44 protein-coding genes are annotated in these 45,750 nt (G+C 61.1%); 19 read left to right on the top strand and 25 right to left on the bottom strand.

What is annotated here, in order from left to right; genetic code table 11:
• The first annotated feature begins 459 nt into the window (after positions 1-459).
• The 3 genes from ABL914_RS07930 to ABL914_RS07920 all read left to right on the top strand — a co-directional run bounded on the left by ABL914_RS07930 (position 460) and on the right by ABL914_RS07920 (position 1,916).
• The gene (locus ABL914_RS07930; protein WP_391562638.1) at positions 460-948 is read left to right on the top strand and encodes a hypothetical protein; all 489 of its coding nucleotides are present in this window, start codon (positions 460-462) and stop codon (positions 946-948) included.
• 96 nt (positions 949-1,044) lie between these two features.
• Positions 1,045-1,305 (top strand): GlsB/YeaQ/YmgE family stress response membrane protein, encoded by a 261-nt coding sequence (locus ABL914_RS07925; protein WP_391562637.1) that lies wholly within the window; start codon positions 1,045-1,047, stop codon positions 1,303-1,305.
• Positions 1,302-1,916 (top strand): GNAT family N-acetyltransferase, encoded by a 615-nt coding sequence (locus ABL914_RS07920; RefSeq protein ID WP_391562636.1) that lies wholly within the window; start codon positions 1,302-1,304, stop codon positions 1,914-1,916. Before ABL914_RS07925 ends, ABL914_RS07920 begins: the two co-directional genes overlap by 4 nt.
• A gap of 58 nt (positions 1,917-1,974) precedes the next feature.
• Here the strand turns inward: ABL914_RS07920 and ABL914_RS07915 are convergent, their stop codons facing one another.
• The 5 genes from ABL914_RS07915 to ABL914_RS07895 form a co-directional block, all read right to left on the bottom strand.
• The gene (locus ABL914_RS07915) at positions 1,975-2,856 is read right to left on the bottom strand and encodes an alpha/beta fold hydrolase (RefSeq protein ID WP_391562635.1); all 882 of its coding nucleotides are present in this window, start codon (positions 2,854-2,856) and stop codon (positions 1,975-1,977) included.
• Between the two features lie 70 nt (positions 2,857-2,926).
• Positions 2,927-4,000, bottom strand: coding sequence for a polyphosphate kinase 2 (gene ppk2, locus ABL914_RS07910; RefSeq protein ID WP_391562634.1), 1,074 nt, complete (start codon positions 3,998-4,000; stop codon positions 2,927-2,929).
• Positions 4,001-4,173: 173 nt separating this feature from the next.
• Positions 4,174-5,208 (bottom strand): polyphosphate kinase 2, encoded by a 1,035-nt coding sequence (gene ppk2, locus ABL914_RS07905; protein ID WP_391562633.1) that lies wholly within the window; start codon positions 5,206-5,208, stop codon positions 4,174-4,176.
• A gap of 53 nt (positions 5,209-5,261) precedes the next feature.
• On the bottom strand, positions 5,262-6,836 hold the full coding sequence (nadB, locus tag ABL914_RS07900; protein ID WP_391562632.1) for an L-aspartate oxidase: 1,575 nt from the start codon (positions 6,834-6,836) through the stop codon (positions 5,262-5,264).
• A complete protein-coding gene (locus ABL914_RS07895; RefSeq protein ID WP_391562631.1) occupies positions 6,833-7,774 on the bottom strand; it encodes an ABC transporter ATP-binding protein in 942 nt (313 codons plus the stop codon). The genes nadB and ABL914_RS07895 overlap by 4 nt, the downstream gene beginning before the upstream one ends.
• 238 nt (positions 7,775-8,012) lie before the next feature.
• On the opposite strand from ABL914_RS07895, the gene ABL914_RS07890 reads away from it, so the two are divergent.
• The 6 genes from ABL914_RS07890 (at position 8,013) to ABL914_RS07865 (ending at position 12,704) form a co-directional block, all read left to right on the top strand.
• Positions 8,013-8,504 carry a DUF4402 domain-containing protein gene (locus ABL914_RS07890; protein WP_391562630.1) on the top strand — a complete coding sequence of 164 codons (492 nt, stop codon included), beginning with the start codon at positions 8,013-8,015 and terminating at the stop codon, positions 8,502-8,504.
• Positions 8,505-8,543: 39 nt separating this feature from the next.
• Entirely contained in the window at positions 8,544-8,741 is a 198-nt protein-coding gene (locus ABL914_RS07885) for a zinc-finger domain-containing protein (RefSeq protein WP_391562629.1), read from the top strand.
• Positions 8,742-8,772: 31 nt separating this feature from the next.
• Positions 8,773-10,209 carry a metalloprotease TldD gene (tldD, locus tag ABL914_RS07880; RefSeq protein ID WP_391562628.1) on the top strand — a complete coding sequence of 479 codons (1,437 nt, stop codon included), beginning with the start codon at positions 8,773-8,775 and terminating at the stop codon, positions 10,207-10,209.
• A 62-nt stretch (positions 10,210-10,271) separates the two neighbouring features.
• The gene (locus ABL914_RS07875) at positions 10,272-10,673 is read left to right on the top strand and encodes a hypothetical protein (protein WP_391562627.1); all 402 of its coding nucleotides are present in this window, start codon (positions 10,272-10,274) and stop codon (positions 10,671-10,673) included.
• Positions 10,674-10,815: 142 nt separating this feature from the next.
• A complete protein-coding gene (locus tag ABL914_RS07870; protein ID WP_391562626.1) occupies positions 10,816-12,066 on the top strand; it encodes a cytochrome P450 in 1,251 nt (416 codons plus the stop codon).
• Complete coding sequence (locus tag ABL914_RS07865; RefSeq protein ID WP_391562625.1) at positions 12,066-12,704, top strand: TetR/AcrR family transcriptional regulator; 639 nt, start codon at positions 12,066-12,068, stop codon at positions 12,702-12,704. Before ABL914_RS07870 ends, ABL914_RS07865 begins: the two co-directional genes overlap by 1 nt.
• Here ABL914_RS07865 and ABL914_RS07860 read toward each other — a convergent pair.
• Positions 12,701-13,219, bottom strand: a complete 519-nt coding sequence (locus ABL914_RS07860) for a metal-dependent hydrolase (RefSeq protein WP_391562624.1) — start codon at positions 13,217-13,219, stop codon at positions 12,701-12,703. The genes ABL914_RS07865 and ABL914_RS07860 overlap by 4 nt on opposite strands.
• A 25-nt stretch (positions 13,220-13,244) precedes the next feature.
• Positions 13,245-14,483: an MFS transporter gene (locus tag ABL914_RS07855; protein WP_391562623.1), complete on the bottom strand. Its 1,239-nt coding sequence runs from the start codon at positions 14,481-14,483 to the stop codon at positions 13,245-13,247.
• A gap of 100 nt (positions 14,484-14,583) precedes the next feature.
• On the opposite strand from ABL914_RS07855, the gene ABL914_RS07850 reads away from it, so the two are divergent.
• Positions 14,584-15,084: an asparaginase domain-containing protein gene (locus ABL914_RS07850; RefSeq protein ID WP_391562622.1), complete on the top strand. Its 501-nt coding sequence runs from the start codon at positions 14,584-14,586 to the stop codon at positions 15,082-15,084.
• Between the two features lie 86 nt (positions 15,085-15,170).
• On the opposite strand, the gene ABL914_RS07845 is transcribed toward ABL914_RS07850, so the two are convergent.
• The 4 genes from ABL914_RS07845 to guaA all read right to left on the bottom strand — a co-directional run bounded on the left by ABL914_RS07845 (position 15,171) and on the right by guaA (position 19,108).
• On the bottom strand, positions 15,171-15,566 hold the full coding sequence (locus tag ABL914_RS07845) for a hypothetical protein (protein WP_391562621.1): 396 nt from the start codon (positions 15,564-15,566) through the stop codon (positions 15,171-15,173).
• 295 nt (positions 15,567-15,861) lie between these two features.
• Positions 15,862-17,109: an esterase-like activity of phytase family protein gene (locus ABL914_RS07840; RefSeq protein ID WP_391562620.1), complete on the bottom strand. Its 1,248-nt coding sequence runs from the start codon at positions 17,107-17,109 to the stop codon at positions 15,862-15,864.
• A gap of 20 nt (positions 17,110-17,129) precedes the next feature.
• Positions 17,130-17,546 (bottom strand): GNAT family acetyltransferase, encoded by a 417-nt coding sequence (locus ABL914_RS07835; RefSeq protein ID WP_391562619.1) that lies wholly within the window; start codon positions 17,544-17,546, stop codon positions 17,130-17,132.
• Entirely contained in the window at positions 17,537-19,108 is a 1,572-nt protein-coding gene (gene guaA, locus ABL914_RS07830) for a glutamine-hydrolyzing GMP synthase (RefSeq protein WP_391562618.1), read from the bottom strand. Before guaA ends, ABL914_RS07835 begins: the two co-directional genes overlap by 10 nt.
• 68 nt (positions 19,109-19,176) lie before the next feature.
• Between guaA and ABL914_RS07825 the strand changes: the two genes are divergently transcribed.
• Positions 19,177-20,412: a TCR/Tet family MFS transporter gene (locus ABL914_RS07825; RefSeq protein ID WP_391562617.1), complete on the top strand. Its 1,236-nt coding sequence runs from the start codon at positions 19,177-19,179 to the stop codon at positions 20,410-20,412.
• Here the strand turns inward: ABL914_RS07825 and ABL914_RS07820 are convergent.
• A complete protein-coding gene (locus ABL914_RS07820) occupies positions 20,375-21,913 on the bottom strand; it encodes a class I adenylate-forming enzyme family protein (protein WP_391562616.1) in 1,539 nt (512 codons plus the stop codon). The genes ABL914_RS07825 and ABL914_RS07820 overlap by 38 nt on opposite strands.
• 172 nt (positions 21,914-22,085) lie before the next feature.
• Here ABL914_RS07820 and ABL914_RS07815 point away from each other — a divergent pair, with 172 nt between their 5' ends.
• Entirely contained in the window at positions 22,086-22,208 is a 123-nt protein-coding gene (locus tag ABL914_RS07815) for a hypothetical protein (protein ID WP_391562615.1), read from the top strand.
• An 82-nt stretch (positions 22,209-22,290) separates the two neighbouring features.
• Here ABL914_RS07815 and ABL914_RS07810 read toward each other — a convergent pair whose 3' ends face one another.
• A complete protein-coding gene (locus ABL914_RS07810; RefSeq protein WP_391562614.1) occupies positions 22,291-23,697 on the bottom strand; it encodes a M20/M25/M40 family metallo-hydrolase in 1,407 nt (468 codons plus the stop codon).
• A gap of 106 nt (positions 23,698-23,803) precedes the next feature.
• Here ABL914_RS07810 and gyrB point away from each other — a divergent pair, with 106 nt between their 5' ends.
• On the top strand, positions 23,804-26,329 hold the full coding sequence (gene gyrB / locus ABL914_RS07805; protein WP_391562613.1) for a DNA topoisomerase (ATP-hydrolyzing) subunit B: 2,526 nt from the start codon (positions 23,804-23,806) through the stop codon (positions 26,327-26,329).
• Positions 26,330-26,407: 78 nt separating this feature from the next.
• Here the strand turns inward: gyrB and ABL914_RS07800 are convergent, their stop codons facing one another.
• Together ABL914_RS07800 and ABL914_RS07795 are read right to left on the bottom strand one after the other, a co-directional pair.
• Positions 26,408-26,818, bottom strand: coding sequence for an acyl-CoA thioesterase (locus tag ABL914_RS07800; protein WP_391562612.1), 411 nt, complete (start codon positions 26,816-26,818; stop codon positions 26,408-26,410).
• 64 nt (positions 26,819-26,882) lie between these two features.
• A complete protein-coding gene (locus ABL914_RS07795; protein WP_391562611.1) occupies positions 26,883-27,518 on the bottom strand; it encodes a TetR/AcrR family transcriptional regulator in 636 nt (211 codons plus the stop codon).
• 115 nt (positions 27,519-27,633) lie between these two features.
• Here ABL914_RS07795 and ABL914_RS07790 point away from each other — a divergent pair, with 115 nt between their 5' ends.
• A complete protein-coding gene (locus ABL914_RS07790) occupies positions 27,634-29,421 on the top strand; it encodes a bifunctional metallophosphatase/5'-nucleotidase (protein WP_391562610.1) in 1,788 nt (595 codons plus the stop codon).
• A gap of 59 nt (positions 29,422-29,480) precedes the next feature.
• Here ABL914_RS07790 and ABL914_RS07785 read toward each other — a convergent pair whose 3' ends face one another.
• The 5 genes from ABL914_RS07785 to lgt form a co-directional block, all read right to left on the bottom strand.
• Positions 29,481-29,885, bottom strand: coding sequence for a hypothetical protein (locus tag ABL914_RS07785; RefSeq protein WP_391562609.1), 405 nt, complete (start codon positions 29,883-29,885; stop codon positions 29,481-29,483).
• A 107-nt stretch (positions 29,886-29,992) separates the two neighbouring features.
• Positions 29,993-30,784 (bottom strand): DUF1295 domain-containing protein, encoded by a 792-nt coding sequence (locus tag ABL914_RS07780; RefSeq protein WP_391562608.1) that lies wholly within the window; start codon positions 30,782-30,784, stop codon positions 29,993-29,995.
• A complete protein-coding gene (locus ABL914_RS07775; RefSeq protein WP_391562607.1) occupies positions 30,777-31,394 on the bottom strand; it encodes a 1-acyl-sn-glycerol-3-phosphate acyltransferase in 618 nt (205 codons plus the stop codon). The genes ABL914_RS07780 and ABL914_RS07775 overlap by 8 nt, the downstream gene beginning before the upstream one ends.
• A 103-nt stretch (positions 31,395-31,497) precedes the next feature.
• Positions 31,498-32,568, bottom strand: a complete 1,071-nt coding sequence (locus ABL914_RS07770; protein WP_391562606.1) for a class I SAM-dependent methyltransferase — start codon at positions 32,566-32,568, stop codon at positions 31,498-31,500.
• 7 nt (positions 32,569-32,575) lie between these two features.
• The gene (gene lgt / locus ABL914_RS07765; protein ID WP_391562640.1) at positions 32,576-33,481 is read right to left on the bottom strand and encodes a prolipoprotein diacylglyceryl transferase; all 906 of its coding nucleotides are present in this window, start codon (positions 33,479-33,481) and stop codon (positions 32,576-32,578) included.
• Between the two features lie 150 nt (positions 33,482-33,631).
• On the opposite strand from lgt, the gene ABL914_RS07760 reads away from it, so the two are divergent.
• Together ABL914_RS07760 and ABL914_RS07755 are read left to right on the top strand one after the other, a co-directional pair.
• A complete protein-coding gene (locus tag ABL914_RS07760; RefSeq protein WP_391562605.1) occupies positions 33,632-35,344 on the top strand; it encodes a class I adenylate-forming enzyme family protein in 1,713 nt (570 codons plus the stop codon).
• A gap of 41 nt (positions 35,345-35,385) precedes the next feature.
• Positions 35,386-38,079 carry a [protein-PII] uridylyltransferase gene (locus ABL914_RS07755; RefSeq protein WP_391562639.1) on the top strand — a complete coding sequence of 898 codons (2,694 nt, stop codon included), beginning with the start codon at positions 35,386-35,388 and terminating at the stop codon, positions 38,077-38,079.
• 33 nt (positions 38,080-38,112) lie between these two features.
• On the opposite strand, the gene ABL914_RS07750 is transcribed toward ABL914_RS07755, so the two are convergent.
• Both ABL914_RS07750 and ABL914_RS07745 read right to left on the bottom strand, forming a co-directional pair.
• The gene (locus ABL914_RS07750) at positions 38,113-39,141 is read right to left on the bottom strand and encodes an aspartate-semialdehyde dehydrogenase (RefSeq protein ID WP_391562604.1); all 1,029 of its coding nucleotides are present in this window, start codon (positions 39,139-39,141) and stop codon (positions 38,113-38,115) included.
• A 248-nt stretch (positions 39,142-39,389) separates the two neighbouring features.
• A complete protein-coding gene (locus ABL914_RS07745; RefSeq protein ID WP_391562603.1) occupies positions 39,390-41,063 on the bottom strand; it encodes an NAD+ synthase in 1,674 nt (557 codons plus the stop codon).
• A gap of 63 nt (positions 41,064-41,126) precedes the next feature.
• On the opposite strand from ABL914_RS07745, the gene ABL914_RS07740 reads away from it, so the two are divergent.
• Positions 41,127-42,245 carry a serine hydrolase domain-containing protein gene (locus ABL914_RS07740; protein WP_391562602.1) on the top strand — a complete coding sequence of 373 codons (1,119 nt, stop codon included), beginning with the start codon at positions 41,127-41,129 and terminating at the stop codon, positions 42,243-42,245.
• Positions 42,245-43,066: a hypothetical protein gene (locus ABL914_RS07735; protein ID WP_391562601.1), complete on the top strand. Its 822-nt coding sequence runs from the start codon at positions 42,245-42,247 to the stop codon at positions 43,064-43,066. Before ABL914_RS07740 ends, ABL914_RS07735 begins: the two co-directional genes overlap by 1 nt.
• Positions 43,067-43,083: 17 nt before the next feature.
• On the opposite strand, the gene ABL914_RS07730 is transcribed toward ABL914_RS07735, so the two are convergent.
• The 3 genes from ABL914_RS07730 to ABL914_RS07720 form a co-directional block, all read right to left on the bottom strand.
• Positions 43,084-43,215: a hypothetical protein gene (locus ABL914_RS07730; RefSeq protein ID WP_391562600.1), complete on the bottom strand. Its 132-nt coding sequence runs from the start codon at positions 43,213-43,215 to the stop codon at positions 43,084-43,086.
• Between the two features lie 150 nt (positions 43,216-43,365).
• Entirely contained in the window at positions 43,366-43,791 is a 426-nt protein-coding gene (locus tag ABL914_RS07725) for a GFA family protein (RefSeq protein WP_391562599.1), read from the bottom strand.
• A complete protein-coding gene (locus tag ABL914_RS07720) occupies positions 43,788-44,693 on the bottom strand; it encodes a TauD/TfdA dioxygenase family protein (protein ID WP_391562598.1) in 906 nt (301 codons plus the stop codon). The genes ABL914_RS07725 and ABL914_RS07720 overlap by 4 nt, the downstream gene beginning before the upstream one ends.
• A gap of 100 nt (positions 44,694-44,793) precedes the next feature.
• On the opposite strand from ABL914_RS07720, the gene ABL914_RS07715 reads away from it, so the two are divergent.
• Positions 44,794-45,750, top strand: a 957-nt coding sequence (locus tag ABL914_RS07715) for an AraC family transcriptional regulator (protein ID WP_391562597.1), incomplete at its 3' end; no start/stop codon positions are given.

Genomic DNA, 45,750 nt, shown 5'->3' with positions numbered 1-45,750 from the left:
GCCCCTGCCAATCCCGAATCCGCCCCCGGTGCGCGAAATGCGCAGCCATGCCTGAATCTAGGTTTAGTAGGTCCCCCCCGAAGCAGAACCACTACCTATAGTGCCAAATGATGAGTCGCATGCAAGAGGGTAAATTCGCGGTTTACCCATTCGGAGCGGTTCAGCCTGTGGATGGAGTCATGCCGCGATGCAGCGACGCGTGGGAAATCCGCCACTGCTGAATCGCGCAAGAGTCAAAATGAATCCGCAAAAAAATTTTTCACCGGGAATCGCCGGGCAGGGGCGTTGACACGGAAAGAATCGAGGCCCGCAATCTTGTTGCGCAAACGGCCCTTTTGACGCTTGCCGCGAACATGTTTGCTTCGTGTTAAGCATCGCTTGAAACGGGTGATTCATCGGGCTGTGGCACCTCTCCCTACGGCCAGCTCTCAACCGAGTCGGTCTTGTGGGAGCAATTGAATGCGTCTTGTCGACAAACGAATCTTCAGCCTGGCTGCGATCTCTCTGGCGGTAATCGCCGGATCGGCCCGGGCCAGTGACAGCGCCGAAGGCAAAGGCACGGCCGCCACAGCCGCGCCGGTTGCTGCGGCCGCGATCCAGACAGCAGTCCCGATCGGTCAGGCCCTGCCGCTGATCGATCCGCGTTCAGCCGCAGCGCTCAACCGCTCGCTGGCCGCAGACCGGATCACCTTGCCCGCTGGCGGGGTTGAAGAAGCCTGCGCTGGCTTTCCCACATTGTTCCGCTGCGTTGCGGCCCTGCATCTCGCCCAGAACGTGAAAGTAGGCGGCGGGTTTGCCCCGGTCCGCGAAATGCTGCTCTATGATAACCAGGCCAGCATTGCCGATGCGGCCCGCGCCTTTGCCCCGGACGTTGATCCGCTCGCGGCTGAAAAGACCGCGCAAGGCCAGGCCATGCGCGATCTGCGCAAGATTGGCGTTGTCCGCTAAATCGTCTTTGGCCCGCTGGCCCGATCCGGGCTTGGCGGGCCCACGCAGCGCACTATAGTCGCCCCGGAATGTAACCCATTTGCGGAGTGCGCCTGCATGCTCAATCTGATCGGCACTATCATAACTGGCTTCTTTGTCGGCCTCATCGCCCGGGCGTTCTACTGGGGCGATAACGACATGGGCTTTTGGATGACCAGCCTGTTGGGGGTGGGCGGCGCGCTGGTTGTGGGCCTGCTGGCCGGCCTATCAAACGGGCAGGGGATCCGCGAAGGGTTTAACCGCTCAGGCTGTATCGGATCGGTGCTGGGGGCGATGGTGCTGATCTTTATCGGCAATCGGCTCGGTTGGCACCTGTGAACAGTGCCCCCCGCACCCTGCCAACCATTGCCGAAGCGCACCCGGCCGCCAGCCCGGCGATGATCGCCAGTCTGGCCCGCGCCTTTGCCGATGATCCGGCAATGACCTGGATCATGCCTGACCCTGCCGATCGCCATGCCCGCTTGCCGCGCCTGTTTGCGGCCCTGGTGAAAGAGGAATTTTCCGCCGGTTGGGCGCTGTCCTCACCAGGCAGCGAAGCGGTCACGCTGTGGCGCAGCAGCGCTGCGGTTCATGGTTCGCTGTGGCAACTGGTGCAAAGCCTGCCGCGTTACATGGGCGCGCTGGGCGGAAACTTGCTGCGCGGCCTGGCGGTTAGCGAATCGATCGAGAAGCACCACCCCCAGGGCCTGGCTTACGATTATCTGCACTATGCCGGGGTTGATCCGGCCTTTCAGGGGCGCGGCTGGGGCGGGGCAGCGATCCGCGCCGGGCAAGCCCGTGCCGCCGCGAACGGCCGCCCGATTTACCTGGAGACTGCTACGCCTGAAAACGTCGGGCTGTATCAGCGGATGGGCTTCAGCCTGCGCGAAGAATGGGACGCGCCGCGCGGCGGCCCGCATTTCTGGTCGATGTGGTGGGAAGGGCCTTAGGCGCTGGTTGAGATGAACTGAACCAGACTCGTGTTGGCTCCGCGTAAACGATCAGGTTCTACCGCGCATGCTCCGCGATCTTGCCGGCAATCTCATCCACCAGTTCCAGCGGCAGGTCATGGCCCATGCCCGGAATTTCATGCAGCTTCGCTCCGGAAATTGCCCTGGCCGTATCGCGCCCGCCTTCAACCGAAACCAGTGGATCGGCCTGCCCGTGGATCACCAGCGTTGGTGCGGTCACTTTTTTCAGCCGCGCGCGCCGATCGCCGTCATCAATGATCGCGCACAGTTGCCGCGCCGCGCCTTCCGGGAAAAAGCTGCGGTGGTAATCGCGGGTGATGTTGGCGCGCAGCCGCTCTTCAGGCGCGGGATAGGCCGGGCTGCCGATTGCGCGTGAAACCTTGATCCCGATCGGGATCACCGCATCAAGCGAGGCATTGGCCGGCGGCTTGCCCAGCAGCGCATCCATTGCGGCCTTTTGCGGCGGCGGCAGGCGGCGATTGCCGGTGGTTGAGAAGATCGAGGTCAGGCTGCGGACCTTGTGCGCGTGACCCACCGCCATCAACTGGGCAATCATCCCGCCCATCGATCCGCCAACCACATGGGCGCTTTCGATCCCCAATTCGTCCAGCAGCGCAGCAGCATCATCGGCCATGTCACCCAGCCGGTACGGCAGCTTGGGGCGCAAGCCCAGCATCCGCATCACGGCAACGCGTTTGAAATTGGGAATACCGGCGTGGCTGAATTTTTCGCTCAACCCGATATCGCGGTTATCATGGCGGATCACGTAATAGCCTTTGGCCACCAGCGCCTCGACCAGTTCGATCGGCCATAGGGTCAACTGCGCGCCAAGGCCCATGATCAGCAGCAGCGGCGGGTGGGCTGGATCGCCATAGGCTTCGTATTCGATTGTAATGCCGTTGGCCTGGACTTGCGGCATTTGTATTCCTCCCCGGTTCGCTTTGCCAGGGACGATTAGCGCCACAGATCAGAAGCGCAAGAGGACCGCCTCAATCGTCCTTGCCGCCGCTCCAGCCATGCTCGCCGCGTTCGTGGATCACGTTGGCCCGGCCAACGATCAGATCATCGACCATGCCGATCCGGCCCGCGTCCTTGTCCTTGTAGGGCAGCGAGTGCAGCAGATACCGCATGGCGTTGAGCCGGGCGCGCTTTTTGTCATCGCTTTTTACCACAGTCCACGGGCTGTCGGCGGTGTCGGTGGCGAAGAACATCGCTTCCTTGGCGCGGGTGTAATCCTCCCACATATCAAGACTGGCAAGATCGATCGGCGATAGCTTCCACTGCTTGAGCGGATGAACCTTGCGTTCCTTGAACCGGCGGCGCTGCTCTTCGCGGCTGACCGAAAACCAGAATTTTATCAGATGGATGCCGCTGCGTACCAGGTTGCGTTCAAATTCGGGTGCCTGGCGCAGAAACTCCTTGTATTCGTCCTCGTTGCAGAACCCCATCACCCGTTCCACGCCTGCGCGGTTGTACCAGCTGCGATCAAACAGCACGATTTCGCCCTTGGTCGGCAGGTGTTCTACATAGCGCTGGAAATACCACTGGCCGCGTTCAACCTCGCTGGGCTTTTCCAGCGCAACCACGCGCGCGCCGCGCGGGTTAAGGTGTTCCATCATCCGTTTGATCGTGCCGCCCTTGCCGGCTGCATCGCGTCCTTCGAACAGGATCACCACCCGCTGGCCGTTCTCGCGGGTCCATTGCTGAAGTTTCAACAGTTCGGTCTGGAGGATGAATTTGTCGCGCTCATAATCCTTGCGCAGCATCTTGAATTTGTAGGGATAGCCGCCCTTGCGCCAATCGTCGGCCAGATCGTCGCTGGTTTTGCGGGGGCGCCCCGCCGGCTTGGGCAGGCCCAGATAATCGCGCATCCGGGCGGCATCATCGGGCGATGCTCCAGATAGGATCGCCTCGACCCCATCGGCCCCGCTGGTCCCGGCGATTTCGGCCAGTGCTGCCGTTTCTGCTTCAACCGCAGCTTCGGCGCGTTCGGCGGCAAGGCCTTCCTCGACCACTTTGGGCAGCGCGGGTTTGCGGCGGCGGGCCGGGCGGGTGGCGGTCATTGTGTTCAGGCTCCTCAACACGCGGATTTCGCCCGGCATAGCAGGCGAATATTCCCATTTGGTTGACCTGATTGTCCTGCCGGGCCGTGGTGGAGTCAAACGGATAGGCCGCAAGCTGTGTTGCGTTTCATGCAAGGCAGGCCGGGCCGGATCCGATCCCTGGCGCGTTTGGCTTATTCGCGGATCACGCTAGCCCGCCCGACCAGCAGCGGGTCAGCCGGCCCGATCACGCCGGAATCGCGCCCACCATAGTCAAAAGCGTTCAGGACAAAGCGCATCGCGTTCAATCGGGCGCGCTTCTTGTCGTCGCTCTTGATCACCGTCCAGGGGCAGGCCTCCGTATCGGTGGCGGTAAACATCCCCTCTTTGGCGCGGGTGTAATCGTGCCACTTGTCGAGACTGGCGAGATCAATCGGGGAAAGCTTCCACTGCTTGAGCGGATGAACCTTGCGCTCGGTAAAGCGGCGCAGCTGTTCTTCGCGGCTGACAGAGAACCAGAATTTGATCAGGTGAATTCCGCCGCGCACCAGATTGGCTTCAAATTCAGGGGCTTCGCGCAGGAAGGAACCATATTCTTCGGGACTGCAAAAGCCCATGACCTGTTCCACCCCGGCGCGGTTATACCAGCTGCGATCGAACATCACGATCTCGCCCTTGGTGGGAAGGTGCGCGGCATAGCGCTGAAAATACCATTGCCCGCGCTCAACTTCGCTGGGCTTTTCCAGCGCCACCACGCGCGCGCCGCGCGGATTGAGGTGTTCGGTAAAGCGCTTGATCGAGCCGCCCTTGCCCGCCGCATCGCGCCCTTCGAACAGGATCACCACCCGCGCGCCGGTTTCCTTGATCCAGCTCTGGAATTTGAGCAGCTCGGCCTGGAGCAGGAACTTGTCATGCTCATAGTCCTTGCGCAGCATCTTGTATTTGTAGGGATATCCGCCGCGTTTCCAGTCCGCGGCCAGTTCATTGCTGGTCTGCCGCAACGGCACGCTGGTTTCGGGCAGGCCCAGCAGCGCGCGCAGGCGCTCTGCATCGTCTGGTGCAGCGCCTGCCAGCAAGGCCTCGACATCACCGATCGTGCCGCGCCTGGCGAGAATTTCGGCAGCCGCAACCCCGGCCTGCTGTGCCGCCAGGACGCGTTCCTGCGCTACGCTTTGGCCCAGTGCCCTGATCGGCCCGGTGCCGGTATCGTCCTGTTGATTGTCACTCATGATATGCCCGGCAGGCTTGCCCGCAATTTGTTGCAATTATGTTGCAGTGGAGCCTACGGGACCAACACAGTGTCCTTTGCCGCGTCCAGCATCCCGGGATAGTCCAGGATATAGTGCAGCCCGCGGCTTTCGTGCCGGGCCAGCGCGGACCGGACGATCAGTTCGGCGCATTGGAGCAAGTTGCGAAGCTCGATCAGATCGGTTGAGACGCGGAAGTGAGCGTAGTATTCCTCAACCTCGCCGGTCAGCATCTGGATCCGGTGCTTGGCCCGTTCAAGCCGCTTGGTGGTCCGCACGATCCCGACATAATTCCACATGAAACGCCGGATTTCCCCCCAGTTTTGCTGGATCACCACCTCTTCGTCGCTATCGGTCACCCGGCTTTCATCCCAGCCGCGAACCGGCGGGGGGGCATCGAAGCTGTCCCACCGGGCCAGAATGTCGCTGGCCGCCGCTTCTCCAAAAACGAAGCATTCAAGCAGGGAATTGCTGGCGAGCCGATTGGCCCCGTGCAGCCCGCTTTCGGTGCATTCACCGGCTGCATAAAGCCCCGGAAGGTCGGTTCGGCCAGCCAGATCGATCACGATCCCGCCGCAGGTATAATGCTGTGCTGGCACCACTGGAATTGGCTGGGTGGTCATGTCGATCCCCAGCCCCAACAGTTTTTCGTGGATATTGGGAAAGTGTTCCCGCACGAATTCTGCTGGTTGATGGCTGATATCCAGGTGGACGAAATCAAGCCCATCGCGCTTGATTTCGCTGTCATTGGCGCGGGCAACGATATCGCGCGGGGCCAATTCGGCGCGCTCGTCATAATCGGGCATATAGCGGTGCCCGGTCTTGGGGTTCAGCAGATGCCCGCCTTCGCCGCGCACCGCCTCGGTTATCAGGAAATTCTTGATATCGAGGCTGTAGAGGCAGGTCGGGTGAAACTGCATCATTTCCATATTGCCAACCCGCGCACCCGCGCGCCAGGCCATCGCGATCCCATCGCCGGTCGCGCCGCGCGGGGCCGTGCTGAACTGATAGACCCGGCCTGCGCCCCCGGTGGCCAAAACGGTCGCTCGCGCAGTGTGCGCCTCAACCTTTCCGGTCTTCTGATTAAGCGCATAGACTCCCCAGACCCGGCCTGATCCGGAATAACGGGCTTCGTGCTTGCCGGTGATCAGATCGATGCAGGCCTGGCCGGCCAACAGGGTGATATTGGGGTGTGCTTCTGCCGCCTTGACCAGCGCTTCCTGCACCGCCCAGCCAGTCGCATCGGCAACGTGAACGATCCGGCGATGCGAATGTCCGCCTTCACGGGTCAGGTGGAAATGCTCACCCTCACTGTTGAACGGCACACCCAGTTCAGCCAGCCGCGCGATTGCGTGCGGCGCGCGTTCGATCACGAATTCAACCGTTTCAAGCCGATTAAGCCCCGCGCCTGCGACCATCGTATCGCGAATGTGATTCTCAAACGTGTCACCGGCATCCAGCACCGCGGCGATCCCGCCTTGCGCCCAGGCGGTCGATCCGCCGGTCAATTCACCCTTGGCCAGCACCAGCACCTTGAGCCTTTCGGCCAAGGCCAACGCCGCCGTAAGCCCGGCCGCGCCCGAGCCAACAATGATGACGTCGTGGGTCACGCCGCCGCGCTGCTGGTCAAATGCATGAACACATCCTCCAGATCGGCTTCGCGGGTGGTTACGTCGATAATACCCAACCCCTGCGCCTGGACAGCCGCCAGCACTTCGCCGGCATTGGTGCGGTCCTTGTCGTAAGTAATCTCAAGCATACGATCGCTGGCCATTTCGCACTTCAGGAATGCGGCATGCTGGGGCGGGGCGGGAACATCCTTGTCCACCGTCACCACTACGATCTTTTCCCTTGCCATTTCAACCAGTTCGCGGGTCGGCTTGTTGGCGATCAGCTGGCCGTGGTTGATGATCGCGATCCGGTCACACAACTGCTCGGCCTCTTCAAGGTAGTGGGTGGTCAAGACCACGGTGACCCCGCCCGCGTTAAGTTCGCTGACCAGTTCCCACAATTGCCGGCGCAATTCCACATCAACGCCCGCGGTCGGTTCATCCAGCACGATCACCGGCGGGGTGTGGACCAGCGCCTTGGCGATCAGCAGCCGGCGCTTCATCCCGCCTGACAGCGTACGGGCATAGGCATTGGCTTTGTCGGAAAGGTGGACCTGGCCCAGCAGCTCCAGACTTTTGCGCACCGCCTTGGGCACACCGTAAAGCCCGGCCTGGTTTTCCAGCACTTCGAACGGCGTAAAGAACGGATCGAAAACCACTTCCTGCGGGACGATCCCGATTGAACGTTTGGCGTTGCGCAGGTCCTTGTCGATATCGAAACCCCAGATTTCCGCCGATCCGCCGGTTTTCATCACCAGCCCGGCCAGAATGTTGATCAGGGTTGATTTGCCCGCACCGTTGGGCCCCAACAGGCCGAAGATCTGGCCCTGCGGGACATCAAAGCTGACATCATCCAGCGCCAGTTTGGCAGGGGCGTTTCCGGCCGGCGCATAGCGCTTGGTCAGGTTCTTGATGCTGATAGCAGAGGTCGATTCCATCTGCCCCGCTTAGCGCCAAGCCGTTCACATGGCAAAGTCCTGGGCAAAGCCCCGGATTGCGGCGGTTCACGGCCAATTCCTACGCGCCCGTTAACCATATCTGTGGAGGGTGCCTTCAGGTCGCCGCGCTAGTCAGAATTCGATGTACCGGGGGGTTTCCATCTTTGGCAGTCGATTCAAGACCGCCGTTCGCGCATTCTGCGCAGCGCTGGTCTGTGCATTGTCAATTTGTGGATCAATGCCTGCCCAGGCCCAAGAGGTCGCCACCGTTTCTGCAAGTGCGGAAGCGGTTATCGTCGCCAATCTAACCTTTATTAAGGTAGATGACCTGGCCTTTGGCAAGGTTGTGCCAGGCACCACTGCGGGAACGGTTGTATTGGCACCGGCTGGAACCCGTGCCGCGACAGGCGGCGTTCGACTGGCAACCGGAGGCTTGGTTCAGCCTGCAGCTTTTGCCGGCAAGGGTTCGTTCGGCCAACAAGTTACTATCAGAATGACCAGCAATTCCATTACTCTCAATAGAGTAGGTGGTGGGGGCACGATGACAGTCGATACATTCATTATTGGCAGTACCCCAACAGCACCTATCACGACTGCTCCGCGCACATTCCGAATTGGTAGCAGCACTGGTATCTTTCGCTTTCCATTGGGTGCAACTTTGCGGGTGAAGGCAAATCAAGCGCCTGGTACATATGTCGGGTCATTCACGATTACATTAAACTACCAGTAGGTGTGGAAATCGCCGGGCGTCACTGCTAAGGCCCGCGCTATGAGCACGCAGACTGAAACCATGATCGTTACCGCCAGCCGCGTATCCTGCGATGGATCAACCGGCTTGCCGGGCGGCGCAGCGCTGGGCCATCCCAAGGTCTGGCTTGAAATTGATGAGCGCGGCTTTGCCGATTGCGGATATTGCGACAAGCGCTTCATCCTGAAGGGCGGGGCGGCCGATCAGGCTGCGGCCTAGCCATCTGCGTCCCAGTCCCTATATCAGGGGCATGACAACAGCAGACCCAGCCGCCGTCCATCTGTTTGGCAAGATCGATCCTGCCCGCGCCCAGGCCGTTACCGCTGAGGCGTTGCGGGCCTGCGATGATGGTGAGCTTTACCTGCAATTCATCGCCAGTGAGAGCTTTCTGTTCGATGACGGGCGGCTGAAAACTGCCGATTATTCGCGCGATGCGGGCTTTGGCCTGCGCGGTGTATCGGGTGAGATGACCGGGTTTGCCCACGCCAACGAGATCAGCGAAGCCGCAATCCGCCGCGCGGGCGAAACGCTGCAATTGCTTGATCCGGCCAAGGCCGCACCGGCCGCGCCGCCGCGCGCCAACAACCGGCACCTTTATACCGAAGCCTCGCCGCTTGATGCGCTGGGCTTTGCCGAAAAGGTCAAGCTGCTCGAAACAATCGATGCCGCCGCGCGCGCCCGCGATCCCAGGGTGGCGCAGGTTTCGGTCAGCCTTGCAGGTAGCTGGAGCGTGATTGAAATCCTGCGCGGCGATGGCTTTCGTGGGGGCGATGTCCGGCCGATGGTTCGGCTCAATGTGGGGATTGTTGTCGAATCGAACGGGCGCCGTGAAACCGGTAGCTTCGGGATCGGCGGGCGGCGGCTCTATGATGATCTGCTTGCGCCCGAAACCTGGAACCGCGCGATTGATGAGGCCCTTGCCCAGGCCCTTACCAATCTGGAAAGCGTGGCCGCACCCGCCGGTGAGATGACCGTGCTGGTTGGCCCTGGCTGGCCCGGCGTTCTGCTCCACGAAGCCGTTGGCCACGGGCTTGAAGGCGATTTCAACCGCAAGGGTGCCAGCGCCTTTTCCGGCAGGATCGGTGAACGCGTGGGTGCGCCAGGGGTTACCGTGGTGGATGATGGCACGATGCTGGGTGTCAACGGGCAGGGCCGGCGCGGCTCGCTTTCGATCGATGATGAAGGCACGCCTACCCAGGAAACCGTGCTGATCGAGGACGGCATCCTCAAGGGCTATATGCAAGACCGGCTAAATGCCCGGCTGATGGGGGTGCCTGCCACCGGCAACGGGCGGCGCGAAAACTATGCTCATGCGCCGATGCCGCGGATGACCAACACCTTCATGAAGGGCGGAAACGATGATCCGGCTGAATTGCTGAGCCGGGTTAAAAGCGGGATCTTTGCCAAAAGTTTTGGCGGCGGGCAGGTCGATATCGTTTCGGGCAAATTCGTGTTTACCTGCACCGAGGCCTACAAGGTAGAAAATGGCAAATTGGGTGCGCCGATCAAGGGCGCCACGCTGATCGGCGATGGACCGACCGTGCTGACCAAGGTGCTGGGCATCGGCAACGATTTTGCGCTGGATGAAGGGATCGGGATCTGCGGCAAGGGCGGACAAAGCGTTCCGGCCGGGGTGGGGCAGCCCACTTTGCTGGTTGCCGGGCTGACTGTGGGCGGAACCGGGTGATCCTTCAGTTCCGGTTCAGGATCGCGGCGTAGGCTGCTACACGAAAACCAAGGAGTCGAAACATGCGCAAGATCGCCATTGCACTGGTAACAGCATCGGCTTTGCTGGCCGGCCCGGCGCTTGATGCCAAGACCCGGCTGACCCCCGAACAAGAGCTTGCCAAACTGCTTGATGGGCGCGTCGCAGGCACCCCACGCAGTTGTATTCCGCAGCATGAATCGCGCGATGTGCGGGTGATCGATGGTACGGCACTGGTGTTCGGCTGGGGCAATACGATCTGGGTCAACGTGCCGCGCAATGCCAAAGATGTCGATTCCGATGATGTGCTGGTGACCCGCAATTATGGCGGGCAGTTCTGCAATCTCGATATCGTCCAGACGCTCGATCGCTCTAGCCATATGTTCAACGGATTGATCAGTCTTGGCGAATTCGTGCCTTATCGCCGCATAAAGGCCGCGAAATAGGCCTTTCACAGTTCACCGATTACAGTCTCAGCGAGCCGCCGTCCGGAGCAATCCGGGCGGCGATTTTCTTACGGGCCGGGCGATGTTGACTCTTGCCGAGGATGAATTAGGGTAAAAACCCTAAAATCTGTCGGAGAGCACCATGGCCAGCAATGCAACCCTAGAACGGACCCAATCGCCGATCGAGCCGATCGACGTATCGCTGGCCGAACTCTATGCCGAAGACCGCTGGCAGGGGCTGTTCGCCAAGTTGCGCGCCGAAGCCCCGATCCAGTATGTGCCTGAAAGCGATTTCGGTCCTTATTGGTCGGTCAGCACCTACAAGCCGATCATCCATATCGAAGCCCTGCCCAAGATTTTCTCGTCCGATTGGGAAAAGGGCGGGATCGCCATTTCCGGCGATCCTGAATTGCTTAAGCAATACAACATGCGCGAGCCGATGTTCATCGCGATGGATCCGCCCAAGCACACTGGCCAGCGCCGCACTGTTGCGCCCAGCTTTGGCCCATCCGAAGTTGCGGCGATGAAGGCAGAATGCGTTGCCCGGACCGGCGAAGTGCTTGATGGACTCCCGATTGGCGAGCCGTTTGATTGGGTTCAGCGGGTCTCGATCGAACTGACCACCGGCATGCTGGCCAAGATATTTGATTTCCCCTGGGAACAGCGCGACAAGTTGACCGAATGGTCGGACTTTGGCGGCGATGTCGAGCTGACCAAGTGTCAGGAATCGGTCGAACTGCGGCTGGCCAAGATGCAGGAAATGGGCATGGCTTTTGCGGCGCTGTGGCAGGACCGCATGGCCAATCCCGGCAAGGATCTGATCAGCGTGATGCTGAAATCGGACGCAATGCGCGAGATGGAGCCTGAAGAGTTCATCGGCAACCTGATCCTGCTGATTGTCGGCGGCAATGATACCACCCGCAATTCGATGTCATCCTATGCCTATGGGCTGAACAAGTACCCGGCAGAGCGGGCCAAGCTTGAAGCCGATCCATCGCTGATCCCCAATGCGGTGCAGGAACTTATCCGTTGGCAAACCCCACTTTCGCACATGCGCCGCACCGTGACCGAGGACACCGAGATCGAAGGCGTGCAAATGAAGGCCGGTGACAAGGTGGTTATGTGGTACATTTCCGCCAACCGCGATGAAAGCGTGTTCGAAGATGGCGAAGCGATCCGGGTTGACCGTGAAAATGCCCGTCGCCATCTGTCCTTCGGTTATGGCATCCACCGCTGCGTTGGTGCCCGCGTGGCCGAGCTGCAGCTGGTGACATTGCTTGAGGAAATGGCCAAGCGACGCCTGCGCGCCAATGTGATCGGTGAACCCAAGCGCGTGGCGGCCTGCTTCGTCCATGGCTATAAGGCGATGCAGGTCGAACTTTCGCGCTACTGATGAAAACCCGTGATCGGATCGTGGCCCAGGCCCTCTTGCTATTCAACGCAGAGGGCTATGGGGCCGTATCGACCGCAGCGCTGGCACAGGCCTGCGGGATTGCTGAAGGCAACCTGTGGTATCACTTCAAGACCCGTGCCGCGCTGCTTGATGCGATTGCCGAAGATTTCGCCGCCGCTATCGAAAAGCGGCTGGCGCTGCGCCCAGGGGATGATCCGCTGGCTGGTTATGGCGCGCTGCTGGAAACGATGATGGCAGAATTTCGCGCCTTCCGGTTCCTCTACCGCGATCAGCAAGGCTATGGCGAAGATGCCGCAATAATCCACACCAATGCGCCGCGCTGGCTGGTCCTGACATTTGACCAGATCGAGGCCTTTCTGGCGGCATTGGTTACCGCAGGGCTGCTGGATTGGCCGCGCGAACGGCTGCGCGATCTGGCGATCAATGCCACGATTATCTTGCGTTATGGGCTGGAACACCACCGCGAACTGGGCGAGCCAATCGGCGAAGGCGCGGGCGCGGTGCGGCGCACCTTGCTGCGGCACCTGACCTTGTTCGAACACCGGCTTGATGGCGCCGCAGCCCAGCGCCTGCACCGCGCGATCGAAGCGATTGAGGGTGAGGCACTGGCGGCCTAGTCTGTTCGGCGGCCCCGCAAAACCAACCTCGATCCGATAAGCACCGCGCAAGGTAGCCAGATCCAAAGCAATTCTGACGCTATCGTTTCTGCACCGCGCGCGGTGAAGAATCCTGCGCCAATCGGCGAAACCCGGATCGGGGTAAAGGGCAGAAAATGCCTGGTCTGCTCAAACGGCCAAAACAGGGCTATGCCCAGCCCGCCGTCGGTCGCCATGTCAAGCAGACCATGCGATGCTGCCGCCGCGAACAGGAAAAGCGCGCTCTTGGCTGTGCGCAGTCCAGGCAGCAAGGCCAGCGCAGCAGCCAAAGCGCCAGCGAAGGCCAGCGAATGGCTGGCGCCGCGGTGGCCCCATTCGTCGGAATAGGCCGCACCCAGCTTAAAGCTGATGACATCGATGTCGGGTGCCATGGCCAGGATCGCCCCCATCAACGCCAGCCGAACCGGAATGCGCCGGGTCCCCAATATGGCGGCGGCGGCCAAGGGGACAAGCGCATGGCTGATGATGGTTGGCATCGCTCTCAATTCCGGCGATGCGGCATCAAACTTCGATCTGCTTGATCGGCGGGATCATTTTCCACCACCACAGGGCACCCGCAGCGCAAACCCCGGCAGCCAGGGCAAAACCCCAACCATATCCGCCCAACTGGTCGATCAGGATCCCGGTTACGATTGGGCTGATGATCCCGGAAACATTGCCGATTGCGTTCTGGATTCCGATCCAGCCGCCCGCAGCCTGCGGCCCGGAAAAGATCTGACCGATCGCGAAGATATTGGTCGATACCTGGCTGATGCCCACGCCCGCCAGCACCAGCAGCGCGGCCAGTTGCCAGGCATTTTGCGCCAGAAAGATTCCCCCAATTGCCACGGCCACAGCCACTTGCCCGGCTACGATCAGCTTGCGGCGCAAGGGGCCTTCATCGGCCCCCGCTGCAACCTGCGCATCAGACCAATGGCCAATGCCAAGCGCCGCCACCCCCTGAACCACAAAGCCCAGTGTGGTCAGCGCGGTCATTTCGGGGATCGAATAGCCCTTGGTCTGGACTAGCCACAAGGGCAGCCATGTCAGCAGGAAATAGAACCCGTAGTTAGACAGGAAATGCGCGATCCCCATCAGCCAGAGCGAGCGGATCCGCAGCAATTTGCCAAGATCAAGCCGGCCGGCGGTGGGGTGACTGAAAGTGGGGCTTCGCACCGGGCCGGTAACCAGCCGCCACGGCACCAGCCAGACCAACGTCACCAGGCCGAACACCCAGAACACGGCGCGCCAATCGCCAAGTGCCAGAATTGTACCCCCAGCCAGTGCGCCAACCGCTGGACCAAAGGCCAATGCAGCCGCAACCGATGCATTCGCGATACCGCGTTTGTGCGGCGGAACCTGTGCCGCAAAAATCTTTGAACTGCCGGGAAACGCCACCGCCTCGCCAATCCCTAGCCCGATCCGCAGCATCACCAGCCCGGCCAGGCCGCCGACAAAACCGGTCAGAAAGGTACAGACGGCCCAGATCGCCACCCCCAGCGCAAAGACCCGGTAAACGCAGAACCGGTCGCACAGCCAGCCGATCACAAGGCACAGCGGGGCATAGGTCCAGAAGAAGGCCGATGCCGCAAAGCCGAACTCACTTGCCGAAAGGTTCAGCGCATCCTTCATCTTGGGCGCAACGATACCCAATGCGCCGCGATCAACGTAATTCAGCAGGATAGACAGGGCCAGCAGCAACACCAGCCAGGTAAGCCGTGTTCCGGTTGCGTGATGCGAATTGTGCGGTGTGTCTGCCATGGCCCGTTCCCCCCCACAGGCCCACTGCCTAGCATGAGCCGCGCGGCAATATCAAATCGCCGCTTTGGCAATGCTGACAGGCTCCGCTATGGCCGCTGCCATGACCCATCAAGCTATCCTTGTTCTCACCACCGGCGGCACGATCGACAAAAGCTATTTCGATGCGCTTAGCGAATATCAGATCGTGGAAAGCGGGATTCCCGCCTTGCTGGCCGAAGCGCGCGTAGCGCTGGCGCACCGCGTGGTTGAGGTCATGCGAAAGGATAGCCTTGAGCTGACCGATCAAGACCGGGCGGAGATCGCCAGGGCTGTGCGCGAAGCCCCCGAAAACCGGATCGTTATAACCCACGGAACCGATACCATGACCGAAACTGCCCAAGTGCTGGCGCAAGCAGCGCCCGGCAAAACCATCTGCCTGACCGGCGCGCTCAGCCCGGCGCGCTTTGCTGAAACCGATGCGCACTTCAACCTGGGCATGGCCTTTGCCGCCGCACAGGTTGCCCGGCCCGGGGTCTACATCGCGATGAGCGGGGAAGTGTTCGATGGCCTGAAGGTGCGCAAGGACCGCGCAGCCGGGAAATTTGTGGCGATCACCCAATAGCGCAGGCGTGCCAGCTGATCCTGAAAAGCAAAAGGCCCGCCACCCGAAAGTAGCAGGCCCTTGATTGCCGATCCAAGCTGTTTGGCTTAGCCGTTCGAATGGCTGCCGGCAGCGGCTACCAGAGCGCCAAGGCCGAGCAGACCCAATACCGGGAACAGGATATTGAAGCCGCCAGCCTTCGCCACGGCAACCGGAACCACAGCGGGCGGGGTGGCGACCGGGGCCGGGACGACCGGCGGAGCAACTTCTACAACTGCCGGCGGCGGCACATCAACCGGCGGCGGGGCCTGCACCACTTCAACCGGAACTTCCGGAGCGCGGGTCACCGTTTCAACGCGCTGAACCGGGCGGCGCGCAGCACGGCGGGCGGCCTTTTTCTTTTTCGTTTTCTTCTGTTCGGCCTTCTGAACCCAAGGGGCCGGGGCATCGGCAAGGCTGATCAGCGGGATCTGCACGACCCCAAGTGCAACAACCGCTGCCATCGTCTGGCGCGCCTTGCGCGATCCAAGAAAATTGCCAATTTGCACAATCAAACTCCGAGCATCTGCGTTCGACCCCGCCGGGCTCAGTTGCTGAACCACACGGCGACAGAATCAATATACGCCGCTTATTAGCAGGCAAATCTACGTAATACAAGTTGTTAATACGTTACAATGCTTGCTGTTTGGTGAGCAGAACCGTCACCTTAGCCATGGATTGTGACGTGCCCATTACGGCCTGAATGGTCCGCAACCGGTTCATCCGGGAAATAGAAATCGTGATATCAGGCGCAGGCGGTTAATCCGCTAGCGCGAGGCCGCCGAGCTGCCAGAACTGGGTGGCAGCGCCCTCTGTGCCGTAATCGCTGTCGTTTGACAGCAACAGGCCCTCCGCGCCGAGCACCAGCAGGCCCTCAAGATCGCCGCAAATCCCGCGTGAAATATCGCTTGAAAACAGCAGTTTTTTGTCCGCCACCGGCAGCCCTGCGGTGCTGCAGCCGGCCTGTCCCAGCTGTTCCAGCGTGGGTCGGATCGATGGATCAAGCAAGGCTGACGGCAGTGGCTGGGGCAGGGTAATCCGGTAGAGGTGGGTGGAAAGCGTGACTCGTTCGAGCACCAGCAGATCGCCGCCGGGCAGAACGGCAAGCTCGCTGATCTTTACATCACTGGCGAAGACCGGGCCGGCTTCGCTGTCGCGCAGGAAATGCGATGGCGGATCAATCGGATAGGCATATTCTGCGCGTATTCGCCCGGTCCTGGCATCCAGCGCCCAGATCCGCACCAGATCACTGCTTTCGTGCGCGGCACGATCAGGGTGGGCCAGCGGGCTTTGGAAGGCGGCGAAGAGTGTCGTGCCATCCGCGCTGATCGCCAGTGCCTCAAACCCGCGGTTGAGTTTGCGGGCCAGGGCAATCGCGGGAAGCACCGCGGTGACAGGAATTCCGCCGCCGGCGAACTGGTCGGCGCTGCCTTCAGCGACCAGCCGCTGGTGCACAGTCCCGTGTTCATCAACCAGCAGCAGCGAAGGGCCGTATTCCTCGCCAATCCAGAACATGCCATCAGCGCGCGCCGCGATCCCCTCGGTGTCGGCGCCGCGGCTACTGGTCGGCAGCGCCGTGCCATCAAGCGCGAACATTGGCTCGGTTTCAGCACCGGCAATAGCTGGCGGGGGCAGGCCATCAAGCAGCACCCCAGCGGGTGTGCGCAGCGGCAAAACGGCTTCCACCTCAATCCGGTCATCCACCAGTCGGAACCGCGCCAGCGCCGGGCCGATACCGGGCATCGGCATGATTTTGGCACCTTCCAGCCTGGCCAGTGGGGCCAGATCATCCAATCCGTAACGCGCCGCGGCGTCCTTTGGTTTGATATTGGGCCCGCGGTCTCCCACCCCCCAGAACGTGCCCGGCGGATCACTTGCCCGGCGGCACAAGCCAGAAGTAAGGCTGCGGTGCAGTGCCATCGTGCCTTTGGGCACGGCCGGGCTGCCCAGCGCAATGTCGGTCCAGTTAAGCCGCCGGACGGTTAGGGGCATCGCGAATTTCGGCATTCCCGCCAAACCTCCTGCACTCAATCGAGCGTGCGGCCCATCGTGATAACTGCTTGATCGGTATAGCCAATCGCCGAATAGAACCCGCGCGCAGCAGTGTTATCATCGCGCACCATCAGGCGAATGCGCGGGCAGCCAAGGCTTTGCAACCATTGTTCGGCGGCCTGCATCAGGGCTTTGCCAATCCCCTGGCCAAGCCGTACGGGATCTGTCGCAAGGTAATAGACCCAGCCGCGATGCCCATCGAACCCGGCCATCACGCTGCCCGCCAGCGCCGCACCATCACGGGCCAAAAGTACAATCGAAGTGGGGTTGGCCAGGGCCAGGTCAAAATCGGCGGCAGGATCATTCCATGGGCGGGTCAGACCGGCACTGTGCCACAGCGCAACAACCGCCGCGCGATCAGCAGTGGTGGCCGGCTCGATCCTCACTCCCACTCAATCGTCCCCGGCGGCTTTGAGGTATAATCATAGACCACGCGGTTGATGCCCTTGACCTCATTGATGATCCGGGTTGCGACCCGGCTGAGAAAGGCAGCGTCGAACGGATAGATATCGGCGGTCATCCCATCGGTGCTGGTCACAGCGCGCAAGGCACAGACGTTGTCGTAAGTGCGGCCATCGCCCATCACGCCCACCGTCTTGACCGGGAGCAGCACGGCAAAGGCCTGCCAGATCGCATCGTAAAGCCCGGCATTGCGGATTTCCTCAAGGTAGACCGCATCGGCCTTGCGCAGGATGTCACAGCGCTCACGGGTCACTTCACCGGGAATGCGGATCGCCAGGCCTGGGCCGGGGAAGGGATGGCGGCCCACGAACACTTCAGGCAGGCCCAGCTCACGGCCCAGTTCGCGCACTTCATCCTTGAACAGCTCGCGAAGCGGCTCGACCAGTTGCATGTTCATCCGATCAGGCAATCCGCCAACGTTGTGGTGGCTCTTGATTGTTACCGATGGCCCGCCGGTGAAGCTGACGCTTTCGATCACATCTGGATAGAGCGTCCCCTGAGCCAGAAATTCCGCCCCGCCGATGCTCTTCGCTTCTGCTTCGAACACATCGATAAATGTCTTGCCGATGAATTTGCGCTTGGCCTCGGGATCGGTCACTCCGGCCAGGCCGCCCATGAACAGCGCCGATACATCTTTGTGGATCAGCGGAATGTTGTAATGCCCGCGAAACAGGCTGACGACCTGCTCGCTTTCGCCCTGACGCATCAGGCCGTGATCGACATAGACGCAGGTCAGTTGTTCGGCGCCAGAGTCCCTTAGCGCCTCGTGGATCAGCACCGCGGCCACAGCGCTATCGACCCCGCCCGAAAGCCCGCAAATCACCTTACCTTTGCCAACCTGCTTGCGGATTTCCTCGATCTTGGTCTTGCGGAACTCAGCCATGGTCCAATCGCCGGCCAGCCCGCAAACGTGGCGCACGAAATTCTTGTAGAGCTTGCCGCCATCGGGGGTGTGGACCACTTCGGGGTGGAACTGCATCGCATAGATGCGCTTCTCATCGTTGGCGATCACCGCAAAAGGCGCGCCAGCGCTGGAGGCGACCGGGCGGAAGCCCGGGGCCAGCGCGGTCACTTTGTCGCCGTGGCTCATCCAGACCTGGTGCGTTTCGCCTTCGGCCCACAGCCCATCGAACAATACGCAGCCGTCAGAAATTTCAATGAACGCGCGGCCAAATTCGCCGCTATCGCCCAGCAACACTTCGCCGCCCAGCTGGTGCATCAAGGCCTGCTGGCCATAGCAGATCGCCATGATCGGCAGCCCGCTTTCGAGGATTTCAGCGGGAATGCGCGGCCCGTCCTCATCAAGCACCGATGCCGGCCCACCCGAAAGGATGATCCCTTTGGGCTGCATCCGGGCAAATGCGGCAGCGGCGCTGTTGAACGGGGCAATTTCGGAATAGACCCCGGCCTCGCGCACGCGGCGGGCAATGAGCTGGGTGACCTGGCTGCCGAAATCGACAATAAGGATGGAATCAGAAGGCTGGATCGTCATGATGGGCCGATAATGGCGCACGCGCGCGGTGGCAAGCAGCCACACGCCCAGCTTGGGGGAAACTGACAGTGCAACACCGCGCCTCGATTGGCATCGTCTTTTCCATCGTGCTGATCGACATGCTGGGCTTTGGCCTGATCATGCCGGTGCTGCCGGGCCTGATCATGGAGCTGGGCCAGATGTCCATCGATCAGGCTGCGGTCTGGGCCGGGTGGCTGGGGGCGGGCTATGCCGCGCTGCAATTCGTCTTTGCGCCGATCATCGGCAACCTGTCTGATCGGTATGGGCGCCGCCCGGTGCTGCTGGCTTCGCTGACCGCGTTCGGGATCGACTATCTGCTGATGGGCCTGGCGCCCAGCCTGTGGTGGCTGGTGGCGGGGCGATTGGTGGCGGGGATTACCGGGGCCAGCTGGAGCGCGGCCTATGCCTTTATCGCTGATGTCTCCCCGCCGGAAAAGCGCGCAGCCAACTTTGGCCTGATGGGCATGGCCTTTGGCTTTGGCTTCATTATCGGACCCGCGCTGGGTGGTCTGCTGGGCACAGTGGGGCCGCGCGTGCCGTTTTATGCCGCCGCCGGGCTGGCGCTGGCCAATGTTGCAATCGGCTGGTTCGTGCTGCGCGAAAGCCTGCCGGCTGGCAAGCGCCGCCCGTTTGACTGGCGCCGCGCCAATGCCTTTTCCGCGCTCAGGGCGCTGGGCAGGCAAAGCGGCGCGGCGCTGTGGTATATTGCCGCAACCGGTTTCTGGATGTTGGCCCACGTGGTCTATCCGGCAATGTGGTCTTACATCGCAATTGCCGCCTGGCATTTTGATAGCAAGGCGATCGGGCTTTCGCTGGCAGTGGTGGGGCTGACCAGTGCGCTGGTGCAGGGGCTGGGGCTGCGCTTTGTGGCTCCCCGGCTGGGCGAAAGGTTGGCAGTTACAATTGGGGTTGGCAGCTTTGTTACCGCATCGGTGCTCTATGTCCTGGCTGGTAGCACAGCGGCGATCTATGTTGCCATCCTGATCGGGGGGATGCAGGGTTTCATCACCCCCTCGATCTCGGCGCTGGCCAGCCGGGCGATCGATGCCAGCAGCCAGGGCGAACTGCAGGGCGCAACCCAGGCAGTTGGCAGTGTTGCCGCGATTATCGGCCCGCCGCTCTATTCGCTGGTCCTTGCCCGGTTTAGCGGCCCGGGCGCGCTGGCCCAGCTGCCAACCATGCCGTTCTTGGTGGCAGGCGGATTTTCGCTGGTGGCTTTGGTGCTGTTCCTGCGCGGATTTGCGCTTACGAAGGCACCACCAGCTCCCTCAGCTCGGTCTTGAGCAATTTGCCGATGTGGCTGCGGGGCATTTCATCAATCGCATGAAGCGCCGAGACGCGCTGGGTTTTGCCCAGGCGGCTGTTGGCGACTGTTCGGATGTCTTCCAGCGCCGCTTCGCCGACGCCCGGTTTCAGCACCACGAAGCCAACCGGGGTTTCGCCCCACTGATCTGATGGCACGCCGACCACGGCGGCTTCGGTAACGCGTTCATCCTTTAAGAGCTCGGCTTCAAGGTCGATCGGGAACACGTTGAACCCGCCCGAGATGATCACATCCTTGGTCCGCCCGACCAATTCAACAAATCCATCGGCATCGAGCCGGCCGACATCGCCCATCCGCTGCCAGGTCGAACCGTCTGCGGGATCGGTCCAATAGCCTTCGCGGGTTTTCTCAGGCTGGTTCTTGTAGCCCAGCATCATCGTCGGGCTTTTGCCGACCAGTTCGCCAGCCGTGCCCGGCGGCACCTCGTTGCCATCTTCGTCCAGCACCTTGAGAGAGTGCCCGGGCGCCGGATAGCCCACGGTGTGCAGCTTGTCTGGGTGTTCATGCACCGGGAAGATGCAAGCCACGCCGCCTTCGGTCATGCCATAGATCTCGATCAGTCCGCCCGGCATCCGTTCCAGCACTTCGGCCTTGAGATCGGCAGGGAAAGGCGCGCTGGTGCAGTATTTCATCTTCATTGATGACAGATCGTAGTCGTCAAAATGCGCATACTGCATCAGCCGGCGGTATTGGACCGGGACCAGCATGGTGTGGGTGCAGCGCTCACCCGCCGCGCGCTCCAGCCATTTGCGAACATCGAACTTGCCCATCAGGCTGGCACAGCCGCCCGAATACATCGTCGGCAAAAACACGGCCATGGTGGTGTTCGAATAGAGCGGGGTTGAACAGATCGTGCGGCTGTCGGTGCCGTAATTCAGCGCGGCGCGGAAGGTCATCTGCCGCCAGCGCATCCCGTGGGAATGAACGATCCCTTTGGGCACGCCGGTGGTGCCACTGGAATAAATTATGTTGAGCGGATCGTTTTCGGCCGGATCGAACGGCGCAGCCTGGGTGCCGGCGGGTGCCATGAACGTATCCAGATCGCTCAGCCGGATCTGGTTGGCGATCCCCAGGCTGAAATCCCCCAGCTCGTCCAGTTTGGCCGAATCGATGAACAAGTGGATCGCACCCGAATCCGCCGCCATGCCCTTAAGCTGATCGGGGCTGGCGCTGGTGGTCAGCGGCGCGGCGCAGCCCCCGGCGCGAATCGCGGCCAGATAGACCAGCGCATAGGCCACATCGGTGGTGCCAAGAATTGCCACGGCCTGTCCGCGCTGCAAACCATCGGCCTGCAGCCGCGCGGCGATCCGCTCAACCTTGTCGGCCACTTCGCGCCAGGAAAGCGTGATCGTGCCATCGAACAGTGCATCAGCCTCGCCGCGAAATTGGCCCCAGCTCGCAATAAGGCCAGGGAGCGATCCGAATTCTGCGTTCAGCTGGTCGGCGGGATTGGCGGTCATCTGAGGCCTTTCGCAAAATCGAATCGTCGATACCGTGCCTTGCGGAATGCCGCGGCACCTGTCCAGCCGGTGAAGCAGGGGTTACTGGGCGGTAAACTAGTCAGTTGCAAAATACGCAACAACCATCCCGCCCTTTGCACTCGCAATCTCTACTCGAAAGGTTATGTTGCAAATGCGAACTGAGTTCGCGAACGCAAACAGGAGAAATACCATGCGCAGCTTCGTACAAATCGTGCTGCCGATCATCGCCGCGGCTTCGGTCAGCGGTTTGATGTTTACCGCCACGCTTGCCTAAGCGCGGCGGTTCGGCACACCTCCACAAGCAACAAAGGGCAGCGACGCCTTGGCGCCGCTGCCCTTTGTGATTCAAGCACGGCCTATTTTCCCGAAAGCAGCCGCACAAGATCATACAGATAGTCGCGACCTTCCATTAACGATCGGATCTCGATCCGCTCGTTAAGGCCGTGCGTGCCGTTGCCATCGGGATCGGTCCACGGGCCGGGGACGCCATATGTGGGAATGCCAACCGCAGCCAGGTAAACTCCGTCGGTCGCGCCGGTCAGCATGGTCGGAATTACAGGGATGCCGGGCCAGCGTTTGGCGACAAGCTGTTCGATCGGTCCGATCAGCCAGGGGTGCATTGGCGGAGCCTTGGCGATCGGCTTGCCGCGAACCTTTTGATCCACTTTCACCAGCGGATTTCCGATCGCCGTTTCAAGCAACTTTTGCGTTTCATCGGCGCTGCGTCCGGGGAACATCCGGCAGTTGACGTTGGCCACCACCTTTTGCGGCAGCGCGTTTTGTGCGTGGCCGCCATCGATCAGCGTGGCAACGCAGGTGGTGCGCAGCATCGAATTGTACATCTTGTCGGTGCTGACCATGTCTTCGGCATCCGCATTGCCGGGATCGGACGCCAAGGTCATCATTGCCTTGCCCATCGCATCGCCGCGATTGGCACCGGCGCGGGCAAAGAAGGCGCGGGTGGTGTCGTTGAATTCCAGCGGAAATTTGAATTCGCGCACTTTGCCCAGCGCATCGCCCATCACATAGATCGCATTATCGCGCACCGGGCGGGATGAATGGCCGCCAGGATTGGTGACGGTCAGGGTGAAGTCCTGATAGGCTTTTTCGCCCACCTGAACGGTCTGGACCATCAGCTTGCCTTTACCATCACTTTGCCCGCCGCCACCTTCGTTAAGCGCGAATTCGGCGTCGATCAGTTCGCGCTTGTTCTTGGTCAGCCAGTCCGCGCCATTGAACGCGCCGCTCGTTTCCTCACCGCAAGTCAGCGCCATTTTGACCGTGCGTTTGGGGCGGTAGCCCTCTTTGGCGAAGCGGATCAGTGTGTCGGTCCAGATCGCGGCCTGGGCCTTGTCGTCCACCGTGCCGCGAGCATAGAAATAGCCGTCCTCTTCAATCAGGGTGAACGGATCGCGCACCCAATCCGATCGTTTGGCCTCAACCACATCAATATGGGCCAGCAGCAACATCGGCTTCGATTTCTTCGAAGTGCCGGGATAGATCACCACCAGCCCGCCGTCGTTGGGATGTTCCGGCACCGAAAACAGGGTCATCTGGCTTTCAGGAATACCGGCCGCCTTCAGCCGCGCCGCCATCCGTGCGGCCGCCACAGTGCAGCTGCCGGCAGAAAGGGTGGTGTTGGTCTCAACCAGTTCCTTGTAAAGTTCGCGAAAGTCTTGCCTGTCCGGGCGCTGCGCCGGTGCAGCAGCGCCGGCAAGGACGGAAGCACCCAGCAAGAGCGCAGCGGCGGCAAGCTTTTTCATCGGACATCCTCCCCGGAATTTGAGATGCAGTTATGCCCGAAATGCCTGTGGATGGAAGGGGGGCGGCACACTTCCGAAATCGCCCGGCAATCCCTATATGCTCAGCATGTCCGAAACACCTGAAAACCTGCCAAACGCCAACGCCTATGGCGCCGATCAAATCAAGGTCCTCAAAGGGCTCGACGCGGTGCGCAAGCGCCCCGGCATGTACATCGGCGATACCGACGATGGCAGCGGCCTGCACCACATGGTGTTCGAAGTATCCGATAATGCGATTGATGAGGCTTTGGCCGGCCACTGCGATCTGGTGCTGATCGAGATTAATCCCGATGGATCGGTTTCGGTCGAAGACAATGGCCGCGGCATCCCGACCGGGATCCACAGCGAAGAAGGTGTTTCCGCTGCTGAGGTTATCATGACCCAGCTGCACGCCGGCGGGAAGTTTGAAAACACCAGTGACGATAACGCCTACAAGGTTTCGGGCGGGCTTCACGGGGTTGGCGTTTCGGTGGTCAACGCGCTGTCAGAATGGCTGGAGCTGACGATCTGGCGCGATGGTGAAGAACACTGGATGAAATTTGCCTACGGCGATGCGGTGGGTCCGTTGGTTGTGCGCGGCCCCGCGCCTGCTGGAAAGAAGGGCACCCGGGTAACATTCCAGGCTTCGGAAGAGACCTTCAAGAACGTCACCGTCTATGATTTCGAAAAGCTGGAGCATCGCTATCGCGAGCTGGCCTTCCTCAATTCTGGTGTGCGGATCCTGCTGCGCGATCTGCGGGGCGAGGAAGCGAAAGAACATAACCTGTTCTATGAAGGCGGGATTGGGGCTTTTGTGGGCTATCTGGATCGCAACAAGGTGCCATTGTTGCCAGATCCGATCGCGATTTCATCTGAGCGTGACGGGATCGGGATCGAAGTGGCCCTGGAATGGAACGATTCGTATTACGAAAACGTCCTGTGCTTTACCAACAACATTCCCCAGCGCGATGGCGGCACCCACCTGGCAGCATTCCGCGCCGCGCTTACCCGCACGCTAAATAGTTATGCCGAAAAATCCGGGCTGCTCAAAAAGGAAAAGGTCAGCCTGACCGGCGAAGATATGCGCGAAGGGCTGACCGCGATTGTCTCGGTCAAATTGCCGGACCCGAAGTTCTCGTCGCAGACCAAGGACAAGCTGGTTTCATCCGAAGTGCGCCAGCCGCTGGAAAGCCTGATGGCTGACAAGATGAGCGAATGGCTTGAGGAAAACCCTGCCCATGCCAAGGCGGTGGTCGGCAAGATCATCGATGCCGCAGCTGCCCGCGAAGCCGCCCGTCGTGCGCGCGAACTGACCCGCCGAAAGGGCGCGATGGATATTGCCAGCCTGCCCGGCAAGCTGGCCGATTGCCAGGAGCGCGATCCCGCCAAGTGCGAGCTGTTCCTGGTCGAAGGCGATTCGGCTGGCGGCAGTGCCAAGCAAGGCCGTGATCGTGCGATCCAGGCGATCCTGCCGCTCAAAGGCAAAATTCTCAACGTTGAACGCGCGCGATTTGATCGGATCATCTCGTCCAAGGAAGTGGGCACGCTGATCCAGGCGATGGGTACCGGGCTGCGCGATGAGTTCAACCTTGAAAAACTGCGCTATCACAAGATTGTGATCATGACCGACGCCGATGTGGACGGCGCCCATATTCGCACGCTGTTGCTTACCTTCTTCCACCGCCAGATGCCCGATATCATCCGGGCCGGGCATCTCTTCATCGCTCAGCCGCCGCTTTATAAAGTAAGCAAAGGCCGCAGTGAGGTGTACCTGAAGGACGCGCGCGAACTGGACGAATATCTGGTCGAAGCAGGCCTTGCCGGGCGCGTGCTGGAAAGCGCTGGCGGCGCGCGTTCGGGTGCCGATCTGAAGGTGCTGGTCGATCATGCAGGCCGGATGCGCAGCCTGATGGGCTTCGTGTCCAAGCGCTATGATCCTGCCGTGATCGAAGCGCTGGCGATTGCCGGGGTTTTTGCGCCCGATCTTGATCAATCGGCACGCGAAGCCGCGTTGCAGCGCGCTGCCAGGCTGATGGGCCTGACTGACCGTGAAGCGGTGTGGAGCGCAGGCCTGCGCGATGATGGTTCGGTTTTGGTCCAGCGGCTGTGGCGCGGGGTGACTGATGCTTTCCCGATTGAGGCAAGCTTCCTGACCAGCGCCGAAGCACGCAAGTTGGCGCGGCTTTCTGCTGAACAGGCCGATGCCTATACCGGCGTTGCCCGGCTGGTGCGCAGCAGCGGGCAGGTGGAAGAAGCCCCTGCCGAAGTGGCCGCCGAAAATGCTGTTGAAATGGGCGACGATCAAACCCGGCAGGCACCACGCGGCGACGGCAAGAACGAAGGCATCGCCCGCCCATCGCAGCTGCTCGAAACGGTTCTGGCCGGCGGGCGCAAGGGGCTGGCGATCGCGCGCTACAAGGGCCTGGGCGAAATGAACGCAGAGCAATTGTGGGAAACCACACTGGATCCGGCTGCCCGGGTGCTGCTCCAGGTCAAGGTTGAAGACGCCGACGTAACCGATGAAATCTTTACCAGGCTGATGGGCGACGTGGTTGAGCCGCGCCGCGATTTCATTCAGGAAAACGCGCTCAACGTGGCGAACCTGGACGTCTAGTTCCTGTTTCATTCAAGCTGAAATTGGCCACCACCGGCCCGGCAGTGTTTCCACGTAAGTGGAACAGGCTTTTGAGGCTTATTCGGGCTGCGGTTCCGGGAAGAATTTTCCGATCACGTCCTGCGCCAGCCGCGCGGGGCGCAGCGTTTCAGCATCAATGCAGCACCAGCTTGATTTGACCTCGGCCAGCACATCCTCGCCGCGGCGGATGATCGTTTCGTAATAGGCCCGTGCGCCGTGAAACTTTTCAAGCAGCACCGTGGCGATCACCTCGTCACCCAGAAATGTGGGGCGGCGATAGGTGATCTCGTGCTTCAGCGCGACCCACAGATGCGCCGCTACCGCTTCAGCCGGGGCCAATGCCCGCCAGTGATCGATCACCGCATCCTGCACCCATTTGAGGTAGGAGGCGTTGTTGACATGGCCCATGAAATCGATGTCGGCTGGATCGACCGGGATCGGGACGAGATAAGGCAGGGGCTTGTTCACACCACTGTTAGTAATGCGTCTTTGTTGCAATTTCCAGACTGTCTGCGGTGAACGCCGCGAATATTCAGGCAGCGCGCAGCGTGCTGAGCCCCTTGGCCCCGCGATCCGCCCCCGAAAGGCCATCGAAAACGGCATCGATGATCCGGGCCAGCTTTTCTGTGCTGAGCTTTGGCATGACCAGTTCCATCATGCCGATGTTCACATAGACGCTGACCATCTGGTTTATCAGACTGATCGCCTCGTCCACGTCGAGGTCGGCAAAATGGCCATCGGCCATCGCTTCGCCGATAATCATCGCCAGATAGTGATCGCCCAGATCGACATAACCGCGGATCAGCTCGAAATTCTCCTTGCCCAGCTCTACATAGCTGGCAAAGGCCACCGGATCGCGTTCCCATTCGGTCATCATCCGGGCAAAACGGCGGGCATAGAATTCGTACATCTTGCGGCGTGGCGGCAGGTCTGATGCGACCACTTCTTCCATGATCTCCACCTTGGGCTGAAACCAGTGTTCGGCCACGGCCTCGATCAAAGCCTCTTTGCTTTCGAAATAGCGATAGAGGTTGGCCGCCGACATTCCGGCGCGCGCGGCGATTTCGGTCACGGTCATCGCGCTGCTGCCTCGCTCTTCGATCATGTCGATGACATGGCCGATCAGCGCTTCGCGCCCAGCCTCGATGTCGGTTTGCGGTCTTGCCATGCCGTGTTTCTCCCCAGCGGCTTGCTTGTTTGAAGCGATATAGAATGCCTTGTCCGAATTTTCAATAAACTGTCTTAGTTGATTAATACGCAAGGGTGTGGGTAGGCATGCCGACATGATCAGCCCAAACCCCACGCGATTGCGATTCGCCCGCCTGCTTCCTGCTGCCGCGCTGCCCTTGCTGGCGGCGTGCATCACCCCGGCCGCAAATTATGCCGCCGCGGCGCCGCAGCCCGTTACGGTTGGAATTGTCGCGATAAACGATTTCCATGGTGCATTGGAACCGCCGAAAACCTCAGTTCTTGTGCCCAATAACAAGGCTGATGTTTTGCAGCTTCCAGCCGGCGGTGCCGCCTATCTGGCCAGCGCAGTTGATAGCATCAGATCCAGATACCCCAATCACCTGACCGTTGCGGCCGGAGACCTGATCGGCGCAACGCAGCTTTCCTCGTCGCTATTTCTCGATGAGCCGACGATCGGGGTGATGAACCGGATCGGGCTTGATTTCAATGCCGTGGGCAACCACGAATTTGATCGCGGCCGCGATGAGCTGAAGCGTAAGCAAGACGGTGGATGCCGCCAGCTCACCCCGCTCAAGCCCTGCCGGATCGAGCAATTTGCTGGGGCCAAATTCAAATTTCTGGCTGCCAACAGCATCGAACCTAATGGCAAAACCCTGTTCCCGGCCAGCGCGATCCGCAGCTTTGGGACCGGCAAGGGTCAGGTCAAGATCGGCATCATCGGGATCACGCTGAAGGAAACCGCCGATCTGTCATCGCGCGAAGGCTTGCAAGGCGTCACCTTTGCTGACGAAGCCGATACGGTGAACGCGCTTGTTCCCCAATTGAAGGAGCAAGGGGCCGATGGAATCGTGCTGCTGATCCATCAGGGCGGCTATACCAAGGGAGAGCGCCCCGATCCGCAAGGTTGCCCCAATCTTACCGGCGGAATCCGGGCCGTGCTGGATCGGCTTGATACCCGAATTGATGTGGTGGTTTCGGGCCATACCCATTGGTCCTATGTCTGTGACTATGCGCAGTTCAATCCGGCCAAGCCGTTTCTGCTGACCAGCGCCGGGGTGTTTGGGCAAGTGGTGACCGATATAACGCTGGCAATCGATCCGGTCGCCGGCCGGGTTGTGGCCAAGCGGGCCCGCAATCTGGTGGTGCAAAGCGAAGGCTATGCAAACCGTAATGGCCGGATCGAACCCAATGCGCTGTTTCCGATCTTTGCCGCGCGCAGCGATGTGGCGGCTTATGTTCAGCTGTATTCAGATGCAGCCAAGATCGAAATTCAGCGGCCGGCCGGCAAATTGGCCGGTGAGGTTTCACGTCCGGGTGGGGATTTCGCCAACACCGGGGGAACCCTTGGCAGTCTGATTGCCGATGCCCAACTGGGTGCTACCCGCAAATCGGGTGCCCAGATCGCCTTCATGAATCCGTTTGGAATTCGTGCGCCGCACACGCTTGTTCCTGGTCCAGACGGAATGCTGACATTCGGGCAGCTCTATGCGGTTCAGCCCTTCGACAATGCCTTGATCACACAGTCGCTTACCGGGGCCGAGCTTAAGGCAGTGCTGGAGAACGGGTTCGATGATCTTCAGCCCAAACAGGTGCTGAGCGCATCATCCGGGTTCGTGTTCAGCTATGATCTTTCACGTCCCGCAGGGGACCGGGTCGTTGCAATGACCTTGAACGGCCAACCAATCGATCCAGCGGCAACGTACCGGGTAACCACCAACAGTTTTCTGGCCAACGGCGGTGACAGTTTTTCCGCGCTGGCCCGATTGCGCGATGCCGTGGTCGCCCCGATGAACGATATCGCGGCGCTGGAATCCTGGCTTGGCGGAGATGTACCGCGTGCCGTCCCCAGCGATGTTCGCGCGATTGAAATAAAGCACTGAGGCAAAAAAGGGGCGGCGCTTTCACGCCGCCCCTTCATTTTGGGTGTTGCCCGCAAGTTTTAAGGAGCCTTGGCCCAGACCTGATCGGCGGTCATCCCGGTCAGCGCAGCGTCCTTGCTGGCCATTTTGTAGAGCGCACCATCGGCAACCGCCCAGACCGATTTGTCGGCCGTCAGCAAGATCCGCTTGCCATCAGAATACCAGGCCCATTTGCCTTTGGTCGATGCTCCGGCGGCGTCGGTCATTTCCGCGCTCATATCGGCGCCCAGGGTCAGCTTGGCGGTGCCGCTGGTGTAGCTGCCTTCGGGTTTGACGGTGCCTTTGGGATCGGCTGGAAGTGCCGGAAGGGCTGCTGCTGCCTCGCTGGCGGCCACGGCGGTATCGGTGACGGCAGCTTCGGGCTCCTTGCCCTTGCAGCCGGCGACCAGGGCCAGCGCGGCCAACGGGAGAAGAACTTTACGCATTGATGCAACCTCCTGAAATCTGCCCGGAAAACGAATCCGCGCAAGTGGTCGGACTATAGCTTTCGCAGGGCGTGCGCCAAACGAATTGCGATCAGCCGCGCCAGGCTTCAAGATCGTGGGGGCCAGGGGACAAATCCAGAGGTCCGCCGAACATAGTCGGCATAGCCCGGCCGGTTCTTGTTCAGACCTTTTTCAAGCAACGGCTTGCCCGACCAGCGGGTGAGGGTGAAAGTCAGAAACAGCGGGCCGATCAGGCTGGCAAGCGCGATCCCGCTGCCACTTTCGCTGGCCACCAGCCAGATCCCCCACCAGACGCAGGCATCACCAAAATAGTTGGGGTGGCGGGTGTAGCGCCACAGGCCGGAATCCAGCACTTTGCCCTTGCTGGCAGGATCGGCACGGAACGCCTTAAGTTGTGCATCGCCCAGCGTTTCAAACACCATCCCGGTCAGCCACAGCACAAATCCGGCCCAGGCCAGTGTCCCGATCGGGGCAGGCTGGGTGCCCGCCAGAATGCCCAGCTGGGCCGGCAGGCTGGTGATGAACAACAGCAGCGCTTGCGGACCAAATACAACCTTGAACGCAGCGCTGCCATAGCGGCCCTGCTCACGCGCTTTGCCCAACATTCTGGCATATCGCGGATCTTCGCCGTGCGCACGCCAGCGCGTGTAAAGATGCAGCGCCAGACGCAAGCCCCAGATCGCGGTCATCGCCAGGATCAGCCCGGCGCGCGGGCCTGGATCGGCCAATTGCAGCCAACTGGCCGCTGCCAGCACCACCATGCCAAAGCCCCAAACGGCATCGATGAATGAAACATCATCGATCCGCACTGCGATTGCGCACAGCAGAACCATCATCACCGCATCGACAGCCAGGTTGATTGTCAGCATTTCAAGCATGGGTAGCGCTCCGTTCCTCAACAATCGCGGCTTCCAGCAGGGCCCAGCGCGGATGCCCGGGCATGACCGATTGGTAATAGGTCAGCAGCTTTTCAAGGTCTGCGGCATAATCGCCGCTGGGCATGATGGCCGGGCCGATCCCACCGCGGCCGGTCTTGTTTTCTACCCAGGCCGGCACCAGCGGGACCCCGGCCTTGTGGGCGATGTGATAGAAACCTGATCGCCACGGCCGCGTTGCGCTGCGGGTGCCTTCGGGGGCGACGACCAGCGCCAGATCTTCAGCGGTGGCAAAGGCATCGACCACCTGATCAACATAATTGCGGCCCTTGGCGCTGCGATCAACCGGAACCCCGCCCATATCGTACATGAACCGGGTCATCGGCCATTTGAACAGGGTGTGCTTGCCCATGAAGCTGGGTCTGATTCCCAGTTCTGTCACGGCACCAAGGAAAAATACGAAATCCCAATTGGAGGTGTGCGGCACACCGATCATCACGCAGCGTCTGGGTGGCTGGTTGGTTTCGACCAGGCGATAACCCCGCCGCCGGTACAGCGCAAAAATCAACCGCCGCATCAGGCGTGAGAGCAGCGATGGCTCTGCCGTCTTCATCCAAGGCTCTCCCGTGGCACCCATTGGCTGGGGCCGTTTTGCGGTATGCTAATCACTAGCGCGGCGGAAAGCCACGTCCCTTTTGAACCTATCCGTTGCGATCCTAAAATCCGGCACCGCCGGGCCAGCCCGGTGCCGCCAGGCCCATCACCTTGAACAACACACCCATCTGGCCTTCGCCAACCAGTCGGTCCTTGGCCAGATCAAGCGCTGCGGCGTGTTCAGGCGCGATCTGGGCCAGGGCCTGGGCGCGGGCGTCGATCCCCAGGTTCCTCAGCCACCGGCCCTGCGCGGCCGTGCCCAGCCAGCGTACCCCGCGCGATTGGGCGATCGGCGCCAATGTGGCAAAATCGACATGGGCGGTCAGATCGGCCTCACCGGGGAGGATGAATGGATCGACTTTCAAATGATCGCGCACGGCTTGCAAGCTGGATCCATCGCGCAGCTGATCGTGCCCATAATCGATGAACAGCGCCGCGCCGCCCTGATCCTTTAGCCGGCCCGCTACCTCGTAAACCACCGCCGCCGCGCCGGGGCAGGTTTCGATGATTGCGCCAACCTCTGCCTGACGGCGTGCTTCGGGAATGGCTGCATCCATCGGCTGGCTGCCGGCCACACAGACGAACCGCCCATCTTTTCCAGCGCCATCTGGCACCACCATCCGTTCGCGCCAGCCATCGGCAGTCATCACCAGCTGGCGGACCGGCAGCGCATCGAGAAATTCGTTGGCGACGATCAGCACCGGGCCATACATCGGCACAGTAGAAAGATCGTGGTGCCACTGTGCCCCCGGCACATTGGCCAGCTGAATATCCTTCAGCGCGGTTGAAGCTTCAACAAAATGGATTGAAGGCTCAAGCCCATAGCGCCGCGCCGCACGCAGGGCATCGACTGCCAGGGTGCCACGCCCGGGGCCCAGTTCCACATAGTGGACCGGCTCCTCGCGGCCGGCATTGATCCACATATCAGCCAGCCACAGCCCGATCAGTTCGCCAAACATCTGGCTGATTTCGGGTGCGGTGACAAAATCGCCGGCTTCACCCAGCGGATCGCGGCTGGAATAATAGCGCGCGTTGGCCTCGCCCATATAATGCATCAGGCTGATCGGGCCGGTATTGCCAATCAACCGCCGGAAGATTTCGCCCAACGGTTCGCTGTCTGCCGCCTTGCTCATGCCGGGGTCATTCGGGAATGGGCGGGATGCTGTTCAATTCTGGGCGCGAAATTGCCCGGATCGCAAAGAACAGCCCGGCTGCCAGCAACGGCAAGGTCAGCCATTGGCCCATCGACATTCCGGTGCTGCGGGCAAATTCCTGAAGCTGGGCATCAGGTTCACGGTAAAATTCAACCATGAACCGGGCCAGCGCCATCCCGGCGGCAAAGATCCCCACCAGCAGGCCCGGCTTCCACCGCGCGCGGGTCCGCCAGAACAGGTACATCAGCACCGCGGCCAGCAGCAGGCCTTCAAGCCCGGCTTCGTAAAGCTGGCTGGGGTGGCGCGGCAGATCGCCGGCGCCAGGAAAGATCATGGCCCACGATACATCGGGCCCGGCGACCCGGCCCCACAGTTCGGCGTTGATGAAATTGGCCAAGCGGCCAAAGAACATGCCAACCGGCACCGCCACCGCAACATAATCGCAAACCCGCAAAAAGTTGAGCTTGCCCCGCCAGCAGACCCAGGCGATCGCCACGACCACCCCGATCAAGCCGCCGTGAAAGCTCATCCCGCCGTTCCACAGCTTAAGCAGTTCGCCGGGTTGACCCCACAGGCTGGGCAGGCCGGTATCGCCGCCTGTATAGAAAGTGGCATAGCCCAACCTTCCGCCCAGGATCACGCCCAGCGTGCCATAGAAGAACAGATCATCGGAATGGCGCTGCGCCATTGGCGCGCCGGGTGCCCTCAAGGCCTTTGATACGTGCCAATAGGAAAAGATTATCGCCGCCAGATAAGCCAGGCTGTACCAACGCAGCTGAAATTCGCCCAGCGGGGTGGGCAGCGAAAACAGATAGTGCTTCAGGCCAAAATCCTGCCAGTTCAGCGGCGCATCGGCAGCTGCGGCGGCAAGGCCTTGCAACGATAGTGACAGCAACAATTCAACCCCCTAGGAAAGGTTACGCCGCGCCTTGTGGCACAGCGCCAAAGGATAGACAAACCCCCGTGGCGCGATTGGGAACAGGATTTGGAAGAGCGGAAAAGGGCCGCGCTTTCGCACCATAAAAACAAAGAAGGATGCCGCATGGCCAGCGAACTCGACAATGCCCTTACCAATGTGGTCGATCGGCTGACCGCGCCCGGCGCCATGCTGGAAACCGTTCCATACGAACGCTTTGGCCGCCAGCTGCCGCTGCTCAAGAATGCGCCGCCGACGCTGCCGGCGCTGTTCGCGCATTTCTGTGCGCAGCACGGCGAGGCTGAATTTCTGGTCGATGGCCCGATCCGCACAACCTTTGCCGGGGCCTATGAAGCAGCCCGCACCATAGCGGGCGGGCTGGTGGCCGGGCATCAGGTGCAAAAAGGGGACCGGATCGGGATCGCCGCGCGCAATTCAACCAACTGGATTATTGCCTATATGGCCGCCGTGATGGCCGGCGGCTGTGCCACTTTGCTCAATGGCTGGTGGAGCGGTGATGAAATGGCCGCCGGGATTGATCTGGCCGGGTGCAAATTGGTTCTGGCTGATGCCCAGCGCGGCGCGCGGATTTCCGATCTGGGCCTGGCCACCAGAGTGGTTGAATTCTCGCACGATTGTTCATGGCGGGAAGGGCTGGCTGCGCTGCTGGCTAACGGCGGCGGCGCGGATACGCCGCTGCCGGATCTGACCGGTGATGATCCTGCCACGATCCTGTATACATCGGGATCGACCGGCCTTTCCAAAGGGGCCTGGTCCGATCATCGCGCGGTGGTGCAAGGGACGTTCAGCTTTGTGGGTCAGACGCTGATGGTGTTGACCCATATGACCGACAAGGGCGAGGCACCCAGCGTGCAGCCCTGCAGTCTGGTCAATGTGCCGCTGTTCCATGTGACGGGAGAGGTTCCGCTGTTCCTGCAAAGCTTTGTGATCGGCCGCAAGCTGGTGATGATGCCGAAGTGGAACGCTGAAGAGGCGATGCGCCTGATCGAGGCTGAAAAGGTTACCTACTTTGTGGGCGTGCCCTTGATGAGCTTTGAGATTGCCACCCACCCCAACCGCGAAAACTATGATCTGACCAGTTGCACAGCCTTTGCCGCTGGCGGTGCGCCGCGGCCGATCGATCATGTGGGCAAGATCAAGGAAGCCCTGCCGCACGCCTTTCCGTTGCTGGGCTATGGCCTGACGGAAACCAACGCCGTGGGCTGCGGCAATCTAAACGAAAATTATATGGCCAAGCCCGGATCGACCGGCACGGCCAGCAAGCCGCTGGTTGAAATTGGCATTCTTGACGATGAAGGCGACCAGCTGGATTCGGGCCAGGTGGGCGAAGTTTCGATCCGCTCGATCTGCAATTTCAACGGCTATTGGAACAACAGCGAAGCAACCCGGCAGGCGATCATGCCCGATGGGTTCTTCCGATCAGGCGATCTGGGTTATCTTGATGCGGACGGCTATCTGTTCATAGTCGATCGCAAGAAAGACATCATCATCCGCGGCGGCGAAAATATCAGCTGCATCGAAGTGGAAGAGGCGATCTATGCCCACCCCGATGTGGCCGAAGCCAGCGTGTTTGGCATGGCGGATGAAAAGTTCGGCGAACTGCCAACCGGCGTCTATCTGGCCAAGGACGGGCGCGAGGTCAGCGAGGAGCAGTTGCGGGCATTTTTGCTGACCCGGATTGCAGCATTCAAGGTGCCGGTCCGGCTGTGGCAGGAACGCGAGACCCTGCCCCGGCTTGGCACCGAAAAGGTTGACAAGCGCACGCTCAAAGCCCGTTACCTGACAGTGTGGGAAAGCGAGCAGAAAGCAGGGGCGTGAGCCGCATCCAGAACCAGCGCGCGGTGATTGACCGGCGGGTGATGGCGGCTGCGATCACGGAACTGGTCGAAGCCAACGGCGCTGCCAAGGCCCGGCCCAAAATTGTCGAACTGCTGCGCGGGGCGCTGATGGCGGGCCGCGAAGAGATTGCCCGGCGGTTGGCGCTGCATCCTTCGGCCGGGCATGATAGCGCCGAGGCCCAGGCCTTTCTGGTCGATCAGTTGATCCGGCTGATCCACGATCACGTGACGGGCGATCTTTACGCCGCGCACAACCGCACTTCGGGTGAGCGCCTTAGCATCATGGCAGTAGGGGGCTATGGCCGCGGCGAGATGGCGCCGCATTCTGATGTTGATGTGGGCTTCATCACGCCCGGCAAGCAAACCGCCTGGTGCGAACAGGTGATCGAGGCGACGCTCTATTTTCTGTGGGACCTTGGGCTTAAGGTAGGCCATTCCAGCCGCAGTCTGGACGATATGGTGCGGATGGCGAAAAGCGATCTGACAATTCGGACTGCGCTTTTGGAAGGGCGCTATGTCTGGGGCGATCAGGCGCTATTCGATGATGCCCAGCGCCGGTTCTGGGCCGAAGTTGTCGCCGGGACCGAGCGGCAATACGTGGCGGAAAAGCTGGCCGAACGCAACGAACGCCACAAACGGCTAGGCGATAGCCGCTATGTCGTCGAACCCAATGTCAAAGAGGGCAAGGGCGGTCTGCGCGATCTCCATACGCTCTACTGGATCGGCAAATATATCCACCATGTGCGCGATGTTTCCGAACTGGTCGATGTCGGACTGCTCAGCGCCAGCGAATACCGCGCCTTTCGCCGGGCTGAGAACTTTTTCTGGGCGGTCCGCTGCCACCTTCACACCATTACGGGCCGGGCCGAGGACCGGCTGACTTTTGACCAGCAGCGCGAAGTGGCGGCGCGGATGCAATTTGCCGATCGGCCAGGCAAAAGTGCGGTCGAACGGTTCATGCAGTACTTCTTTTTGCAAGCCAAGCGGGTTGGGCACCTGACCGGGCTGTTCCTGGCCCAGCTTGATGAGCAATCCGGGACGAAGGCCCCGCGCGGACTGCTGGCAGGGTTCCGCGCGCGCAAGCGCAACCTCAAGGGCTATGTTGTCTATGGCGGCAAGATTACGGTGCCTTCTGACACCTGGTTTGCCGAAGATCCGGTGCGTCTGATCGAAATATTCGTACTGGCCGATGCCAACAGCCTTGAAATCCACGCTGATGCGATGCGGATGGCGCTGCGCGATGCCCGGATGGTCGATGGGCTGCGCGATGATCCCCGCGCCAATGCGCTGTTCCTTGATCTGCTGACCAGCCGCCACGATCCCGAAACCGCACTGCGCTGGTTCAACGAAGCTGGCGTGTTTGGCCGGTTCGTGCCCGATTTCGGCCGGGTCAACGCGCAAATGCAGTTTGATATGTATCACCATTATACGGTGGATGAGCATACGATCCGCGCAGTTGGCCTGATGGCCCGGATCGAAAAGGGCGAGATGAAGGGCGAACACCCGCTGGCCACCGGGATCGTCCACAAGGTGGTCAATCGCCGCGCGCTTTATGCCTCGATTCTGCTCCACGATATTGCCAAGGGGCGGCGCGGCGATCATTCGGTGCTGGGGGCCGAAGTTGCGCTGAAGCTGTGTCCGCGGCTGGGACTGAGCGAGGAGGAAACCCACCTTGTGTCCTGGCTGGTCGGCCAGCACCTGCTGATGAGCGCGGTGGCATTCAAGCGCGATCTGGCCGATTGGAAGACGATCACCGATTTCGTGGCGCAAGTGCAATCGACCGAGCGGCTGCGGTTGCTGGCGATGCTGACCATCGTTGATATCCGTGCTGTTGGTCCGGGCGTGTGGAACGGCTGGAAGCGCCAGTTGATCCACGAGCTGTATGATGCGGCCGAAGAACGCCTGCGCCTGGGTCATGTTCAGCACGGGCGTGAACACCGCGTGGCGGCCAAGCAGACGCAAGTGGCCGAGCGGCTGGGCAAGGCCAAGGGGCTGGTCGGCAAATACGCCAAGCAGTTTGGCGATGCCTACTGGATCGCCGAACCCGACGATATCGTGGCGATGAACCTGATCCAGCTGGATCGGGCCAAGGGTGCCGCGCTTGATGTCCACTGCGAGTATTATGCTGCCCGCGGGGCGACACTGGTAACGGTGATTGCAGCCGATCATCCCGGGTTGTTCTACCGGATCGCCGGCGGCATTCATCTGGCCGGCGGCAACATCATCGATGCACGGATCCACACCACGCGCAGCGGCATGGCAGTCGATAATTTTCTGGTCCAGGATCCGCTCGGCCGGCCGTTTTCGGAAAGCGCACAGCTGGCCCGGATCAAGACCATGATCGCCGATGCGCTGTCTGGCCGGGTCAAGCTGGTTGCCCAGCTTACGGCGCGCCCCAATGCCCGTCCGCGCGCCGATGCCTTCGATGTGCGGCCCAGCGTAGAATTCGACAGCACCGCCTCAAACCGCTTTACCGTGGTGGAAATCAACGCCCGCGATCGCCCGGCGCTGCTCAGCCGGTTGGCCCGGGCGCTGTTCGAAGCCAAGCTGATGGTCCATTCTGCCCACATCGCAACATACGGCGAACGCGCGGTCGATACGTTTTACGTTACCGACCTGCTGGGTGAAAAGGTTGATGCAGGGGCGCGGCTGAAAGCGGTCGAGAAGCGGCTGCTTGAGGCGGCGGATGAAGAGAGCGTTGAGGTGGCGGCTTAATGTGCTGTCCCGGGGCGGACCCGGGACAACGAACTACCCGATCAGCGCCTCGGCAATCTGCACCGCGTTGAGCGCGGCGCCTTTGCGCAAGTTATCGCCCACCACGAAAAGCGCGAGGCCATGCGTCACGGTTCGATCGGCCCGGACGCGGCCGACGAACACCGGGTCTTTGCCGGTTGCCTCCAGCGGGTTGGGGCAAGCGCTAAGCACCACGCCGGGGGCCTTGGCCAAGAGTTCGAGCGCGCGTGCGGCGCTGATCGGGCGTTCGAATTCAACGTTGAGCGATATCGAATGCCCGGTGAACACCGGCACTCGCACACAGGTGCCCGATACCGGCAAGCCCGGGATGTCCAGGATCTTGCGGCTTTCATCGCGCAGCTTCAGCTCTTCCTCGGTATAGTCATCCTCGCCCAGAACATAGTTCACCGGCACCACATTGTGCGCGATAGGCACGGCCCACTTTTCAGCTGCGGGCAGCAGATCGTCATGCCCGCCCGCGGCCAGCTGCGCTGCCGAACTGCCGACATGCGCCAGCTGGCTGGCCAGAACATCGATCCCTGCCTGTCCGCCCCCGGATACGGCCTGGTATGTACTGGCCACGATCCGGATCAGCCCGGCCTCATCATGCAGCGGTTTCAGCGCCGGCATCATCGCCATGGTGGTGCAATTGGGGTTGGAAATGATCCCCTTTGGCAGATCGGCCATGGCATGGGAATTCACTTCGGCCACCACCAGCGGCACTTGCGGATCGGACCGGAAGGCGCTGGAATTGTCGATCACGATTGCCCCGGCGGCGGCAACCTTGGCTGCCAGGGCTTTGGAAGTTGCGCCCCCAGCGCTGAACAGAACGATATCCAGCCCGGCATAGTCGGCAGTCGCGGCGTCTTCCACGGTCACGCTGTCGATCACCTTGCCGGCTGAGCGCGCCGAGGCGAACAGCCGCAGCTGCTTGATGGGGAAGGTCCGCTCTTTCAGGATTGCCCGCATGGCCGATCCAACCACGCCGGTCGCGCCGACGATGCCCAGATTGAGCTTTTGTCCGGGGGTGAAACGATGAACCATGATGCTACTCTTTCAATTGGGGAGAGCAAAGCGGGGGTTGTTCTGATCCTGAACTGGATGCCCCGCCTGCTCTTCGCGGGGCGGGTTGCCGGGTGCCTTAGTTACGCATCCCCACAACCGGTCCCGCGCATGCGGTCGGTTTGGTGGTAATGGTCATGATCGGCATGATCGACATAGAGCGCGCTCCTAGCCCGCACTTTGCGCAATGGCAAGGCCTTTGCTGCGGTGCAGCGCGAAAGGATCGTGCGTCAGGCGCTCCGGAACGCATTGGTAATCGGATACCGGCGATCGCGCCCAAAGTTCCGGGTGCCCAGTTTGACCCCCGGCGGGGCCTGACGGCGCTTGTATTCGGCGATGTAAAGCAGCCGCTCGATCCGCACCACCACATCGCGGTCCAGCCCTTCGGCGACCAGTTGATCGACGCTCTTTTCGTGTTCGACCAGGCCGAGCAGGATCTTGTCGAGCACCGGGTATGGCGGCAGCGAATCTTCGTCCTTCTGATCGGGGCGAAGTTCGGCCGATGGGGGCCGGGTGATAATCCCGGCCGGCATCACCGGGCCGTCGGGGCCAAGCCCGATCTTTGGCTTGTTCTGATTGCGCCATTCGCTGATCGCAAAGACGGTCATCTTGTAGGCGTCTTTCAGCGGGTTGTAGCCGCCGGCCATATCGCCATAGATCGTGGCATAGCCTACGCTCATCTCGCTTTTGTTGCCGGTGGTCAGAAGCATCGGGCCAAATTTGTTGCTGAGCGCCATCAGGGTAACGCCGCGGATCCTCGATTGCACGTTCTCCTCGGTGATATCGTATTCGGCATCGGCAAAGCTGCCCGCCAGCATTGTATCAAACGCATCGACCGCCGGTGAAATCGGTATCGTGTCATACCGGCAGCCGATCATCCGGGCGCATTCGGTGGCGAGATCGAGACTGAGCTGGCTGGTGAACCGGCTGGGCAGCATCACGCTCCACACTCGGTCCGGCCCCAGCGCATCAGCGGCAATCGCGGCGCAGATCGCACTATCGATCCCGCCCGACAGGCCCAGCACCACGCCGGGGAAACGGTTGCGATCGACATAATCGCGCAGCGCCAGCACCATCGCGCAGTAAATGTCTTCGGGGTGTTCGGCCAGCCGTTCCGCCGCGCCAGCAGCGCAGACCCAGCCGCCATTTTGACCTAGGCCGGTGCGGGTCCAGCGGGTGGTGACTTCCTGTTCCACCCAATCAGCCATCTGCACCGCGACCGAACCATCGCTGCCCACCACAAAGCTTGCGCCATCAAACACCAGTTCATCCTGCCCGCCAACCCGGTTCAGGTAGGCCAGTGGCAGCCCGGTATCGGCAGCGCGGCGCCGCGCCACGCCTTCGATCCGCAAGGTATCCTTATCGATTTCATAGGGGCTGCCGTTGATGCAGATCAGCAGCTCTGCCCCGAAATCCGCCAGATGCCGGCAAACATCGGGGTGCCACACGTCTTCGCAAATCGGCAGGCCGATCATCACGCCCCTGAACCCGATCGGTTCGGGTAGGGGGCCGGGCTGGAACAGGCGCACTTCATCGAAAGTGCCATAATTGGGCAGCTCGTGCTTTAGCCGGATCGCCGCAACCTTGCCTCCATCCAGCAGCGCCACGCCGTTGTGCAATGCGCCATCGACCACGAAGATCGAGCCGACCAGCATCGCAGTTCCGCCGTCCGCCGTCACCTTGGCCATCGCCTCCAGCAGTTCGGCTGCGCGGGCGACGAAGGCGGGCTTGAGCACAAGGTCTTCGGCCGGATAGCCAACAAGCTGCATTTCGGGGAACACCACCAGATCGGCCCCGGCCGTCTTGGCCCGTTCGCGCGCGGCCAGCATGGCCTTGGCATTGCCGGCAATATCGCCAACGGATTGGTTGAGCTGAGCGAGCGTGATGGAAAGGGTATCGACCATTGTGCTTTCCTAGGGCCAAGGAACGCGTTAGCCAATGGACGATAGTGGAGGAGAGTAAGCCCGATGTTTGAACAAGCCTTTGCAGCTGCCAACCTACCCGGTGCAGTGGGGATGATTGTGGACCGCGATGGGGTGCGCTTCAGCGAAGGTCACGGGGTGACCGACATCGCCAGCCAGAACCCGGTAAAGGTAGACACCCAGTTCCAGATCGCCAGCATGACCAAGGCCCTGGTCAGCCTGGCTGCAATGCAACTGGTAGAGGCGGGCAAGCTTGATCTTGATGCGCCGATTGGCGCGGTGCTGCCCGATCTGGCCGATCCGCAGGTGCTGACCGGATTTGATGGGGATGGGAAGCCGCAATTGCGCCCTGCCGCGCGGGCAATCACGCTGCGCCATTTGCTGACTCATACTGCGGGGCTGGGCTACTTCTTCATTCATCCGCAGGTGCTGCAATACTTTGCCGCCGTGGGCATGCCTTCGCCAGGATCGAAGGCATCGATCCGCATGCCTTTGATGTACGATCCGGGGGACAGTTGGGAATATTCTGTAGCAACCGATTGGGTCGGTCTGGCCGTGGAAGCCGCCACGGGGTGCAGCCTGGGTGAATATATGGCGCAGCATGTCTTTGCCCCGCTGGGCATGACACGGACCGGGTTTTATGGCGCATTGCCCGAAGGCGCGGCGCAGGTTCATACCCGCGATGAAAGTGGCGTTTTGAAACTCCAGCCGATGTTTCTGGGCGGGGGCGAATTTGAAATGGGCGGCGGCGGACTGATCGGCACAGCGCCTGATTACGCCCGCTTTGTGCGCGCCATGCTGCGCGGGGGTGAGCTGGATGGAAACCGCGTGTTGAGCGCGGCCGGCGTGGCCGAAATGGGGCGTAATCAGGTGGCCCCATTGCGCGCGGGATATATGGGCAGCGCCATGCCCAATCTGGCCCAGCCTTATGATACCTTCCCCGATCAGCACACCGGCTGGGGGCTGGGCTTTTTGATCAACCCGGAAACCGGACCAAATGGGCGCAGCCCCGGCAGCCTTGCATGGGCCGGGATCTTCAACAGCTATTACTGGATCGATCCGGCCGCCGGGCTGGGCGGCGTGATGATGAGCCAGCTTTCACCATTTGGCGATCCGGGCGCCTTGGCGTGTTTTGGAGCGCTGGAGCGGATGGCTTACGCGTGATGGCGCTGTTCGGCCTGGGCGGCAGTAAGCCGCTGACGCTGACGCCTTTTGCCGAAGAACGGCCGCGCACCTTTATGGCGATTTTGTGCGATGGCTTTGTCGCCCGCAACGTCTCCTCGCTCAAAGGGTTGGTAACAGAACTGCGCACCCTGCAGGCGGCACATCCCGCCCAGCGGGTGTTGGCCACACTCGATGATCTTGAACAGGCTTGCTACACTTGCGGACATACGACACTTTCGAACCAACTGGACGAGATCGAGGGGCATGACCTTGCTGGGCTTGACCCCGAAGCCTTTGAAGCCGGAGAGCATCGTGGTTATCTTTCAACCCCATCGGAATTTCCAATCCGATTGGCCAATTTGCTGGCCCGCGCCCAAGGACTATCGCTAGGCGATCTGACTGGCCTATTGTTCTGGTCAGAGCCGGGCATGGCCAACGATCCGGTCACCATCAACCGCCAGGCTGAAAAAGCCCTCGATCTGGCCTTGGAACGCGCAGTGCTGATCCAGCTTGTGCCAGTGGGATCTGCTGCCGAAGCACTTGCGGCCCTGCCCAACGGCTATTTCACCTCTGATCTCAACCCGATGCAGAACTATGCCTTGGCCGCGCACTTGCACGAAAAATTTGGCCTGGAACTGTTCGGGATTGGCTCGCGCTTCCTTGGCTTCTGGCGGAACCAGCCGCTTTCTGAAGATCTGGCCAAAGAATTGGCACAAGATCTGGTGCCAATTTACGGCGAAGCTCCCGCTGATGCTGCCGAAAGTCTTGCGCAGGTGCTGCGCGGCAAGGACGTGGTCCTTGTTCGCTATACAGAAACCTGAAGTCTCCCTGGCGTAACCTACTTGTTCTTCAAATTGTCCAGCCCGCGCACCACGCCGGTCTTTTCGCTGGGCTTGGAGGCGTTTGTCTTGACCTTCTCGGCCTTGGGCTTGCGCACTTCGCGGCTCGATTTTTTCTGCGATTTGGCCATTGGATTATCCTTCTATGGCAGACCTTGGTCTGGCGGCGTAGATCAGGCTGTTGGACAACCAACGCAATTGGTGCGCTGAAAACCCCTTTCTTATATGGGGGAAAAGGCGCGCGAATGTAAGGGGAGGAACTAGGTCTTGACCCTGGGCCGCTAGATATCGCTGTAAAGCCCGCCGGGCTGGGTTTCGATTGCCGGAACCGCACCCAACTGATCCACCCAATCGAGCGCTGAGCGGTGCCACAACTGCAAGGCCGGAGTGAACTCGCGGGCTTGATTGCACGATCCCAGCCGCAGCGATGCCGTTTGCGGTGCGGCGTCTTCGGTGCCGTAAAGCGGGGTAGAACAGGTTGCGCAAAAATGCAGCCGCCGCCACGCGCCAGTGGTACCCTGCTTGCGATAGGCCTTGGGCGTACCGCGCAGAAAAGTGAGCTGATCCAGCGGCACCGGCACGCCCCACAGGAATGCGCCGCCGCCCATCACCTGGCAATCGGTGCAGTGGCAGATCACGATCCGAGCCGGATCAATCTCGGCCTCCCAGGCGATTTCGCCGCAGTGGCACTGGCCGTCGATCTTCATTCGGCGGCCTGCGCCAGCGGTGCGATGCAATAGGGTTCGGGACGCACGCTTTCCGACCATGAAGCCACCCGGTGAAGCCGGCGCAGCGACGCACCGATATCGGCCGAAACGCCGTAGTGGCTGGTCCCGAAATTGTCCCAGATCGCCACGTCACCCGGTTCCCATTGGTGGCGCACCTGAATTTCCGGGATCCTGGACATTTCGTTGGCCAGCTTTATCAGCGCTTCGGACTGGCTCGTCTCATAGCCCTTTATCCGCTGAACATAGGCATCGCCCACCATCAGGCAGGGTTTGCCGGTGGCATGATGGCGCACGACAGCCGGATGTACCGCGTGTTCGCGGTTGGCGATGATCTTCTCGACAATCGTTGGATCGCCAAAATCATGCCGCAACATCAGATAGAGTGAATCATGCTCAATCTCGATGCTTTCAAACAACAATTTGAGCCCGAGCGGCAGCCGTTCATAGGCTGAAACCATGCTGGCCCACATCGTATCGGCGCCAAATGGGACCTGTTCAGCCTGCAGGATTGACATGATGTTGGGATGCTTGCGCGAAAGCACATCGTGGTGCCAAAGATCGGTGGTCGCCTTGGCCTGATCGGTATTAAGCCGCTCGATCACCACCACTTCCGGGTGGCCCTCATCGGCCTTGGTCGGGGCAAAGGTATGCTCCTCCAGCCGATCGCCATAGGCCAGCGCAACGCGCTTCATGGCTTCGAACGAGAGGTTCTGGCCGCGCCCGAACAGCACGCCGTAGTGCCACAGCGCATCGCGCAGTTCGGCCAGTCCGCTTTCATCCAGATCTGCCAGATTGCAGCCTTCGATCCAGCCGCCGATTACCGGAGTGCGCGGCACGATCCGAAAGCTGGTGTAATCGCGGGTTTCAAGGCGCTGCAGCATGATCGTCTCCGGGTAAAGCTTGTGATTTTCCCTTCGATAGCAATGATCCGGTAGCATGATTTGACATTTCGGGACGTTCTTTTAGCTTTTCGGGACAAATATGTCCGAAACTGCTGCCTTTACCCGTGCCGGGGTTCTTGATGGTTTTGCTGCCGCTGCGCAGGCCGGCGGCCTTGATCCTTTTGCTTTGCTGGCGCGTCATGGGCTTCCTGCTGGCGCGCTGACGGACCGCGAATTGCGTTTACCGGCCCGGGCGGTGGTGCTGCTGTTAGAAGATGCCGCGCGCGAATCCGGCATGCCCGATTTTGGGCTGTCCATGGCTGATGTGCGTGGTTTTGCGACACTGGGCGCAGTGGGTTTGGCGATGCGTGAACAGCACGATGTGCGCGGTGCGCTCGATTGGTTGATGCGGTTCGGCTGGGTTCAGACCGAAAGCGTACAAATGCACCTCGAGGAACATGCCGGCGTGGCGATTATCGAGATTGTGCTTGCGCCGGGGATGCCCATCGGTGGGGCGCAATCGGTCGAATTGTCGCTGGCCTCGGTTACCCGTTTGCTCAAGGGGCTGCTAGGCCCGGATTGGTGGCCCGAGATGGTGCTGTGCAGCCACCGCCGCCCAATAACCGTAGCCGCGCATTTGCGGCATTTCGGGCTGGTGCCGGTGTTCGGCGCAGAACGCAGCGGATTGGTGCTGCGCCGGGCCGAGCTTGATCGCGCGATTGCCGGAGCCGATCCGGGAATGGCGCGCGAACTTGAACGCTATCTGGGTCAGGTGGCCGGAACCCGCCGCCGCAGCCACGCCGACAGGACCGGTGAAATCGTCCAGCAATTGCTGCCACGCGGCCAATGCCAGGTTGACCGGGCCGCGCGCAGCTTCGGCATTGATCGCCGCACGCTCCACCGCCGCTTGGCGCGGGAAGGGACCAGCTTTTCGGCGATTGTCGATCAGGTTCGGCGCGATCTGGTCGCGGGTTACCTCGAAGCGGGGGTTCATTCGCTGACTGAAATCGCCGAATTGGCCGGGTATTCGAGCCTGAGTGCCTTTTCGCGGTGGCGG

This window comes from Novosphingobium sp. (assembly GCF_040079535.1).
Lineage (GTDB): Bacteria > Pseudomonadota > Alphaproteobacteria > Sphingomonadales > Sphingomonadaceae > Novosphingobium.
This window is presented reverse-complemented; position numbering and strand designations above follow the sequence as displayed.

Bases quoted from the DNA above. Each gene is read 5' to 3' on its own strand.
- tldD (WP_391562628.1), top strand. From the start codon at position 8,773: ATGACAACAGCAGACCCAGCCGCCGTCCATCTGTTTGGCAAGATCGAT.
- ABL914_RS07770 (WP_391562606.1), bottom strand. From the start codon at position 32,568: ATGAGCAAGGCGGCAGACAGCGAACCGTTGGGCGAAATCTTCCGGCGG.
- ABL914_RS07810 (WP_391562614.1), bottom strand. From the start codon at position 23,697: ATGAAAAAGCTTGCCGCCGCTGCGCTCTTGCTGGGTGCTTCCGTCCTT.
- ABL914_RS07875 (WP_391562627.1), top strand. From the start codon at position 10,272: ATGCGCAAGATCGCCATTGCACTGGTAACAGCATCGGCTTTGCTGGCC.
- ABL914_RS07740 (WP_391562602.1), top strand. From the start codon at position 41,127: ATGTTTGAACAAGCCTTTGCAGCTGCCAACCTACCCGGTGCAGTGGGG.
- ABL914_RS07735 (WP_391562601.1), top strand. From the start codon at position 42,245: ATGGCGCTGTTCGGCCTGGGCGGCAGTAAGCCGCTGACGCTGACGCCT.
- ABL914_RS07850 (WP_391562622.1), top strand. From the start codon at position 14,584: ATGACCCATCAAGCTATCCTTGTTCTCACCACCGGCGGCACGATCGAC.
- ABL914_RS07915 (WP_391562635.1), bottom strand. From the start codon at position 2,856: ATGCCGCAAGTCCAGGCCAACGGCATTACAATCGAATACGAAGCCTAT.
- ABL914_RS07840 (WP_391562620.1), bottom strand. From the start codon at position 17,109: ATGCCGAAATTCGCGATGCCCCTAACCGTCCGGCGGCTTAACTGGACC.
- ABL914_RS07790 (WP_391562610.1), top strand. From the start codon at position 27,634: ATGATCAGCCCAAACCCCACGCGATTGCGATTCGCCCGCCTGCTTCCT.
- ABL914_RS07820 (WP_391562616.1), bottom strand. From the start codon at position 21,913: ATGACCGCCAATCCCGCCGACCAGCTGAACGCAGAATTCGGATCGCTC.
- ABL914_RS07725 (WP_391562599.1), bottom strand. From the start codon at position 43,791: ATGAAGATCGACGGCCAGTGCCACTGCGGCGAAATCGCCTGGGAGGCC.
- ABL914_RS07925 (WP_391562637.1), top strand. From the start codon at position 1,045: ATGCTCAATCTGATCGGCACTATCATAACTGGCTTCTTTGTCGGCCTC.
- ABL914_RS07815 (WP_391562615.1), top strand. From the start codon at position 22,086: ATGCGAACTGAGTTCGCGAACGCAAACAGGAGAAATACCATGCGCAGC.
- ABL914_RS07785 (WP_391562609.1), bottom strand. From the start codon at position 29,885: ATGCGTAAAGTTCTTCTCCCGTTGGCCGCGCTGGCCCTGGTCGCCGGC.
- ppk2 (WP_391562633.1), bottom strand. From the start codon at position 5,208: ATGAGTGACAATCAACAGGACGATACCGGCACCGGGCCGATCAGGGCA.
- ABL914_RS07845 (WP_391562621.1), bottom strand. From the start codon at position 15,566: ATGGCAGCGGTTGTTGCACTTGGGGTCGTGCAGATCCCGCTGATCAGC.
- ABL914_RS07865 (WP_391562625.1), top strand. From the start codon at position 12,066: ATGAAAACCCGTGATCGGATCGTGGCCCAGGCCCTCTTGCTATTCAAC.
- ABL914_RS07750 (WP_391562604.1), bottom strand. From the start codon at position 39,141: ATGGTTCATCGTTTCACCCCCGGACAAAAGCTCAATCTGGGCATCGTC.
- ABL914_RS07795 (WP_391562611.1), bottom strand. From the start codon at position 27,518: ATGGCAAGACCGCAAACCGACATCGAGGCTGGGCGCGAAGCGCTGATC.
- ABL914_RS07890 (WP_391562630.1), top strand. From the start codon at position 8,013: ATGCCTGCCCAGGCCCAAGAGGTCGCCACCGTTTCTGCAAGTGCGGAA.
- ABL914_RS07860 (WP_391562624.1), bottom strand. From the start codon at position 13,219: ATGCCAACCATCATCAGCCATGCGCTTGTCCCCTTGGCCGCCGCCGCC.
- ppk2 (WP_391562634.1), bottom strand. From the start codon at position 4,000: ATGACCGCCACCCGCCCGGCCCGCCGCCGCAAACCCGCGCTGCCCAAA.
- ABL914_RS07930 (WP_391562638.1), top strand. From the start codon at position 460: ATGCGTCTTGTCGACAAACGAATCTTCAGCCTGGCTGCGATCTCTCTG.
- ABL914_RS07855 (WP_391562623.1), bottom strand. From the start codon at position 14,483: ATGGCAGACACACCGCACAATTCGCATCACGCAACCGGAACACGGCTT.
- ABL914_RS07760 (WP_391562605.1), top strand. From the start codon at position 33,632: ATGGCCAGCGAACTCGACAATGCCCTTACCAATGTGGTCGATCGGCTG.
- ABL914_RS07730 (WP_391562600.1), bottom strand. From the start codon at position 43,215: ATGGCCAAATCGCAGAAAAAATCGAGCCGCGAAGTGCGCAAGCCCAAG.
- ABL914_RS07745 (WP_391562603.1), bottom strand. From the start codon at position 41,063: ATGGTCGATACCCTTTCCATCACGCTCGCTCAGCTCAACCAATCCGTT.
- gyrB (WP_391562613.1), top strand. From the start codon at position 23,804: ATGTCCGAAACACCTGAAAACCTGCCAAACGCCAACGCCTATGGCGCC.
- ABL914_RS07870 (WP_391562626.1), top strand. From the start codon at position 10,816: ATGGCCAGCAATGCAACCCTAGAACGGACCCAATCGCCGATCGAGCCG.
- ABL914_RS07720 (WP_391562598.1), bottom strand. From the start codon at position 44,693: ATGCTGCAGCGCCTTGAAACCCGCGATTACACCAGCTTTCGGATCGTG.
- ABL914_RS07895 (WP_391562631.1), bottom strand. From the start codon at position 7,774: ATGGAATCGACCTCTGCTATCAGCATCAAGAACCTGACCAAGCGCTAT.
- guaA (WP_391562618.1), bottom strand. From the start codon at position 19,108: ATGACGATCCAGCCTTCTGATTCCATCCTTATTGTCGATTTCGGCAGC.
- ABL914_RS07775 (WP_391562607.1), bottom strand. From the start codon at position 31,394: ATGAAGACGGCAGAGCCATCGCTGCTCTCACGCCTGATGCGGCGGTTG.
- ABL914_RS07780 (WP_391562608.1), bottom strand. From the start codon at position 30,784: ATGCTTGAAATGCTGACAATCAACCTGGCTGTCGATGCGGTGATGATG.
- ABL914_RS07885 (WP_391562629.1), top strand. From the start codon at position 8,544: ATGAGCACGCAGACTGAAACCATGATCGTTACCGCCAGCCGCGTATCC.
- ABL914_RS07755 (WP_391562639.1), top strand. From the start codon at position 35,386: ATGGCGGCTGCGATCACGGAACTGGTCGAAGCCAACGGCGCTGCCAAG.